At 68.1% G+C, this 44,424-nt stretch carries 36 protein-coding genes; 20 read left to right on the top strand and 16 right to left on the bottom strand.

Annotated elements, in window-relative coordinates:
• Nucleotides 1-370 precede the first annotated feature (370 nt).
• The gene (locus tag ACYQ7X_RS15430) at nt 371-2,347 is read left to right on the top strand and encodes an endonuclease NucS domain-containing protein (protein WP_459697951.1); all 1,977 of its coding nucleotides are present in this window, start codon (nt 371-373) and stop codon (nt 2,345-2,347) included.
• A gap of 350 nt (nt 2,348-2,697) precedes the next feature.
• On the opposite strand, the gene ACYQ7X_RS15425 is transcribed toward ACYQ7X_RS15430, so the two are convergent.
• The 5 genes from ACYQ7X_RS15425 to purD all read right to left on the bottom strand — a co-directional run bounded on the left by ACYQ7X_RS15425 (nt 2,698) and on the right by purD (nt 7,646).
• The gene (locus ACYQ7X_RS15425; RefSeq protein ID WP_459697958.1) at nt 2,698-3,633 is read right to left on the bottom strand and encodes a copper resistance D family protein; all 936 of its coding nucleotides are present in this window, start codon (nt 3,631-3,633) and stop codon (nt 2,698-2,700) included.
• Between the two features lie 20 nt (nt 3,634-3,653).
• Nucleotides 3,654-4,013 (bottom strand): copper resistance CopC family protein, encoded by a 360-nt coding sequence (locus ACYQ7X_RS15420; RefSeq protein ID WP_459697950.1) that lies wholly within the window; start codon nt 4,011-4,013, stop codon nt 3,654-3,656.
• A 194-nt stretch (nt 4,014-4,207) separates the two neighbouring features.
• Nucleotides 4,208-5,164, bottom strand: coding sequence for a histone deacetylase family protein (locus tag ACYQ7X_RS15415; protein WP_459697949.1), 957 nt, complete (start codon nt 5,162-5,164; stop codon nt 4,208-4,210).
• A gap of 51 nt (nt 5,165-5,215) precedes the next feature.
• Entirely contained in the window at nt 5,216-6,286 is a 1,071-nt protein-coding gene (locus ACYQ7X_RS15410) for an extracellular solute-binding protein (protein WP_459697948.1), read from the bottom strand.
• Between the two features lie 94 nt (nt 6,287-6,380).
• A complete protein-coding gene (gene purD, locus ACYQ7X_RS15405; RefSeq protein WP_459697947.1) occupies nt 6,381-7,646 on the bottom strand; it encodes a phosphoribosylamine--glycine ligase in 1,266 nt (421 codons plus the stop codon).
• Nucleotides 7,647-7,723: 77 nt separating this feature from the next.
• Here purD and xseA point away from each other — a divergent pair, with 77 nt between their 5' ends.
• Entirely contained in the window at nt 7,724-9,271 is a 1,548-nt protein-coding gene (xseA, locus tag ACYQ7X_RS15400; protein ID WP_459697957.1) for an exodeoxyribonuclease VII large subunit, read from the top strand.
• Nucleotides 9,272-9,280: 9 nt separating this feature from the next.
• Nucleotides 9,281-9,916, top strand: coding sequence for a DNA-3-methyladenine glycosylase family protein (locus ACYQ7X_RS15395; RefSeq protein WP_459697946.1), 636 nt, complete (start codon nt 9,281-9,283; stop codon nt 9,914-9,916).
• A gap of 15 nt (nt 9,917-9,931) precedes the next feature.
• Here ACYQ7X_RS15395 and ACYQ7X_RS15390 read toward each other — a convergent pair whose 3' ends face one another.
• From ACYQ7X_RS15390 to hisF, 3 genes are read right to left on the bottom strand one after another with little or no spacing between them, the layout of a single operon-like run.
• Complete coding sequence (locus ACYQ7X_RS15390; RefSeq protein ID WP_459697945.1) at nt 9,932-11,755, bottom strand: adenine deaminase; 1,824 nt, start codon at nt 11,753-11,755, stop codon at nt 9,932-9,934.
• Between the two features lie 35 nt (nt 11,756-11,790).
• Complete coding sequence (locus ACYQ7X_RS15385; protein ID WP_459697944.1) at nt 11,791-12,141, bottom strand: phosphoribosyl-ATP diphosphatase; 351 nt, start codon at nt 12,139-12,141, stop codon at nt 11,791-11,793.
• Nucleotides 12,138-12,935: an imidazole glycerol phosphate synthase subunit HisF gene (hisF, locus tag ACYQ7X_RS15380; RefSeq protein ID WP_459697943.1), complete on the bottom strand. Its 798-nt coding sequence runs from the start codon at nt 12,933-12,935 to the stop codon at nt 12,138-12,140. Before hisF ends, ACYQ7X_RS15385 begins: the two co-directional genes overlap by 4 nt.
• A 93-nt stretch (nt 12,936-13,028) precedes the next feature.
• On the opposite strand from hisF, the gene ACYQ7X_RS15375 reads away from it, so the two are divergent.
• From ACYQ7X_RS15375 to ACYQ7X_RS15355, 5 genes are all read left to right on the top strand, one after another.
• Entirely contained in the window at nt 13,029-14,084 is a 1,056-nt protein-coding gene (locus ACYQ7X_RS15375) for a cation diffusion facilitator family transporter (protein WP_459697942.1), read from the top strand.
• A gap of 64 nt (nt 14,085-14,148) precedes the next feature.
• Entirely contained in the window at nt 14,149-14,787 is a 639-nt protein-coding gene (locus ACYQ7X_RS15370) for a GbsR/MarR family transcriptional regulator (RefSeq protein ID WP_459697941.1), read from the top strand.
• The gene (locus ACYQ7X_RS15365) at nt 14,784-14,927 is read left to right on the top strand and encodes a hypothetical protein (protein WP_459697940.1); all 144 of its coding nucleotides are present in this window, start codon (nt 14,784-14,786) and stop codon (nt 14,925-14,927) included. The genes ACYQ7X_RS15370 and ACYQ7X_RS15365 overlap by 4 nt, the downstream gene beginning before the upstream one ends.
• 210 nt (nt 14,928-15,137) lie before the next feature.
• Entirely contained in the window at nt 15,138-16,274 is a 1,137-nt protein-coding gene (locus ACYQ7X_RS15360) for an efflux RND transporter periplasmic adaptor subunit (RefSeq protein WP_459697939.1), read from the top strand.
• A 6-nt stretch (nt 16,275-16,280) separates the two neighbouring features.
• A complete protein-coding gene (locus ACYQ7X_RS15355) occupies nt 16,281-19,502 on the top strand; it encodes an efflux RND transporter permease subunit (RefSeq protein WP_459697938.1) in 3,222 nt (1,073 codons plus the stop codon).
• 19 nt (nt 19,503-19,521) lie between these two features.
• Here ACYQ7X_RS15355 and ACYQ7X_RS15350 read toward each other — a convergent pair whose 3' ends face one another.
• From ACYQ7X_RS15350 to secA, 4 genes are all read right to left on the bottom strand, one after another.
• Entirely contained in the window at nt 19,522-20,433 is a 912-nt protein-coding gene (locus ACYQ7X_RS15350; RefSeq protein ID WP_459697937.1) for a sigma-70 family RNA polymerase sigma factor, read from the bottom strand.
• Entirely contained in the window at nt 20,430-20,873 is a 444-nt protein-coding gene (locus ACYQ7X_RS15345) for a carboxymuconolactone decarboxylase family protein (protein ID WP_459697936.1), read from the bottom strand. The genes ACYQ7X_RS15350 and ACYQ7X_RS15345 overlap by 4 nt, the downstream gene beginning before the upstream one ends.
• A 68-nt stretch (nt 20,874-20,941) precedes the next feature.
• Nucleotides 20,942-21,544 carry a LysE family translocator gene (locus ACYQ7X_RS15340; RefSeq protein WP_459697935.1) on the bottom strand — a complete coding sequence of 201 codons (603 nt, stop codon included), beginning with the start codon at nt 21,542-21,544 and terminating at the stop codon, nt 20,942-20,944.
• A 258-nt stretch (nt 21,545-21,802) separates the two neighbouring features.
• Complete coding sequence (secA, locus tag ACYQ7X_RS15335) at nt 21,803-24,541, bottom strand: preprotein translocase subunit SecA (protein ID WP_459697934.1); 2,739 nt, start codon at nt 24,539-24,541, stop codon at nt 21,803-21,805.
• A 230-nt stretch (nt 24,542-24,771) separates the two neighbouring features.
• On the opposite strand from secA, the gene ACYQ7X_RS15330 reads away from it, so the two are divergent.
• From ACYQ7X_RS15330 to ACYQ7X_RS15305, 6 genes are all read left to right on the top strand, one after another.
• Nucleotides 24,772-25,752: a peptidylprolyl isomerase gene (locus ACYQ7X_RS15330; protein ID WP_459697933.1), complete on the top strand. Its 981-nt coding sequence runs from the start codon at nt 24,772-24,774 to the stop codon at nt 25,750-25,752.
• Between the two features lie 16 nt (nt 25,753-25,768).
• The gene (gene argJ / locus ACYQ7X_RS15325; protein ID WP_459697932.1) at nt 25,769-27,004 is read left to right on the top strand and encodes a bifunctional glutamate N-acetyltransferase/amino-acid acetyltransferase ArgJ; all 1,236 of its coding nucleotides are present in this window, start codon (nt 25,769-25,771) and stop codon (nt 27,002-27,004) included.
• On the top strand, nt 26,985-28,019 hold the full coding sequence (gene mutT, locus ACYQ7X_RS15320) for an 8-oxo-dGTP diphosphatase MutT (RefSeq protein WP_459697931.1): 1,035 nt from the start codon (nt 26,985-26,987) through the stop codon (nt 28,017-28,019). Before argJ ends, mutT begins: the two co-directional genes overlap by 20 nt.
• Nucleotides 28,020-28,048: 29 nt before the next feature.
• Nucleotides 28,049-28,804: a competence/damage-inducible protein A gene (locus tag ACYQ7X_RS15315; protein WP_459697930.1), complete on the top strand. Its 756-nt coding sequence runs from the start codon at nt 28,049-28,051 to the stop codon at nt 28,802-28,804.
• A gap of 23 nt (nt 28,805-28,827) precedes the next feature.
• Nucleotides 28,828-30,117 (top strand): threonine/serine exporter family protein, encoded by a 1,290-nt coding sequence (locus ACYQ7X_RS15310; RefSeq protein WP_459697929.1) that lies wholly within the window; start codon nt 28,828-28,830, stop codon nt 30,115-30,117.
• A gap of 137 nt (nt 30,118-30,254) precedes the next feature.
• Nucleotides 30,255-32,126 (top strand): methyl-accepting chemotaxis protein, encoded by a 1,872-nt coding sequence (locus ACYQ7X_RS15305; protein ID WP_459697928.1) that lies wholly within the window; start codon nt 30,255-30,257, stop codon nt 32,124-32,126.
• 249 nt (nt 32,127-32,375) lie between these two features.
• On the opposite strand, the gene ACYQ7X_RS15300 is transcribed toward ACYQ7X_RS15305, so the two are convergent.
• Complete coding sequence (locus tag ACYQ7X_RS15300; RefSeq protein ID WP_459697927.1) at nt 32,376-33,350, bottom strand: M14 family metallopeptidase; 975 nt, start codon at nt 33,348-33,350, stop codon at nt 32,376-32,378.
• Between the two features lie 308 nt (nt 33,351-33,658).
• Here ACYQ7X_RS15300 and ACYQ7X_RS15295 point away from each other — a divergent pair, with 308 nt between their 5' ends.
• On the top strand, nt 33,659-34,630 hold the full coding sequence (locus tag ACYQ7X_RS15295; RefSeq protein WP_459697956.1) for a mitochondrial fission ELM1 family protein: 972 nt from the start codon (nt 33,659-33,661) through the stop codon (nt 34,628-34,630).
• Between the two features lie 22 nt (nt 34,631-34,652).
• On the top strand, nt 34,653-36,551 hold the full coding sequence (locus tag ACYQ7X_RS15290; RefSeq protein WP_459697926.1) for a hypothetical protein: 1,899 nt from the start codon (nt 34,653-34,655) through the stop codon (nt 36,549-36,551).
• A gap of 54 nt (nt 36,552-36,605) precedes the next feature.
• Here the strand turns inward: ACYQ7X_RS15290 and hglS are convergent, their stop codons facing one another.
• From hglS to ACYQ7X_RS15275, 3 genes are read right to left on the bottom strand one after another with little or no spacing between them, the layout of a single operon-like run.
• Nucleotides 36,606-38,015, bottom strand: a complete 1,410-nt coding sequence (gene hglS / locus ACYQ7X_RS15285; RefSeq protein WP_459697925.1) for a 2-oxoadipate dioxygenase/decarboxylase HglS — start codon at nt 38,013-38,015, stop codon at nt 36,606-36,608.
• Between the two features lie 34 nt (nt 38,016-38,049).
• Nucleotides 38,050-39,582 carry an L-piperidine-6-carboxylate dehydrogenase gene (gene amaB, locus ACYQ7X_RS15280; RefSeq protein WP_459697924.1) on the bottom strand — a complete coding sequence of 511 codons (1,533 nt, stop codon included), beginning with the start codon at nt 39,580-39,582 and terminating at the stop codon, nt 38,050-38,052.
• 13 nt (nt 39,583-39,595) lie between these two features.
• Nucleotides 39,596-40,906 (bottom strand): NAD(P)/FAD-dependent oxidoreductase, encoded by a 1,311-nt coding sequence (locus ACYQ7X_RS15275; protein ID WP_459697923.1) that lies wholly within the window; start codon nt 40,904-40,906, stop codon nt 39,596-39,598.
• 159 nt (nt 40,907-41,065) lie between these two features.
• On the opposite strand from ACYQ7X_RS15275, the gene ACYQ7X_RS15270 reads away from it, so the two are divergent.
• The 4 genes from ACYQ7X_RS15270 to ACYQ7X_RS15255 form a co-directional block, all read left to right on the top strand.
• The gene (locus ACYQ7X_RS15270) at nt 41,066-42,019 is read left to right on the top strand and encodes a LysR family transcriptional regulator (RefSeq protein WP_459697922.1); all 954 of its coding nucleotides are present in this window, start codon (nt 41,066-41,068) and stop codon (nt 42,017-42,019) included.
• Nucleotides 42,020-42,288: 269 nt separating this feature from the next.
• The gene (locus ACYQ7X_RS15265; RefSeq protein ID WP_459697921.1) at nt 42,289-42,951 is read left to right on the top strand and encodes a DedA family protein; all 663 of its coding nucleotides are present in this window, start codon (nt 42,289-42,291) and stop codon (nt 42,949-42,951) included.
• A 168-nt stretch (nt 42,952-43,119) separates the two neighbouring features.
• The gene (locus ACYQ7X_RS15260; RefSeq protein WP_459697920.1) at nt 43,120-43,746 is read left to right on the top strand and encodes a DedA family protein; all 627 of its coding nucleotides are present in this window, start codon (nt 43,120-43,122) and stop codon (nt 43,744-43,746) included.
• Between the two features lie 40 nt (nt 43,747-43,786).
• A partial coding sequence (locus tag ACYQ7X_RS15255; protein WP_459697919.1) for a biosynthetic peptidoglycan transglycosylase occupies nt 43,787-44,424 on the top strand: 638 nt, incomplete at its 3' end.

The following is a 44,424-nucleotide window of genomic DNA, read 5'->3' as shown; positions in this document are numbered from 1 at the left end:
ATCGCCGGTGCTTTCCGTCGTGCCATATGCGGCTCCCTTTCTACCCATTATGCCAATCACACACGAAATTCCGGATAGTCCCCATAGTTACTCCGGAAAGCCGCCATTCGTCTTCATATCGCTAAAGCAGGAACGGAACTGATTCCGGCTATTCGCGACTTGAGATCCCAAGCCTAAGACCACAATATAGGCTGATAGCCGGGATCGGGACTCATGCACCAAACGAAGGCCTACAGCGACCCACGGGCGACCCTTTGCCGAAAGGCGAAGTTCACCCTTGTCTTCAAGAGGGATCGGTGACTATCTACCAGTCACGCACTGGCACATAGTCAATCGAAAATACTAAACTGGCACTCACCGTAGAGGCCTCATGCTAGAAGCAGCGCTTCGAGATTTACTGGCGATCCATATTTCGGTTCTTGGCACTGATCTAGAGATTGCGAAGGTCGAACAGTACCTACCCAGCAACATTGGGACACGGAGCTTCGTCGATATCCTGGCAAAGGACGGACGAGGACGGTGGGTTCTGATTGAGCTGAAGAGGAGCGGTGCCTCTTCGCGGGAAGCGATTCACGAAATCTATAAATACGTGGAAGCAATAAAAGGTCATCTCGGAGCCCGCGATGACGAAGTCCGTGCCATAATCGTTTCCACCGAGTGGAAAGAGCTTCTGGTTCCGTTTTCGCGCTTTTCCTACGACACCTCCATTTCGGTTACTGGTGTGAAGCTGCTGGTCGATGAGTCCAGCGGGACGCTAAGTGCGGAGATGGTTGAACCGCTCCCGGTGAATGCTGGGCGGGTTTTATCGCCGTGGCATGAGATCAGCCTTTACCTTAGCGAAAGCCGAATGGCCGAAGGTATCGCCAGCTATGATGCCAGTTGCAAGGCGAAAGGTATCACCGACTATGTGATGGTGCAACTGAGGTCTGCACCGGATTTGTATGAGCGTGAGGTCTATGCAACCGCTCACAATCTTAATTTGATTCGCGATAATCGGCGCGAACCTACGCAGGAAGATCTAGCCGATGTGGCCGGTAGGATGACGCGGTTTGATCACATGATCTATTTCGTCCCTCAGCTCCAGTCGGCTGGAGAGTATCTGCGCATCATCGCGGCTGACCCTGAGGCATACGAAGCAGCGAAAGATTTCTTTGAGAGAATGGAGGGCGACGAGCTGCTTTGCTCCCTTCAGGAATATGCGCTCTATGCAACACCGCGGGTCGACCGGGACTATGTTGAAATCGGCTATCCGGCAAAGTTCAAGAACAAGATCATCGAGACTGAAGGGTGGACAGTTGAGTGCTTACACCGCCGGGGATCATTTGCACGCAATTTGGCGCTCTCCGACGACATCATTCTTGGTGAAATTGCTGGCGAGGCAGGCACGTCCGGTCAGAGGCTGAAGCGGTCGATATCCTTGGCGGATCGGGCCGACGTGTCGCAGATCATGAAAGACGTCAAAGAGTGCCTTCCAAATAATCCGGTTTGGGTGAGCATGATCCGCACACAGCTGGAAGAGGCAAAAGATGATTTTCCCGAGGGAATGGCAGACGTCTCCGTGTTTGCGCCGTCGACGGGCATCCTGACGTTACTGTTTGCTACAACTAAGGATGATGGCGTCCTGTACGTGCCCTCCTATGGGTTGTCTGTTTACGTTGATGGGAACCCCGTCCGCATCTACGTCGGCGAACTGGTATCAGGAGGCTCTGAGCCGCGCTCACCAACGATCTTTCGCGACATCCTGAAGCGCTATTACGGTGGTGACATCGGGAGTCTAGTCATGTCTATGACGCGGGGTGGCTATGAAACGCGGGACATCGAAATACTTGATGACCTCGGCCTAGTTTACAGCAGCTTCCGTTGTGACATTGCTGGGGAGGAACGACGATTTTTTCGCGTGACTAATGGTCGGTGGAGAGCTGCTAAGGCAACTATGCCTTTTGCCCTGTTCAATGAGTATCTCGGTTTAAACAAGGATCTTTTGCGTACCATCTTTTTCAAACTGAGTCCGAGAATAGGCCCTATGTGCGACGGCAGTTCAGCAAACCTGCGCCTGGGGGACGTAGTTGACGAGGAGTGCGTCAGAAGGGGTAGATACTACGGGGATTTTTCAGAAAAATGCGATCTTTGTCTCATTCCTCTGGCTGAGGAGACGTTCATCTCGGACGGTCGGGTCGATGGTCAGGCCGCCTGGGCGAACATGTGTGCCGACTGCACACTCTATCATGGTGTAGGCATTGGCTGGGGTACAGGTCAGCTTTATCGGCGTGAGTCGGACGGACGCCTTTTGTTAGTAGCAGGTGAATCGCCTGATGATGACGATGACGATGACGATGACGATGAGTAGGACAATGACTGGTGAAAACAGCTCCCATAGCCCGTGTTTGTAATCAGATGTTCGCTCCTGGCGGCGCCTCACAAAAGCTAACTGTTCAATGGTGGCACCATTATTGCCGCCCCTTCGAGGGTCAGCGTTTTCAGCCGTTCGATCAAAGCAGCCGCCGTTCCGCAACCCACCCATGCAGGCATCTGGATCGTCCGGCCTCATGTCCGGCATCCAGTAGCCGCTAAACTCGCGTAAGCGACCTGCATGGGCGCTAAGCGGACATCTCAGCTGTTGTTTCCAACCGCCCTCCACCATGGTCCTGCCGGCGTCATGGAGAGACGGCCTCCTCGCAGGGAAGGCCTCGCTCCCTTCTACATGCTCATGGCTGGCGCCAGGCTGGCGAGCAGGCCGGCCGCGAGGATGACGAGCCCGCCGAGCAGGATTTCCACGCCCAGGCTGCGAAGAAAACTCCGCCGCGCGGCTGTGCCTGCCTCGGCGCGGGCGAGCGCCGGGGCCGAGCGGAAGCGGTGGCGGCCCGCGAGCAGGAGCAGGGCGGCGAAGAGCGCCATCTTGAACAACGCCACCCAGCCATAGGCCGTGGCGAACAGGCTGTGCCAGCTGCCGATCAGGGCGAGGCCCTGCACCAGGGCTGTGATGGCGAGCAGCAGCACGGCGGTCTGGCCGAGCGGCGAGAAGGCGCGGCACAGGGCGGCAAGCGCCGGGGTCGGCGCGCGTCGGGCAGCGAGATAGAGCGCGGGCAGGCTGCCCAGCCAGGCGCCGGCCGCCAGGATATGGATGAGGTTGGTGGCGATGAGGCCGGCCGTGCCCATGCTGAAGGCATGGCTATGGGTTGTCTGCAGGCCGAGCGCGAGCGCCGAGGCGACGAGGATGGGCCCTTCGAGCGCGCGGCGCCTCGCCAAGCTCATGGCGAAAACGCTCATGGCGAAGACGAGGGCGAGGGCGGCCAGTTGCGCGATCACCCCATGGCCGAACTGCGTCTGGCCGAGCATGATGCCGGTGGCGGCGATCGTCTCGCCAAGGCTGTGGGCGCTGGCGAGATCGCGGCCCAGGAAGATAAGCCAGAGGGCAAGCCAGAGCGCCGCGAAGGCCGCGAAGCCGCGCTGAAGCCGCAGCAAGGCGAGGGCCAGCGCCTCGGCCGCGGCAGGTTCCATCCGCGCGAGGCCCCGCGGCAGAACGGCAAGGCGCAGCATGCTGGTGCCGAACACCAGGGCAAGCGCGCCGTCGCTGATCCCCCGCATGAGCACGAGGCCGATGCCGCCGCTATCGGAAAGATCGAAGGGCGGCATCGGCACGCCCGCGCTCTCCGTTATTGTGCCAGCCGAAAGCTGTAGCTGCCATGGGTCTTGTGGGTGTCGGTGTCGGTCGCGTGCCACACAACCCTATACTGGCCGGGTTTCATCGGCCCGAGGGCCACGCTCAGATGGTGATGATCGCCGGGCGAGACCTTGGCCTTCCCCTCGCTCACCACGCGGCCGTGCGCATCGACCACCTTCATGCCGGTGAAAGCGGGTTCAAGCTCATCATCGAACTCGATCCAGGCGGTGGTGGGCGCCTGGTGCAGGACCGCCCCTTTCGCCGGCGATTCAGTCTTCGGATAGGCATGGGCGAAGGCCGGCACCTGGCTGAACAGCATCAGGCCGGCAGCCGCCAGAAGAACCCGCTTCATATTGAACCCTTTTTCATGTGCGTGGCGTGCCCGTGCCACGGGCGCGGGCATCACTCGCATAAACCTTCCCATGGGGCAAGGTTCATGCCTGTTCGTACAGAAAGTTGTGAAACTTGTTCATCAGCCGCCTTCGAAACCCGCCAGGACATTGACGACGTTGATGCCGATTTCCGCCACCGCATAGCCGCCCTCCATCACGAAGAGCGTCGGCAGGCCCGCCTGGGCGATCGCCGCGCCCATCGGATGAAATGCTCCTGGTCGAGCAGGAATTGGGAGATCGGGTCGCCCTTGAAGGTATCGACGCCGAGCGAGACGATGAGCGCATCGGGCGCGAAAGCGGCGATCCGCCGGATCGCCCGCGCCAAGGCTTCCGCCCAGGCCGCCCAGCCGGTGCCCCAGGGCAGCGGCAGGTTGAGGTTGCAGCCTTCCCCCGCGCCCGCGCCCGTCTCATCAGCGAAGCCGAGGAGATAGGGGTATTCCTGATCCGGCGTCGCGTGGATATTGACGACGAGTACATCCGGCCGCTGATAGAAGATCTGCTGCGTGCCGTTGCCGTGATGGTAATCGACATCAAGGATCGCGATCCGCCCGGCACCCTTATCGCGCAGCGATTGCGCGGCGATGGCGGCATTGTTGAGATAGCAATAGCCGCCGTAATGGTCCGATCCCGCATGGTGGCCGGGCGGGCGGCAGAGCGCGAAGGCCGCGCGGCCGCCCTCGCCGAGCAGGGCCGCGCCGGTGAGCGCGACATGGGCGGAGGCTTCGATCGCCCGCCAGCTCGTCTCCGTCAGCGGGGTTCCGGCATCGAAGCAGAACCAGGCGAGCCGCCCTTCGATGTTCTGCGGCACGCGGTCTGTGCGGAAGCCGCGCGTGAAGAAGGTGAAGGGAAAGGCCGCCCCGGCGCGGCCGAGCGCCTTCCATTCGGCCGCGCCGGTTTGCAACAGCGCGACCATGCGGGGATCGTGAATGCGGGTGATCGCCTCGGCGGCAAAAGCCCGCGGCGGATGGACGGGGCCGAGTGCCACCTCCTCAATTCGGCTGAGGATGATATGCGCGCGCTCCGGCTTCTCGAAAGCCGGCACGAATTCCCCCGAGTTCAGCTCCCCCGGGCTCGCATGCAGGGCATGCTCGGCCGCATAGACCACATCCATGGAAGCCTTCCCCCCCGGCCGGCCGTCGCTACGCTTGGCGGGAAGTCTCCGTCATTTGCGGATCGCGGTCCAGATCCGGTCGAAGTCGCGCGTTACCGCCTCACCGCAGCCGGGGGAAAAGACGATCCTGTAGCCCGGCGGCGGGTTGAATTCCGGCATGCCGGCGAGGGCGGGCATCAGATAGGGCGCCGCACCCTGCACGGCATTCTGGTAGCCGGTGTAATTGCTTTCCGCCGCCGCATTCACCGGGTTCATCATGAAGTTGATGAAGGCGAGGGCATTGGCGCGGTCCGGCGCGCCGGCGGGGATCGCGAGATTGTCCATCCAGCCGATGCCGCCCTCCTTGGCATAGACGTAGCGCAGGCTCGGCCTCTGCACCCGCGCGCGCTCGGCATCGCCCGACCATTGCTCGCTCATCGCAAGATCGCCGGCCACCAGACGCTTGATGATGAGATCGGAATCATAGCTCATCACGAAAGGCCTCTGGGCGAGCAGCAGCGCCTCGACCTGGCTCAGATCGGCCTTGTTGGCGTCGCAGAGCGGATGGCCGAGATAGAGCAGCGCGAGGTTGATGACCTCGCTCGGCGAGCCGAACATGCCGACCTTGCCGCGGAACACCTCGGGCGGCTTGAAGAGCGTGCCGAGGCTATCCACCGGCCCGGCATAGACCTGCGTGTCATAGGTGAAGGAGGTGGTGCCCCATTGCCAGGGCACGGTATAGGCGGCCTGCGGATCCCATGCGCGGTGGCGCCATTGCGGGTCGAGGTTGCGGAAGTTCGGCAGATGCGCGGCGTCGATCCGTTCGAGCAGGTGATCGGCGATGAAGATCTTCACGAAGTCGTTGGACAGCACAACGATGTCGTAGCCCGGATTGCCGGCGCGCAGCTTGGCGAGCAGCGTCTCGTTCGAATCATAGGTGTCGAGCGTGACCTTGATCCCCGTCTCGCGCGTGAAGGCGGCGATGAGATCGGGGGCGGTGTAATCGGACCAGTTGAAGATATGGAGAACCTTGGGCGCCGGGTGGTCGGCGGCCCGCGCGCCGGGCATGGCGGCGGCCAGGGCCAGGAGAGCGAGCAGGGCGCCAAGCGCGCGGGCCCAGGTCTTGATCGCGATCGAGGACAAGCTGAGGCGTCTCCCATCCAAGCATGCGGGCCGGGCTTCACGGCAAGCGGCCCCGCCTTCGTTGCAGAGCGCGCGGCGCGCGCGGGGGCTTCCCTCAGCCGTGCCGCAGGCCGATATCGCGCCGGCAGAACCCCTCCGGCCAGTCGATCACGCCGACCGCCGCATAGGCATGGGCGCGGGCGGCGCTGAGTGTCGGCCCGGTCGCGTTAACAACCAGCACCCGCCCGCCATCGGCGAGGATGCGCGAACCCTCGGCCCGGGTGCCGGCATGGAAGAGGGAGACCTGCGCCATCGCCGCCGCCTTATCGAGCCCGCGGATCTCGCTGCCGCGCGGATAGGCGCCGGGATAGCCTTGTGCGGCGAGGACGACGGAGACGGAGGCTTCCGCCCGCCAGCGCAGCAGGCTGTCGTCCAGCCCGCCATCGCAGGCGGCGACGAGGGCGGGGAGCAGATCGCTCTCCAGCAGCGGCAGCAGCGTCTCGGCCTCCGGATCGCCGAAGCGGACATTGTATTCGATGAGTTTGGGCCCATCCGCGGTCAGCATCAGCCCGGCGAAGAGGATGCCGCGAAAGGGGCTGCCGCGCCGCGCCATCTCGGCAAGCGTCGGGCGGATGATGGTCTCCATCACCTGGGCGCGCGTCTCGTGGGTGAAGCCGGGCGGCGGCGCGATCGCCCCCATGCCGCCGGTATTGGGGCCGGTATCCTGGTCGCCCACGCGCTTATGGTCCCGCGCCGCGCCGAGGAAGAGGGCGCTTTCGCCATCGCAGAGCGCGAAGACCGAAACCTCCGGCCCCTCCAGGCATTCCTCGATCACCACCCGCGCGCCCGCGACGCCGAAGGCGCCCTCCCGCAGGCAGGCGATCACCGCTTCCTCGGCCGCCTCGACCGTCTCGGCGACGACGACGCCCTTGCCGGCGGCCAGCCCATCGGCCTTGACGACGATCGGCGCGCCGCGCCGGCGGATGAAATCGAGCGCCGCCTCGGTCTCGGTAAAGGCTTCCCACCGCGCCGTCGGCACGCCGGCGGCATCCGCGATCTCCTTGGTGAACTGCTTGCTGCCCTCAAGCTGGGCGGCGGCGCGGCTCGGCCCGCAGCAGCGGATGCCGCGCTCGGCCATGGCATCGGCGATACCGGCGACGAGCGGCGCCTCCGGCCCCGGCACCACGAGGTCGATATGGTTGGCGGCGGCGAAGGTGGTCAGCGCCTCGATCTCGGTCGCCGGAATCGGCACCAGCACGGCATGCTCGGCAATGCCGGGGTTGCCGGGCGCGCAGAACAGCGCGCTGACCCCCTGGCTCCGCGCGATCGCGCGCACCAGCGCATGTTCCCGCCCGCCGCCGCCCACCACCAGAACGCGCATCGCCTCTCCTTGAGCCGCCTCGGCAGCCCGATGACCTTCAACCGGGCGCGGCTCTAGCATACTATCCGCCGATGGCCATGACCGAGACCGAGCTTCCGAGCAATATTCCCGAATACTCCGTGGGCGAGATTTCCGCCGCCGTGAAGCGCACGCTGGAGGGTGCCTTCGGCCGCGTGCGGGTGCGCGGCGAAATCACCGAACTCAAGCGCTATTCCTCCGGCCACATCTATTTCTCGCTGAAGGACGAGGGCGGCAAGATCTCCGGCATCATCTGGAAATCGGCGGTCTCGCGCCTCGGTTTGGTGCCGGAAAACGGCGTCGAGGTCATCGCCACCGGGCGCGTCACTGCCTATGGCGAGCGTTCCTCCTATCAGCTCATCGTCGAGCGGATGGAATATGCCGGCGCCGGCGCGCTGCTCGCGCGGATCGAGATGCTGCGCAAGAAGCTGACCGAGGAAGGGCTGTTCGAAGCGGCGCTGAAGCGGCCGCTGCCGGTGCTGCCGCGCCTCATCGGCGTCATCACCTCCGAACAGGGCGCGGTGCTGCACGATATCCGCACCACCGTCGCCCGCCGCTTCCCGCGCGATCTGCTGCTCTGGCCGGTGCCGGTGCAAGGGGAGGGGGCGGCGGCGCGCATCGCCGCGGCGATCGCCGGCATGTCGGCGCTGCCGGCGGAAGGGCCGCTCCGCCGCCCGGATGTGCTGATCGTCGCGCGCGGCGGCGGCAGCCTTGAGGATCTCATGGCCTTCAACGAGGAGATCGTGGTGCGCGCGGCGGCGGCCTGCCGCATTCCGCTGATCTCCGCCGTCGGGCACGAGACCGACACCACCTTGATCGATTTCGTCTCCGACCGCCGGGCACCGACGCCGACGGCGGCGGCCGAAATGGCGGTGCCGGCACGGCTGGAGCTGCTCGGCGATCTCGCGCAGAAGGCGGGCCGCCTCTCGGCCGCCATGGCGCGGCTGGAAGCCGAGAGCCGGCTGCGCCTGATCGGGGCGGCGCGCGGCCTGCCCGATATCGGCGCGCTGCTCGGCCAGGCGCGCCTCAGGCTCGACGATCGGGCCGAGCGGCTGCGGAACGCGCCGCAGACGCTGCTCGCCATGCGCCGCGCCGATTGGCGCCACGCGGCCGCACGCCTGCCCGCGCCGCATGCCTGGCTGCAGGGCCTCGGCAACCGGGTGAGCGAGGAGGGGCGGCGCCTCGCCCTCGGCCTGCCGCAACTCCTCGCCCGGCGGCGCAATGCGCTCGCCCTTGCCGCCCAGGGCCTGCCCGCCGCGGCGCGCCATCGCCTCTCGGTCCTGCGCCAGGCGGAGGCACGGATCAGCGCGCGGCTTTCCCCCGCTCCGGTGCAGGCCGGCCAGCGGGAGGTGCGGGCGCGGCTGGAAGGCCTTGCCGCGCGGCTCGCCGCCGGCTCCTACGAGGCGGTGCTGGAGCGCGGCTTCGCTTTGGTGTCAGACGAGGGTGGCGCGCCCGTCACCCGCGCGGCAGGCGTGGCGCCGGGCGCTTCTCTCGGCTTGCGCTTCGCCGATGGCGCGGTCTCCGTGGTGGCGGAGGGTGAAAGCGCGCCGCCGGCCCGGCCCGGCCGCCGCCAGCCCAGCGCCGCGCGCCAAGGCTCGCTCCTCTGAAAGGGCATCATGTTCTGCACCCGCACGCGCCATCTCGCGGCCGCCGATCCCCGGCTTGCCGGTGTCATCCGGCAAGTCGGGCGCTGCCGCCTCACCGTCGAGCGGGGGCGCGAGCCCTTCGAGTCGCTGCTCCGCGCCATCGCCCACCAGCAGCTGCATTCCCGCGCGGCGGCGGCGATCCTCGGGCGCTTCCTGGCGCTTTATCCGGGCCAGGATTTCCCGGAGCCCGAGCAGGTCTTGCGCACGGATGTCGTGGCGCTGAAGGCCTGCGGCTGGTCCGAAGGCAAGATCGCGGCCATTCACGACCTCTGCCGCAAGGCGATCGACGGCACGGTGCCGAGCCGCGCCCGCGCCGTGCGGATGAGCGACGCGGCGCTGATCGAGCGGCTGACCGCCGTGCGCGGCATCGGCCGCTGGACGGTGGAGATGCTGCTCATCTTTAGCCTCGGCCGGCCCGATATCCTGCCGATCGACGATTTCGCCGTGCGCGAAGGCTACCGTCTGCTGCACGGGCTGGAGGCGCAGCCGAAGCCGAAAGACTTGGCGCGCCTGGGCGAGATCTGGGCGCCCTATCGCTCCACCGCCGCCTGGTATCTCTGGCGCGCGGCGGATGCCGGCAAGACGATCACCTATACGGCGGGCTGAGGATCTCGGCGCCGCTCAGCGGTTCGCCCCCGGCGCCTCCGGCTCGAAAAGCGGCAGAAGTTCCATCCCCGGCACGGTGACGAGCCCCTTATCGGTCAGCCGGATCTCGGGAATGACAGCGAGGGGGATGAGGTTGAAGCCCATGAAGGGCAGCGTGCAGCCGAGCGCATTCCAGGCCGCCTTCAGCGCGGCCGCCTCCGCCGCCACCGTGCCGAGCCGCTTGTCCGACAGCAGCCCCGCGATCGGCAGATCGAGCTTGGCGACCACCGCGCCCTCCTTCACCACCACGAGGCCGCCCTGGCTCTCGCGCAGCGCCGCGAGCGCCACCTGCATATCCGCCTCCGTCCGCCCGGCGACGATGATGTTATGCGCGTCATGGCCGATGGAGGAGGCGACGGCGCCGCTGGTGAGGCCGAAATTGCGCAGCAGGCCATAGCCGACATTGCCCGCCGATCTGCCGTGCCGCTCGATCACCGCGGCGAAGCAGAGGCCGTGGCGGTCAAGCTGCGCATCCCAATCGCCATCCGCCGGATCGAGCATCACCTGCTCATGGATGAGCAGGATGCCCGGCAATTCGGTGCGGATGCAGTTCGCCGTCACCGGCTCGCGCGGGAGATCGGGGGTGAGGCGCAGGCCATCAGGGACGCTCACCGTCTCATAGGCACGGCGGGGGTAGCGGTAGCGCTCACCGTCCAACTGGGCATCGAGGGCCGGGGAGATCCGCCGCCGATCGACCGCCAGCACCCCGCCATACCAGGTGCTCTGCGGCATGAAATCGTCGTCGAGCAGCACGATATCCGCCCGCCGGCTATGGCCGAGGGCGCCGAACTCGCCATCCATGCCGTAGCGCGTGGCGCCGTGGAGCGAGCCCATGGACCAGGCGACAGCAGGGGAAACGCCGGCCTTCACCGCTTCCCGCGCCACCCAGTCGAGCCCGAAGAGGGCGAGGTCGTCCGCCTCGCGGTCATCGGTGCAGATGCAGACGCGCTTGGGCGAAGCGCCGAGTTCCGTCACCGCCTTGATCGCCTGCGGCAGGGAGTGCCAGGGCGTGGTGGGCGGCCCGCCGCGGAGGAAGAGCCAGAGCCCGGCTTCCAGGAAGTCGTTGGCGATCTCGCGGTCGATCGCCTCATGCGTATCGGTGATGCCGCTCGCGGCATAGGCGGCGACGAATTCCCGCCCGTAGCAATGGCCGCTGACCGGCCGGCCACGGCGCAGCGCCTCGGCGATGATCGCGTGGCTGCGCGCATCGCCCATCACGACGGGCACGAAATCCATCTTCTCGCCAAGCGCCACCGCCTCCGGCCAGGCATCGAAGAGGGCGCCGATCTTCTCGGGGCTGAGGTCGCCGCCCGCCGTCTCCAGCGCGTCCGAGGTCGCGGGCACCGTGCTCGGCACGGTGAGGAAGATGTTGAGGGGGGCGGCGCGGGCATCCTCCAGCATCCATTCCACGCCCTCCCGGTCCAGCACGTTGCCGATCTCGTGGCTGTCGCAGAAGATCGTGGTGGTGCCGTTGAGCAGCGCCGCCTCGGCATAGGCGCAGGCGGTGAGGAGGCTGCTTTCGATATGGACGTGGCTGTCCACCAGGCCGGGGGCGAGGATGCCGCCCGCCGCATCGTAGATCGCTGCCCCATCGCCCCGCCAGGCGCCGGCCGGCTTCACCGCCGCGATGCGCCCGCGGGAGACCCAGAGCTCGCGCCCGTCGATCAGCCGTTCCGAATAGGTCGAGAGGATGCGCGCATCGCGGATGACGAGATCGGGCGCGGCCCGGCCATGGGCGACGGCAGCAAGATGGCGGGTGACGGAAGCGAGCGGAGGGACCGAGAACCGATTGATCGCCATGAGCCGTGCTTCTCCTTGCCGCGATGATGCCGCGCCTATTCTGGCGGCCGGGCGGCCTTTTCCGCAATCCCGCTGGTGCCTTCCCGGCGCGCGAGTTCCGCCCAGACCTCGGCCGGGCGGATGCCGCGGGAGACCCAGACCACCATGAGATGGTAGAGCACGTCCGCGCTTTCCCCGATGAGGCCGGCGCGATCGGCGCCGCAGGCGGCCTCGATCACGCATTCGACCGCTTCTTCGCCGAATTTCTGCGCGACCTTGGCCGGGCCTTTGGCGAGCAGCCGCGCGGAATGGCTGGCAGCGGGATCGCCGCCCCGGCGGCTTTCGACCGTCTGCCACAGCCGGTCGAGCAGCAGGGCATCGGGCATCGGGTCGGTTTGCGCGCTCATGCTGCCGCTCCCGCCGCGGGTGGCGCCTGATGCGGCAGGGTCAGCCGCACCGGCAACTGCGCCTCAGCCAGCGCCTGCTTGACCTCGGGGATCTTGAACTGCCCGAAGTGAAAGACGCTGGCGGCGAGCAGCCCGGTCGCCCCGGCCTGCGCGCCTTCGACGAAATGCTGCAGCGTGCCGACGCCACCGGAGGCGACCACCGGGATCGTCACCGAACTGCAGACCGCCCGCAGCAGGTCGAGATCGAAGCCGCGGCCGGTGCCGTCGCGGTCCATGCTGGTGAGCAGGATTTCCCCCGCGCCCATCACCGCCATGCGCTGGCACCAGGCGACCGCGTCGATCCCGGTGGGCGTTCGCCCGCCATGGCTATGGACCTCCCAGCGGCCGGGGCCCGCGACCCGCGCATCGACGGCGACGACGACGCATTGATTGCCGAATTTCTCCGCCGCCTCGCTCACCAGTTCGGGCCGCGCGATCGCCGCCGAATTGATGCTGCACTTGTCCGCCCCCGCCAGCAGCAGCCGGCGCATATCCGCGGTCGAGCGGATGCCGCCGCCCACCGTCAGCGGCAGGAAGATGCGTGCCGCCGTCTTGGAAACGACATCGAGGATGGTATCGCGGTTTTCATGGCTTGCGGTAATGTCGAGAAAGGTCAACTCGTCGGCGCCGGCCGCGTCATACAGCGCCGCCTGCTCGACGGGATCACCGGCATCGCGGAGCGAGACGAAATTGATACCTTTGACGACCCGCCCATCCTTCACGTCCAGGCAGGGAATAACGCGCAGCTTCAGCATCTGGTCCGCCTTCTCTTGGCATGGACCTTTTGGGCAAGGCGGCCGGGAAGCGCAAGGGAAAGACAGCGGCCAAGACGGGCAGGGGGCAGCGCGATGAGCGGCGGGCAGAGCCACGGCGCGGGCGCGCAGGCGCATGCCGGGCATGACCATGGGGACGACCATGCCGGCCACGACCATGCGGGCCATGACCACCACGATCATACGGGGCACGAGGATCATGCCGGGCACGACCATCACGGCCATGATCACGGGGCGATGGGCCATGTGCATGCGCCGGCCGATTTCGGCCGCGCCTTCCTCATCGGCATCATCCTCAATGCCGGCTTCGTGGTGGCCGAAGTGGTCTATGGCATCCTCGGCCATTCCGTGGCGCTCGTCGCCGATGGCGCGCATAACCTGACGGATGTGCTCGGCCTCGCCATGGCCTGGCTTGCGGCCTCGCTGACCAAGCGGCCGCCGAGCAACCGCTTCACCTATGGGCTCGGCCGCTCCACCATCCTCGCCGCCCTCGGCAATGCCATGCTGCTGCTGCTGGCGACCGGCGCCATCCTGCTCGAAGCGGTGCAACGGCTCATCGCGCCGGCTCCGGTGGCGGCCGGCACGGTCATCATCGTCGCCCTCATCGGCATCGCCATCAACGGCCTCACCGCCTGGCTGTTCTTCTCGGGCGCCAAGGACGACATCAATATCAAAGGCGCCTTCCAGCACATGCTGGCCGATGCGCTGGTCTCGGTCGGCGTCGTCGTCTCCGCCGTCGTCATCAGCTTCACCGGCTGGTTTCGCATCGATCCGGCGGTCTCGCTCGTCATCGCGGTCGTCATCGTCGCCGGCACCTGGGGGCTCCTGCGGCAATCGGTGAAGATGTCGATGGACGGGGTGCCCGAATCGGTCGATGCCGGGGCGGTGCGGCGCTATCTGGAGGGGCGGCCCGGCGTCCTCGAAGTGCATGACCTGCATATCTGGGCGATGAGCACCACCGAAACGGCGCTGACGGGCCACCTTGTAATGCCGGGCCAGCATCCGGGGGATGCCTTCCTGCGGGAAACGTGCGACGATCTGCGGCGGAAATACCGCATCGGGCATGCCACGCTGCAGATCGAGATCGAGCAGGGGGGCCTGTGCCGCCTGGCGCCGGCCGGGGTGGTCTAGCCGCCGGGGCGGAAGCCCGCGCGCGCGACGAGAGAGACGAGCGAGAAAGAGAGAGACGAGAGAGTTGGACCTGACGCCTGTCACGCAAGCCTTCGTTCTGCATTTCGGGGAGATGGGCAGCCGCTGGGGCATCAATCGCACCGTCGGCCAGATCTGCGCGCTCCTGTTCCTCGCGCCGCGGCCCCTGCCGGCGGACGAGATCGCCGAGGCGCTCGGCTTTTCCCGCTCGAATGTCTCGATGGGCTTGAAGGAGCTGCAATCCTGGCGGCTCGTCCGCCTCCAGCACCTGCCGGGGGACCGGCGCGAGCATTTCTCGACGCCTGACGATGTCTGGCAGATCCTGCGCATCCTGGCGGAAGAGCGGCGGCGGCGGGAGCTTGACCCCACGCTCTCGATCCTGCGTGATCTGCTGCTCGACAAGCCCTCCGCGCCCGAGGACGAGCATGCCTATGAGCGCATGCGCCAGATGCACGACCTGCTCGAGCTGATCACCAAATGGTCCACCGACGTGCAGAAGCTCGAAACTGACCAGCTCATCGAACTCATCCGCCTCGGCGGCCGGGTGGTGCGGCTGCTGGAACTCAAGAACCGCCTGCCGGTGATCGGCCGGCGGGGCGAGCGCGCGGCCACCCGCGAGGCCGAGCCCGGGGCTGAGCCCGAGCGGTTCGAGATGCTGGACGGGGAAGACGAGGCACGGCCGTGAGTGCCAGGCGCCCCGGCAGCGGCCGGGGCCCGGCAACGGGGGCGCCATCCCGCCGCCTGCTGTTCCTGCTGCTCTATGGCCTCATCGTCACCCTGCTCGGCCTGTTGGCGATCGTCCTCAAGCTCACCCATCACGGCTGAAAGCGGCAGCGGGCGGCCATTCCTCGCCGGCGACATTCGCATGAAATTGCCACAGGAGGGGCCGGCTGCCCTTTCGCAGGTGAATCGGTCTTGCGGCGCCCCTTGAAATCCCTCTAGGAATACCCGGCCGACGGGATCAATTCTAAGAGAGAACGTTCAAAGATCATGGCGTTATACAGGATTGCTCCGCGTTCGGCCGCAGCCGGCTCCTTGCTCCTCGCGCTTGGCCTCGGCCTCGCCGGATGCAAGAAGAGCAATACCTATGTGCCGCCGCCGCCGCCGCAGGTTTCGGTCGCCGCCCCGCTCGTCCATGATGTGCAGCGCCATATCGAGACCACGGGCAACGTCAATCCGCTCAACTCGGTCGATCTCGTCGCCCGCATCCAGGGCTTCCTCTACAGTCAGAACTATACCGATGGCGCCATGGTGGCGAAGGGCAGCACGCTCTTCACGATCGAGCCCCCGCCCTATTTCGCCCAGTTGCAGCAGGCCCAGGCGCAGCAGGCGGCGGCCCAGGCCAATCTCGTCCAGGCGCAGCAGGCCTATGCCCGGCAGGCGCAGCTACGCACGCAGAACGTGAATTCGCAGGCCGATCTCGACAATGCCCAGGCCAAGCGCGATGCCGCCCAGGCGGATCTGGACAATGCGATTGCCGCCACCCAGCTTGCCGCGATCAACTATTCCTACACCCAGGTGAAGGCGCCCTTCGATGGGCAGGTCTCGGCGCATCTCGTCTCGGTGGGGCAGATGGTCGGCACCGCCGGGCAGCAGACCAAGCTCGCGACGATCGTGCAGCTCAAGCCGATCTATATCGATTTCTCGCTCAGCGAGCCGATCGTCCAGCGCATCCGCGCCGCCCTCCGCGCCCAGCACCGCCAGCTCACCGATGTGCATGACGTGCCGATCGCGGTCGGCCTGCAGACGGAAACCGGCTTCCCGCATGTCGGCCAGCTCGACTATATCGCGCCGACGGTGGACGCGACGACCGGCACGCTCTCCGCCCGGGCGGTCTATCCGAACAATGATCTCATCCTGCTGCCGGGCGAATTCGTCCGCGTGCAGATCCCCCTCGGCATCGAGAAGAACGCGATCCTGGTGCCGACGACGGCGATCGGCTCCGACCAGGGCGGCAATTACGTGCTGACGCTGGGCGCGGACAACAAGGTACAGGAACAGAGCGTCACGACGAGCTTCACGGTCGGCGACCTCACGGTGATCAGCAAGGGTCTCGCCGCCACGGACAAGGTGATCGTGGATGGCCTGCAGCGGGCGATACCGGGGGAGACGGTCTCACCGCAGAACGCCTCGCCGATCGCGCTGCCCGCCGACCTCGCCCAGGTTCAGTAGGCCGCGATGTTCTCGAAATTCTTCATCGAGCGGCCGGTTCTCTCGAACGTCCTCTCGATCGTGCTGGTGCTCATCGGCCTTGTCGCCATGGTCAGCCTGCCGATCGCGCAATATCCGAACGTGGTGCCGCCGACCGTTTCGGTGACGACCAGCTACCCCGGCGCGAGCGCCCAGACCCTGGTCGATACCGTGGCCCTGCCGATCGAGCAGCAGGTCAACGGCGTGCAGGACATGCTCTATATGCAGTCCACCTCGACCGCGAGCGGCAGCTATACGCTGACGGTCACCTTCAAGATCGGCACGGATCTGAACTTCGCGCAGGTGCTGGTGCAGAACCGCGTCTCCGCCGCCCTCGCGCAGCTGCCGCCCTCGGTGCAGGCGCAGGGCGTGGTGGTGGAGCAGAAATCCACCTCGATCCTGCAGATCGTGGCGCTCGCCTCGCCCGACAAGCGCTACGACAGCCTCTATATGAGCAACTATGCGGGGATCAACCTCGTCAACGTGCTCGCGCGGCTGCCCGGGGTCGGCAATGTCGCGGTCTTCGGCGCCGGCTCCTACGCCATGCGCCTCTGGCTCGATCCGAATGCGCTCAAGGCGCGCGGGCTGACGCCGCAGGATGTCATCAATGCGGTCAAGAGCCAGAGCCAGTCGGTGACGGCCGGGCAGGCGGGCTCGCCCCCCGCGCCCGCAAACCAGCCCTTCCAATACACGATCAATATTGCGGGCCTGCTGACGACGCCGGAGCAGTTCGGCGATATCATCGTCAAATCGGGCAATAGTTCCGCCTCCCAAGGCCAGACAGCGCAAGTGACGCGGGTGCGCGATGTCGCGCGGATCGAGCTTGGCGCGCAGAACTACGCGCAGACCTTCGACTTCAACAACAAGGCGTCCGCCGGTATCGCGATCTACCAGCAGCCGGGCGCCAATGCCCTGCAAGTGGCGAGCGAAGTCCGCAAGACCATGGCGACGCTCGCCAAGAGCTTCCCGCAGGGGCTGACCTATACGATCCCCTATGACACGACCCTCTTCGTCACCGCCTCGGTCGATGAGGTTTACAAGACGCTGATCGAGGCCGGCATCCTCGTGCTCGTCGTCATCCTCGTCTTTCTGCAGGATTGGCGGGCGACGCTGGTGCCGGCGACGACGATCCCCATCACCGTCATCGGCGCCTTCGCGGCGATGGCCGCCCTCGGCTTCACCATCAACCTCTCGACGCTCTTCGCCATCGTCCTCGCGATCGGCATCGTCGTCGATGATGCGATCGTCGTCGTCGAAGGCTCCGCCCAGCAGCTGGAGCATGGGCTCGATGGCCGCAACGCCGCCATCCAGGCGATGAAGGAACTCTTCGGCCCCATCATCGGCATTACGCTGGTGCTCATGTCGGTCTTCATCCCGGCCTCGCTGACGCCGGGGCTGACCGGGCAGATGTATGCCCAGTTCGCCCTCGTCATCGCCGCGACCGCGCTGATCTCGGCGATGAACGCAGCGACGCTGACGCCCACCCAATGCGCGCTCTTCCTGCGCGTGCCGAAGCCGCCCGAGAAGCGCAACATCCTCGCCCGCGGGTTCAACCGCAGCTACGATCGCGTGGCGAATTGGTATGCCGGCATCATCCGCCATATGACGAACCATGCGCTGCTTGCAGCCCTGGTCGCCTTCGTCATGATCGTCGGCGCGGTCTGGAGCATCGCGCGCCTGCCCACCGGCTTCCTGCCGATCGAGGATCAGGGCTATGTCATCGTTGGCACGCAGTTGCCGGATGGCGCCTCCCTCGGCCGTACCAAGCAGGTGCTGAGCGACATCACCAGCCGGGCGCTGAAGGTGCCGGGCGTGCAGAACGTGATCTCGATCGGCGGCGTTTCGGTGATCGACAATATGGCAGGCCTCGCCAATGCGGGCGTTGCCTTCGTCATGCTCAAGCCCTGGGGCGAGCGCGGCAAGGGCGAGGATCTGCGGTCGATCTACACGAATATGCTGGCCGCGCTGAAGCCGGTGCAGCAGGCGGCAACCTATGTGCTGGTGCCGCCCGCCATCCAGGGCATCGGCAATGCCAGCGGCTTCACCATGATGCTGGAGCAGCGGGACGGCAGCAATGATTACGGCAAGCTGCAATCCATCGCCCGCACGGTGGTCGCGGATGCGAACGGGCAGACCGGGCTCGCCCATGTCAGCACGTCGTTCCGCGCGACGGTGCCGCAATACAATGTCGTGGTGGACCGGGTGAAGGCCGAAAGCCTGCATGTGAATGTGGGCGATATCTTCTCCACCATCTCCTCCTATTTCGGCTCCACCTTCATCAACCAGTTCAACGAATTCGGCCTCACCTTCCAGGTCTATGCCCAGGCTGATTCGAAATTCCGGCTCGACATCAATCAGCTCAACACGATCTATGTGAAGAGCCAGGACGGGGTGATGATCCCGGTCGGCACCCTGGTGAAGATCGAACCGACGGTCGGGCCTTCGCTCATCAGCCTCTACAATCTCTATCCCTCGGCGACGATCATCGGCTCCAACGCGCCGGGCTTCAGCTCGGGCCAGGCGCTCGACCTGATGGACGAGCTTGCGGCCAAGACCTTGCCGCGTGGCACCGGCTATGACTGGACGGCGATGAGCTACCAGGAGAAGGCGGCGGGCGGCCAGATCGTCTATGCCTTCGGCTTCGCGCTCATCCTGGTCTATCTCGTCCTCGCCGCCCAATACGAAAGCTGGGTCAGCCCGGTCGCCGTGCTGCTCGCCGTGCCGCTCGCGCTGCTCGGGCCAGGCCTCGTGCTCGGCGCGCTCGGCGCCTCGAACAATCTCTATACCCAGATCGGCCTGCTGCTGCTCATCGCGCTTGCCGCCAAGAACGCCATCCTCATCGTCGAGGTCGCGCGGGAGCAGCGGGAGTTGCACGGCAAGTCCATCCTCGATGCGGCGCGCATCGCATCCCGCACGCGCTTCCGCCCGATCCTGATGACCTCCTTCGCCTTCATGCTCGGCGTCGTGCCGCTGATCACCGCCACGGGCGCGGGCGCCAATTCGCGCAAGTCGATCGGCATCACCGTCTTTTCGGGCATGGCGGCCTCAACCTGCCTCGCCGTCCTCTTCGTGCCGTCCTTCTTCATCGTGCTGCAACGCTTCGACGAGTGGTTGCGCGGCAAGAACAAGAAGCCGGCGGCGGCGGGGCAAGCGGGCGGCGAAGGCCCGCCTGCGGCACCACCGGCCGAGCCGCCGAGCCACCCGGCCTGAGCGGCCGCTCCTGCGGCCCTCAGCCTTCCGCCAGGGAGAGGGCGAGGCCGAGGCGGGAGGCGATCGCCCCGAGCTTCTCGGGATTGCGGATGATGTAGATGGCGGTGATCTCGCCGCCGGCGATCTCGATCGCGGTTGCCTGGGGGAGGCCATCCGGCTCCAGCGTCACGAAACCGGGCAGGCCGTTGATCGGGCCCTGGTAGAGCAGGGGCAGCGGCGCGCCCTTCTTGGCGGCAAGGCGCGCGAACATCCGCGCGGCGTTGCGGGCGCCATGGATGAGGTTGCGCGAAGCCGGGCGGAGGCCGCCGCCATCGGCATGCAGCACCACATCGGCGGCGAGCATGTTTCGGAGCGCTGCTTCGTCTCCGTTTTGGCTGGCCGCAACAAAGGCGCGGGTGATCCGCTCGCGCTCATCCTCCGGTACCGCGGCGCGCGGCCGGTCCTCGGTGAGATGCGCCCGCGCGCGCACCGCCATCTGCCGGCAGGCGGTTTCCGAGCGGCCGAGCAGGCTCGCGATCTCGCCGAAAGGCGTGTCGAACAGATCATGCAGGATGAAGATCGCGCGTTCCGCCGGGGTGAGGCGCTGCAGGGTGAGCAGGACGGCGAAGGAAAGGCTCTCCGCCCGCATCCGCGCCGTCTCCTGCGGGGCGTCGGCGCTCTCCAGCACGGGCTCCGGCAGCCAGGGCCCGACATAGAGTTCGCGCCGGCTCGCGGCACTCTTGAGGTGATCGAGCGCGAGGCGGGCTGTCGCCTTGAGCAGCCAGGCGCGGGGGCTCGCAATCTCCCCGCGATCGGCTGCCATCCAGCGCAGGAAAGCCTCCTGCGCGATGTCCTCGGCCGCGGCCCGGCTGCCTGTCATGCGATAGGCGAGACCGATGAGATCGGGCCGCAGCGGAGAAAAAGCCGCAGCCGCGGTCTCCCCGCCCGTCATGCGCCGGTCGGCACCGCCCGGAAGCCGATGGCAAGCCGGTTCCAGGCATTGATGGTGGCGATGAGCAGCGAGAGCTTCACGATCTCCTCCTCGGAAAACTGCGTCTTGAGGCGCGCCCAATCCTCATCCGGCGCATGGGTTTCGAAGACCCGGGTCAGCGCCTCGGTCCAGGCCAGCGCCGCCCTTTCCCGCTCGCTATAGAAGGGCGCCTCGTGCCAGGCGTCGAGCAGCAAAAGCCGCGTCGGGCTCTCGCCCGCGGCCAGCGCGTCCCGCGTGTGCATATCGATGCAATAGGCGCAACCGTTGATCTGGCTGGCGCGGGTCTTCACCAGTTCGATCAGGCTCTTTTCGAGGCCGGAAGTGACAACGGCGCGTTCCAGCGCCACCATCGCCTTCATGACCTCGGGGGCGGCGCGGAAATAGTCGAGACGGGGTTGCATGAGCCTGGCTCCTCTCTGGGGGGTTCATTCCCAAGACGAGTGAGCGACGCCGGATGTGACAGGCCCGCTCACTCGAACACGGCCGGGATGACGGAGGCGGCGAGCAGCAGGCCCATGGCGGTGTTGAAGATGCGCAAGCGCCCCGGCGCCGCGATATAGCGCCGCGCATGCGCGCCGAGCATCGCCCAGCTCGTCACGGTCCCGAGGCCGATGAGCAGGAAGATGCCGGCGAGGATGAGAACCTGCGGGGCCAGGGGATGGCCGGGCCGCGTATAGGTCGCAGCCGTGGCGAGCGCCATGATCCAGGCCTTGGGATTGACCCATTGCAGGCCACAAGCCCCCCAGAAGCCGATGGGGCGGGCGGCGGTCGTCACCCCCGGCTCAGCTTGGCCAGGCGCGCGGGCAATCTTCCAGGCAAGCAGCAGCAGCCAGCCGGCGCCCACCCAGCGCAGCACCTCATGCCATAGCGGATGGGCCGCGAGCGGTTGGGCAAGGCCGATGCCGACGGCCGCCACCATGAAGGCGAAGCCGAGGGCGACGCCGAGGATGAGCGGCAGGGTGGCGCGCAGCCCATGGGCCGCGCCGGTTGCGAGTGCCATGATGTTGTTCGGCCCGGGTGTCGCGGAAGCGACCAAGGCGAAGCCGAGGAAGGGCAGGAGATCGGGGTTCATGGCAGACGCGCCCCGAAGCGCGCGGGCGGCGGCAGGATCAGCATCATCGGTGACATCCTCCGATCTCGCCGAGCCGGATGGGCATAAAAAAGCCCCGACCGGTACGGCGGGGCTTTTGGGAGAGGCACTGCGCCCCGGTTAACGGCGTCGCATCTCCAGCCCGACCGGGAGGGTGATACCCCAAGGACCAGAGATGCCGAGAGCGATTGCCATGCGCGAGATCAGAGCAGCCTGCGGCCCGGTCAGGCTCTGCTGCTCCTAAGCCAGCCGCCCATGGCACTGCTTGAACTTCTTGCCCGAGCCGCAGGGGCAGGGGGCGTTGCGCGGCGTGTCGCGCCAGGCGGCAGGCAACTCGTCGAGGCTGGAAACACCGGCCGCCGGCGCCTCGGCCAAGGCAAGCCCGCCGCCATCGGCGATGAAACCCGGCGAGAAGCCGGCCCCCTGGCCGAAGCTCTGGTTGAGCGCTTCTTCGGGATGATTTTCGAACATGAGACCCGGCGGCGGCGGCTCGGCCGCCTGGCCGAAATCGACGCGCGCCAGCGTCTCCGTCACCCGCGCCTTCAAATCCTCCAGCATGGCACCGAAGAGGGCGAAGGCCTCGGTCTTGTATTCCCGCAGCGGATCGAGCTGCCCATAGGCGCGCAGCCCGATGCCCTGGCGCAGATGGTCGAGGTTGAGCAGATGCTCCTTCCAGACCTGATCGAGCGTCTGCAACAGATGCGCCTTCTCCACCATGCGCATCAGTTCCGGCCCGTAATTGGCGGCCTTGGCGGCCATCAGCTGGCTGCCCGCCTCCTCGATCCGCTCGCGGATATGGGTCTCGTCGATGCCTTCCTCGCGGCCCCAATCCTCGATCGGCAGCCGCAGGCCGAGCAGCTGCTCGATATCATCGGCAAGCTCCGCGGTCTCCCACTGCTCGGCGAAGGCCTTCTCGGGGATCCGGCGGGAGACGAGATCGGCGATGACCTCGTTGCGCATCTGGGCGACCACGTCCGACACGTCTTCGAGCATCATGAACTCGCGCCGCTGGGCATAGACCTCGCGCCGCTGGTCGTTCATCACGTCGTCATATTTGAGCAGGTTCTTGCGGATATCGAAATTCCGCGCTTCCACCTTCTTCTGGGCCTTTTCCAGCGCCCGGTTGATCCAGGGGTGGGTGATCGCCTCGCCCTCTTTCAGGCCGAGGCGTTGCAGCATGCCACCCATCCGCTCGGAGCCGAAGATGCGCATGAGATCGTCTTCGAGGCTGAGGAAGAAGCGGGACTGGCCAGGATCGCCCTGGCGGCCGGAGCGGCCGCGCAGCTGATTGTCGATCCGGCGGCTCTCATGCCGCTCCGTGCCGACGACGAAGAGGCCGCCGGCCTTGACGACCGCATCATGCGCGACCGCGATTTCGGCTTCCAGCGCGGCATTGCGGCGGGCAAGCTCCTCCGGATCGGTGATGCCCGAGAGTTCGAGCTTGCGGCGCATCTCGATATTGCCGCCGAGCTTGATGTCCGTCCCGCGCCCGGCCATGTTGGTCGCGATCGTCACGGCGCCGGGCGCGCCGGCCTGGGCGATGATCGTCGCCTCCTGCTCGTGGAAGCGGGCGTTGAGCACGGCATGCGGCACCTGCTCGCGCTTGAGCAATTCGCTCAGCAACTCGCTCTTCTCGATGCTGGTGGTGCCGACGAGCACGGGCTGGCCGCGCGCCCGCGTCTCGGCGATGAGCTTGGCCAGCGCCTGGTATTTCTCGGCCGCCGTGCGATAGACCTCGTCATCCTCGTCCTTGCGCGCCACGGGCACGTTGGTCGGGATCTCGACCGAGTGGAGCTTGTAGATCTCCTCGAACTCGTCCGCCTCCGTCATCGCGGTGCCGGTCATGCCGGCAAGCTTGGGGTAGAGGCGGAAGTAGTTCTGGAAGGTGATGGTGGCGAGCGTCTGGTTCTCGGGCTGAACGGTGACGTGTTCCTTCGCTTCCAGCGCCTGGTGCAGGCCCTCGGAATAGCGCCGGCCCTCCATCATGCGGCCGGTGAACTCGTCGATGATGATGATCTTGTCGTCCCGCACGATATAGTCCACGTCGCGCGAGAAGAGGGTATGCGCCCGCAGGCTCTGCTGGGCGTGATGGACGATCGAGATGTTGAAGACGTCGTAGAGGTTGCCCTCCTCGATGATGCCGGCCGCGCGCAGCATCTCCTCGACGCGCTCCGAGCCCGGCTCGGTCAGCGTCACCGCTTTCTGCTTCTCGTCCTTCTCATAGGTCTCCGGGTCCTGCACCAGCACACGCACCACCTCGTCCACCTGGCGGTAGAGGTCGGAGGAATCCTCCGCCGGGCCGGAGATGATGAGAGGCGTGCGCGCCTCGTCGATCAGGATGCTGTCCACCTCATCGACGATCGCGTAGTTGAAGGCGCGCTGGACCATGTCTTCCAGGCGATACTTCATATTGTCGCGCAGATAGTCGAAGCCGAATTCGTTGTTGGTGCCGTAGGTGATGTCGCAGGCATAGGCCGCGCGGCGCTGGCTGTCGTCCAGCCCATGCACGATGACGCCGGTCGAGAGGCCGAGGAAGCCGTAGAGCGCGCCCATCATCTCGGCATCGCGGCGGGCGAGGTAGTCGTTCACCGTCACCACATGCACGCCCCGCCCCGAAAGCGCATTGAGATAGACGGGCAGGGTGGCGACGAGCGTCTTGCCCTCGCCGGTCTTCATCTCGGCGATGCGGCCGCTATGGAGCACGACGCCGCCGACCAGCTGCACGTCGAAATGCCGCATGCCGAGGACGCGCTTGGAGGCCTCGCGCACCACGGCGAAGGCTTCGGGCATGATATCGTCGAGCGCGGCGCCGCCGGCCAGCCGCGCCTTGAATTCATCCGTCTTGCCGCGCAGCTCGGCATCCGAAAGCGCCGCCATCTGCGGCTCCAGCGCGTTGACGCGGGGCACGATGCGCCGGTAGCCCCGCAGCACGCGCTCGTTGCTGGTTCCGAAGATGACGCGAGCGAGAGATCCGAACATGAGATCCTTGGGTCACACTATGGGCCGCCTGCCGGCCGGAAGAGGCTTGCCCGCCCCGAAACGGCAGCGGGGGCCCCGGTTAGGCTGCGGGGGCGGCAAGTGATAGGACTCAAGGCCCGCCCGGTCAACGCGGGCGGCTCTCGCGCGCATCCGCCGGCGGCTGCTTGCCGCGGGCCCGCTCTTCGGCCATTCTCCGCCGCCCTTGGCACCCAGCCGGAATAGAGGTTTTCATGCGCCGTTCTTCCCGATCCTTCAGCATCCTGGCGAGCAGCGCGCTCGTCCTCACTCTGACGATGCAGGGGGCCTGGGCGCAGTCCTCGACACCTGCGCCGGCACCGGCCGCCGCCTCCGCCGCCGCGCCGGCGGGCAGCGGTGCCGCCGCGACCAATCCCAATCCCGTGATCGCGACCGTCAACGGCCAGGCGATCCATCTGCAGGATCTGCAGGAAATGACGCGCAACCTGCCCCAGCAGCTGCAGAGCATGCCGGCCGAGCAGCTCTATCCCATCCTTCTCAACCAGCTCGTGGACCAGACGGCGATGGCGATCGTCGCCAAGAAGCAGGGTCTGATGCAGGAGCCGGATGTGCAGCGCCGGATCGAGATCGGCACCGAGCAGGTGCTGCAGGGCGCGCTGATCCGCAAGGTGATCGGGCCCGAAATCACGCCCGCCGCGATCAAGGCGGTCTATGACAAGGATTATGCCAACAAGCCGGGCGCCGAGGAGATCCATGCCCGCCACATCCTCGTCAAGACCGAGGCGCAGGCCGAGGACATCATCAAGCAGCTGGATCACGGGGCGGATTTCGCCAAGCTCGCCGACAAATATTCCACCGATCCGGGCAATACGAACGGCGGCGATCTCGGCTGGTTCAAGAAGGGGGACATGGTGCCGGCCTTCGCCGATGCCGCCTTCGCCATGAAGGACGGCCAGATCACCCAGAAGCCGGTGCATACCCAGTTCGGCTGGCATGTGATCCAGGTGCTCGGCCATCGCACCGCACCCACCCCCACGCTCGCCGACGTGCAGGACAAGATCAAGGAGCAGATCATCCAGAAGGGCATCCACCAGCTGCTGACGCAGGTGCGGAGCCAGGTGACGATCAAGGAATACGCGCCTGACGGCTCGGCATTGCCGACCGAGGCGGCCCCCGCCGCCGCGGGCCCCGCCTCTGGCTCGGCCGCTGGCGCCGCCACCCCGGCCAGCAAATAGGGCCGGGGCACGCGCCATGGCGACCATCACGAGCGTCTCTCCCCTCGCGGTGCCCTTGCCTGCGATGGCGCCCATCGCGGGGGTGCGTCTCGGCTCAGCCGCGGCCGGCATCCGCTACCAGGGGCGGACGGACCTCATGATGATGGTCTTTCCCCGCGGCACCACCGTCGCGGGCGTCTTCACCCGCAACCAGTGCCCGGGCGCGCCGATCGACTGGTGCCGCCAGGCGCTTGAGGGCGGCCGGGCGCGGGCGCTCGTCGTCAATGCCGGCAATGCCAATGTCTTTACCGGCAAGGCCGGCGTCGCCACGGTGAAGGCGACCGCGCGGGCGGCGGCGGCGCTGGCCGGCTGCCCGGCAAGCCAGGTCTTCCTCGCCTCCACCGGGGTGATCGGCGAGGTGCTGCCGGCCGAGCGCATCACCGATGCGCTGCCTGCCCTGCATGAAACCCTCGTCGAAGACGGCTGGGAAGCGGCAGCGCGGGCGATCATGACGACGGATACCTTCCCCAAGGGCGCGACCCGCACGGCGACCATCGGCGGCACCACCGTCACCATCAACGGCATCGCCAAAGGCAGCGGCATGATCGCCCCCGATATGGCGACCATGCTCTGCTTCATCGCGACCGATGCGGCGATCCCGGCGCCGGCCTTGCAGAAGCTGCTCGCCCGCGGCGTGGGGCCGAGCTTCAATGCCGTCACCGTCGATAGCGATACCTCGACCTCGGATACGGTGCTGCTCTTCGCAACCGGGGCTGCCGGCAATCCCCCGGTGCCCGAGCGGGGGGGTGCCGCGCTCCGTGATTTCCGCCGCGCCCTCGATGAGGTGCTGCTCGATCTCGCTTTGCAGGTGGCGCGCGATGGCGAGGGCGCCCAGAAGCTGGTGCGGATCGAGGTGACGGGTGCGGTCTCCGCCAAATCCGCCCGCGCCATCGGCTTCGCGGTCGCCAATTCGCCGCTCGTCAAAACCGCGATCGCCGGGGAGGATGCGAATTGGGGCCGCATCGTCATGGCGGTCGGCAAATCGGGGGAGCCTGCGGATCGTGACAAGCTCGCGATCGCTGTCGGCGGTACCTGGATGGCGCGCAAGGGCACCGTCGTCGCGGGTTACGACGAAGCCCCCGTGGTCGCCCATATGAAGGGGCGGGAGGTCACGATCGCGGTCGATATCGGCCTCGGCGATGGTGCGGCGACGGTCTGGACCTGCGATCTCACCCATGGGTACATCGACATCAATGGCAGCTACCGCAGCTGAGCGCGGGCCGGCGGCGGCGCAGCCGGGCGGCGAGATCCGGCTGACGACGGAGCGGCTGACGCTGCGGCCGGTGACGCCGGACGATGCCGAGCATCTGCACCGCCTGCTCAACGATTGGGAGGTCTGCCGCATGCTGCAGACCGTGCCCTTCCCCTATCCGCGCCTCACCGCCGATCAGTGGATCGCCGATTCGGTCGCCCAGCGGCAGGACGGCACCGCCTATCACTTCGCGATCACCGGGGATGAGAACGGGCAGGAAGTGATGGTCGGCGCCGTCGGCCTCAAGCTCATCGCCGGGCGGCGCCGCGCTTCGCTCGGCTATTGGGTCGGCCGGCGCTTCTGGGGCCATGGCGTCGCGCGCGAGGCGGCGGGGCGTGTGCTGCGCTGGGCCTTGGCCAATCTCGATCTCGACCAGGTGGAGGCGACGGTCGCGGCCGATAACAGCGCTTCCGCCGCGGTGCTGCGGGCGGTCGGCTTCCGCGAGATCGGCGAGGGGCGGGAGCCTTTCCTCTCGCGCGGCGGGGGCGAGCATCCGGTGCGGCGCTACGCCGCCTCGCGCAGCGATATCCCGGCCCCGGCCGAACCGGCCGAGCGGCCTCAGGCGCCGAGCCAGGGTCTGCCGCTGGTGCTGGTCGCCGCCTGCGTGCTGATCGACGCCGCCGGCCGCGTGCTCATCGCCCGCCGCCCGGAAGGCCGGGCGATGGCCGGGCTGTGGGAATTTCCCGGCGGCAAGCTCGAAGCCGGGGAGAGCCCGGAAGCCGCCCTCGTGCGCGAATTGCGCGAGGAACTCGGCATCGATATCGCGCGCAGCTGCCTCGCGCCCTTCGTCTTCGCCTCCCATGCCTACGAGAAGTTCCACCTGCTCATGCCGCTCTTCCTCTGCCGCCGCTGGCAGGGCATCCCGGCGCCCAAGGAAGGCCAGCAGATCCGCTGGGTGGCGCCCGACGCGCTTGACGGCTACCAGATGCTGCCGGCGGACAAGCCGCTCCTCCCCATGCTGCGAGACTTGCTGTAGCCTGATCCCGCCACGCGCCCGAGGATCTCATGCCCAATCCCACCGCCTGCCTGCTCGTCATCGGTAACGAAATCCTGTCCGGCCGCACGCAGGACGTGAACATCAACTTCCTCGCCCGCCGGCTGGGGCAGATCGGCATTCCGCTGCGCGAAGTGCGCGTCATTCCCGATGTCGCCGAGACCATCATCCGCACGGTGAACGAGGTGCGCGCGGCCTTCGATCATGTCTTCACCACCGGCGGCATAGGCCCGACGCATGACGACATCACCTCCGAATGTATCGCGGCCGCCTTCGGCGTGCCGTGGGAGATCAACCAGGAAGCCTATGCCATCATGAACGCCCGCTATGCGGAGGGGGAGTTCAACGCCGCCCGCCAGCGGATGGCGACGATGCCGCGCGGTGCCGCCCTCATTCTGAACTCCGTCTCAGCCGCGCCGGGCTTTTCCATAGGCAATGTCCATGTCATGGCCGGGGTGCCGCGCATCATGCAGGCGATGTTCGAAAGCCTGGCGCCGACGCTGGAGGGCGGCGCGCCGATCATCTCCCGCGCGGTCTATGCGCTCGGCCTGCTGGAAGGCGCGATCGCGGCCGAGCTGGAGGCGATCCAGAAGCGCTACCCGATGCTCGATATCGGCAGCTACCCCTTCGCGCGGAACGGCCAGCACGGCGTCGCGATCGTGAGCAAGGGCACCGAGGTCGAGGCGGCGGAAGCGGCGACGGCGGAGGTGACGGCGCTGATGGCGCGGCTCGGGGTCGTCCCGATCCAGGGCGAGCCCCCGGCCTGAGCGGCGTAAGCATGAGCATGAGCATGAACATGGAGCCGGCCGCCGCCCCGCCATCGGCCAGCGCGGATAGCGCGGCCGAGGAGGTCGCCCATTGCCTGCTGCAATTCGGCCGCATCCTGTTGCAGAATGGCGCCGATACCGGCCGGGTGCAGCTTGCCGTGCGGCGCTTCGCCGCCGCACTCGGCTATGATGCCCGGCTCTTCATCTCCTATGAGGGGCTGATCCTGACGGTGCTTTCGGGCACGCGCTTTACCACCAAGATCGGCAGCCGCATCCCGGCGATGAATGTCGGGATGAGCCAGGCGGCGGCCGCCTTCGGCATTCTCGGCGCGGTGGAGGGGCGGCGCCTTACCCTCGCCGAAGCCGCCGCCGCGCTCGAAGCGCTGGAGCATCGGCCGCCCGAATACCATCGCTTTCTGGTCGCCTTCGCGCTCGGCCTGACGGGCGCTTCCCTCAGCCGGCTGTTCGGCGGAGATTGGGCGGCCTTTATCGTCTGCTGGGTGGCGGTCAGCCTCGGCACGCTGGTCCGCCAGGATGCCGGCAAGCGCGGCTTCAGCCCGGTCGTCGTCTCCTTTCTGGCCGCCATCGTCAGCGGCCTGCTCGGCGGCCTTGGCGCGCGGCTGCTCGGCAGCACGACGCCGGCGCTCTGCCTCGTCGCGCCCGGCATGGTGATCGTGCCGGGCGTGCCGCTCATCAACGGCGTGCAGGATATGATCCGCAACCATGCGAGCCTCGGCATCGCGCGGATCGGCTTCGCGCTCTTCGTCATCGCGGCGATCGGCCTCGGTCTCGAAATCGCCGCACTGGTCTCGGGCGTCGCCCTGCCGCTGCAAATCCCCTCGGGCTCGGTGCCGATCTGGGAGGATGCGATCTTCGCCGCCTGCGCCGCCCTGGGCTTCGTGCTGCTCTTCAATGTGCCGCTGAAATTCGCCTGGGCCTGCGCGCTCTGCGGTGTCGCGAGCCATACCGTGCGGTTGGCGGTGATGCACTATGCGGGGCTCGATATCGCCGCCGGCACGCTCGTCGGCGCGCTGCTCGCCGCCGGCCTCGCGCAGATCCTGGCGCATCGGCTCGATGCCCCGGCGGCAACCTTCGCCTTTCCCGGCGTCGTCGCCATGGTGCCGGGGATCTACGGCTTCCGCACGGTCGCCGGGGCGATCGCCATCGTCTCCGGCGGGCCAGTGCCGGCGCCGGCGGTGGTCGGCACCACGGTCGGCCTCGCCGTCTCGGTGCTGATGATCACGGCGGCGATCACCATCGGCATCGCGGCCCCGCTCGCGATCGCCGATCCGCGTGGCACGGGCGGGCGATAGGCCGGGTCTGCGCTTTCGCGCGCCTCCTGAAAGGGCGGAGGTCCACTCAACAGTTTACGAATTCGCAATTGCTCTGCGCCTTTTGTAATCGTTTCAGGGATGAGCGCCCGGCCATCCCGTTGCGAGGCAAGACACAAATGCGCTTTTTCAAGAATATGTCTCTGCTGGCGAAGTTTATCGTGACCTTCGCGATCCTCCTGATATTCGCCGGGGGGCTCGGCCTCTTCGCGGTCAACCGCATCGGCTATATCAGCAACGTCGCCAGAGGTTTCGAGGCCAATATCAAGGGCACCGCGCCCATCCAGGCGATGGCGCGGAGCGGCCCGCAGATCGCCGCCCTCGCCGGCGCCCTGGCTTTGACGAGTGATCCCCAGCAGGCGGCGCAGTTGCAACAAGCCGCCAAGGCGGAAGCCGCGCGCTTTGCCGCCAACTGGGCGCTCTATCGCCCGACGATGGACCCCGGCCGCGAGACGAATGACGGCCAGGGCTTCTCCGGCAGCTTCGCCCAGATGAACGCGGATTTCGCGAAAGTCGCGCAGGCCGTCAGCAGCGGCGATCACGCGGCGGCAGCCGCCCTCGTCACCGGCCCGATGGCCGCGCTGCGCGAGACCTTCAACCGCGATATCGCGGATGATTTCGCCTACCAGGCGCAGATGGCCAACGGGCATGCCGCGGCCGTGGACGGGGCGGAGAGCAGCAGCCGGCGGGCCTTCAGCGCGGCGCTCGTGCTCATGATCCTGCTCAGCGGCGGCCTTGTCTGGATGCTTATCCGGGCCATCGGCAGCCCGATCAGCACGATGACCGAGACCATGCGGCAGCTGGCCAGTGGGGCAATGGATACGCCGGTCGGCTATGGCGATCAGCGGGATGAAATCGGCCGCATGGCGCGTGCGGTGCAGGTGTTCAAGGATGCAGGGCTGGAAAAGCTGCGTCTTGAAGGCGAGATCGAGGCCGCGCGTATCCGCACCGAGGAAGACCGCAGGCGCAGCGACGCGCAGCTGAAGGCCGCGGCGCAGGAGCAGGCGGCGATCGTCGAGTCTCTCGCCGAGGGGCTGGAGAAGCTCTCCAACGGCGATCTGCTTTTCCGGCTGAGCGAGCCCTTCAGCCCGGCTTACGAGAAGCTGCGGGCGGATTTCAACAATGCGACCGCCCGTCTGCACGACACGATGGCGGCGATTTCGGCCAATACGACCGGCGTCGATTCGGCTGCGGCCGAAATCTCGGCGGCCGCCGACGATCTCTCACGACGGACGGAGCAGCAGGCCGCCGCGATCGAGGAGATGGTCGCGGCCTTGCAGGAAATCACGACCGCGGTGGGTAAAAGCGCCAGCGGCGCGGCGGAGGTGCGCCAGGTCGCCGGTGTCGCCAAGCAGGAGGTGGAGAAGTCCGGCGTCGTCGTGCAGGCGGCGGTCGGCGCTGTCAGCGTGATCGCGGATTCCTCGCGCGAGATCTTCAACATCATCGGTGTGATCGACGAGATTGCCTTCCAGACGAACCTGCTCGCCTTGAATGCCGGCGTGGAAGCGGCGCGGGCGGGGGAATCGGGCCGCGGCTTTGCCGTGGTCGCCACCGAGGTGCGGGCCTTGGCGCAGCGTTCCGCCGAAGCCGCGCGGGAGATCAAGCGCCTGATCTCGACCTCCGGCGCGCAGGTCGAAACCGGCGTCAAGCTGGTGGGGGAGACGGGAGACACGCTCAAAGTCATCGCCGATCAGGTCGATCAGTTGAACAACCTGATCACCGGGATCGCCGATCAGATCACACGCCAATCGAGCGGGCTCGGCGAGGTGAACAGCGCCGCAATCCAGATGGACAAGGCAACGCAGCAGAACGCCGCGATGGTCGAGGAAACCACCGCGGCGAGCCACGGCTTGAAGAGCGAGGCATCGGAGCTGGCCCGGCTTGTCGGCCAGTTCCAGATCAGCGACGAAGCCGTCGGTGCGCCGGCCACGCCGCCGATTCGCACGGGGGCGAGGGCATCGGCGCCCCGGCGGGTGCTTGCCGAGGTCTGAAAGCCGCGACCGCACGCGACGCGGGCATAGCCTACCGGAACGCGCGCCGTCGGGTGCGCGTTCACTGGCCTCGTCATCGCCTCCCAGTCTCGTCATCGCCGGACGTGTTCCGGCGGCCCAGCGCGTGCAGCGATTTTGCCGTCTTCGCCGGGTGGACGCGCCAGACAAGCCCGCGGGTGACGGTGGGACGATGGGAGGATGGGGCGCGGCGTTTCACCCCCGCCCGAGCCTTCCGCTACCCTTGCTGCCTCACCGCACGCGGGCCAGCCGCACCGCGGTATGCCCGCGGCTCGGCCGCAGGCTCGGCATGACGAGCAGGCAATTGTCATAGGGCGTGCGGATGTCGGCCGGCCCGTCGATCGCCAGCAGCGTGTTGCGATGGCGGATGATCTCGCCGCCGCGATAAGGCTGCATGAAGGTGAAGCTCGCGGTTTTCGCCGTCACCACGCTGGTGACCTCGGCATAGACGGCCTTGCGCGGGAGCTGGGCGGGCGGCTGCAGCAGCGGTTCGTCCCGCAGCGCCATGCCGAGCGCGCGCAGGGTGCCGGCGATCGCCGCGCGTGCCACCCCCACCGTCTCTGGCTGCCAGTGCTGCCCGGCCTCCACGAGATTGGCGACGGCGCCGCCCTCGCCCTCGGCGAACATCGGATGGTCGATCAGCCGGCGGCCATTGCCATGGCCGGCATCGGCGATGACGAGGCTCGGGCAGCCGATGTCGAGCGCGAGCCGCCGGCCCCGTTCGGCCGCGCCGCAGAGGATGAGCGGATCGGACGGCCAGAGCATGGAATGCAGATCGAGCAGCACATCGGCGCTCTCCAGGATCGGCCGCATCTCGCGCGCGCGCTGCAACTCGGCGGAGCGGCGGCTGCCCTCCAGCAGGCCGAGATCCCAGACCCGATTGAGATCCTCGTCGATATAGCGGGAAGCGATCGGATCGAGCGGATCGAAGCGATGGAAAGCGTCCAGATTGGCAAAGCCGAAGGTCAGCCGCCCGCAGCGCGGCGTGAAGCCGGCGGCCAGCAGTTGGGCGAGGACGATCGCCCCCGCCAGCTCGTTGCCATGGATCAGCGAGAGCAGGATGAGATGCGGGCCGGGCTCGCCGCTGGCGCGCGTCGTGAAGCCGCGGACGCCGGTATTGCCCTCGATCCAGGGCGAGAGGTCAGGCGGCGCCAGCCGCACTTCGAACCGCGGCAGCGCGAGGCTCGCGGCCCCGGAAAGGCTCACTGGCTTGCCCTGGAGGCCGGCCGGCAGCCGGCGCGGTGCCGATCCGGCTCATCATCCGGGCGTGCGATCGGCACCCAGATCCGCTGCAAGATCCGCTGCAAGATCCGCCCGGGGATCTGCCTGGGCACAGGCCCGCCGGCACGGCCGGGGCGGGGCGGGCGGGGCGATAGGGCCCCGGCCAGTGTGACAGTTTGCATAAGCGCTGATCCTATACCCGCCGCGGCCGGAGGCAACCGCCATCATGGCAGGGTGCCACGCGCAATATTGACGATCGGGCCGCCCAGCCGCACAAGGCGCGCATGTCGTTCATGACGCCCCATCCGGCGGCTGAGACCGCTCGCCCTGGCCCACCCGCAAGCTGGATCCTGTCCGAACCCTATGCCGGGCTGCAATCCCAGGCCCTGGGCCTTGCGGAGGCGGCGGGCCTCGCCCCTGAGCTGCGGACGCTGCACGCGCGCTTCCCGTGGTCCTCCATCTCGGCACCGCGCTGGCCCTGGCCGCTGCGCGCGGTGCGGCGGGCAGCCCTCGCCGGGCCGCCCCCCGAGATCCTGCTGAGCTGCGGCGGCATGGCGGGTGCGGTCGCCGCCGCGCTGCGCGGCCCCGCGCTCCGCACCGTGCATATCCAGAACCCGCGCATGGACTTCCGCAAATTCGATCTCATCATCGCCAATACGCATGATGAAATCGCCGGCCCCAATGTCATCCTCGCCCGCACCGCGCTCCACCGCGTCACCGCCGCCCGGCTGGAGGAAGCCCGCAGCGCCTGGGCGCCCCGCTTCGCCGATCTGCCGCGCCCGCTGGTCGCCGTCTGCGTCGGCGGCACCAACGGGCGCTTCACGCTCGATGCCAAGGTCGCCGGCGCGCTCGCAGCCGAGCTTGGCGCGATGATGGAGCGAGACCGGGTGGGCCTCATGCTCACCCCGTCGCGGCGGACCGATCCGGCGGCGACCGCGGCGCTCCGTGCCGCCTTGGCGCCGCGCGGCGCCTTCGTCTGGGATGGTTCGGGTGAGAACCCCTATTTCGGCATGCTGGCGCTCGCCGACCTCATCATTGTGACGATCGATTCGGTCTCCATGGTCTCGGAAGCGGCGGCGACGGCAGCGCCCGTCATGGTCGCCGCACTTCCCGGCCGCTCCCGCCGTATCGGGCTCTTCACCGAGGCGCTGACCGCGGCCGGGCGTATCCGGCCTTTCGAGGGGCGGTTCGGGCATTGGCCGGTCCGCCCTCTGGACGACACCGCCGAAGCGGCGCAGGAAATGCGGCGGCGGCTCGGTTTTTAAGACGCGATAGAGGCGGCGGCGCATGCTCGATATCCAGACCTTCGATGCGGTGAAGGGCGGCAACGTCCTCTACAAGGCGCTCGCCCATCCGCTGGCGGCAGAGGCGGTGGAGAGGCTCGCCGGGGAGCTGCGCGGCCTCGGCCCGGTCGGCCTGCTTGATCCCGATGCCGTGGCGGCGCCGCTCCTCACCATGTATCCGGGCCTGCCGGTCTCCGCGCTCTTCGTCCAGGATGTGCGGCAGATCGGCCAGAGCCGCGGCGGCCTCGTCGCCCAGCCGATGACCGAGATTGCGGCGAGCGGGGTGCGCGCGCTCCTCGTCGCCGCCTTCGAGGCGGAGCGGCTGATGGCGCTGCTCGCCAGCCTGCTGCCGGCCGGGATCACGCTCCTCAGCCTCGACGCCGTGAAGATCCCGGAGGAGCGGCGGACCAATCCGAAGCGCTATCTCGATCCGCTCAACTTCGCCACCAACTACGCCTTCTTCCGGGACGAGAACGGGCTCTCGACCCGGCTGGTGACGGCGAATTACTGGGCGGGCTACGGCGCGCGCGCGGTGCGGTTCTTCCTGCGGCTCTATGACGCGGAGGGCCGCATCCTCGCCGAATGGCAGGAGGCAGCGCCCGAAGGCGCGGGCGGCATCGTGTTCGACAGCCGCGAGGTACGCACCCGCTTCGGCCTCGGCCCCTTCACCGGGCAGCTTTTCATCCATGCCGTCGGCGTTGCCGGGCATGATGTGGTGAAATACGCGGTGGATACGATCGGCGACGGGGCGGAGCAGAGCCTCTCCTGCACGCATGATGCCAATGCCTGGCCCGCCTCCCGCTATGCCGGCCTGCCGGCGCCGCGCGCCGATGAGCGGGTGATCCTCTGGGTGCAGAACAGCCACGGCTCGCCCATTCCCGCGGGCGCCATCGCGCTCGATCGTATGGGCGCGGAGGCGCCGCGCGCGCTGATGGAGGAGATCCCGCCCTTCGCCACCCGCGCCCTCGATATCGCCGAACTGCTGCCCGAGCTGCGCTGGCCGGCGCAGATCGAGGTGCGCACCGGCCGCCATGTCGTGCGCCCGCGCTACGAGGTGATCCGCGCCGGCCGAACGCGCATCGCGCATGTCAATGTCGAGCGGGAGGGGCTGGAGAACGATCCCGGCATCAAGACCCTGCCGCCCGAGATGGGGCGCGGCTTCCTGCTGCCCTTTCCCATCCTGCCGCGCGGCGAATACCGCTCCGTCGTGCTGCCGACGCCGATGGCGGAAGCGGAGACGAGCCTGCCGCTCCGGCTTGATCTCTTCGATGCCGAGGGCCGGCCGCTCGGCCAGCATTTCCTCGGCCTGCTGCCGCGGGATCACGCGCTCGCCGTCGATCTCGACAGCCTGCTTCCCGATGGCGCGCTGATGGAGGAGGGCGGGCATGCCGATCTCGTCTATGATTTCCGCGATGGCGGCGAGGCCAATGGCTGGCTGCATGCTCTGATGCGCTACGAGCGGCGGGATGGCGCCCATGCAGCCGAGACGAGCTTCGGCGCCCATATCTTCAACACCGCGATGATCTACAAGGGCGAGCCGCAATCCTATTCCGGCCCGCCGCCAGGGCTGACGACGCGGCTTTTCCTCAAGCTCGGGGAGGATGGGCGGCAGAGCTTTTCCCACCTCATCTATCCGGCTTCAGGCCCCTGGCATCCGCGGTCCGAGACCCAGCTGCAGCTGCATGATGGCGCGGGGCGGGTGATTGCCGAGGAAGGGGTGCGGATCGCCTGCTCGGGCTCCATGCTCATCCGGCCAGACCGCATCTTCGGCGCGGCGGCGCTCACCAAGGCCGGGCCGCGTGGCTATGTGCTGATCCGGGATCGAACTTGCCGGCTCTTCGGCTATCACGGCCTGGTCGATGCGGCGGGGCGTTTCTCGCTCGACCATATGTTCGGCTTCTGATCCCGAACCCGCCTCCGCGCGAAAGCGGGGTCCCGCTGCGCTCGGGTGCTCGCCTCAGGCGGCAAGTGCTGCCGGGCTGAGGCCGAGGCTGCGGCAGGCATCCTCCAGGGAAGCGCGTTCCGCCGCGGCATAGAGCGTCGTTTCGTCATGCGCCTCCGCGCCGAGGGCGGCCATGAACTGCCCGCGGCTCGCCGGCCCCGCATAGCTTGGCCGCGCGGCATCGCCGAGGTTCGATTGAAAGATCCCGGCAGCGCTGACGGGGAGGAAATCCTCATAGGTCAGCGGTGTCGCGATGAGGGCGCCGGCGGCGATCAGCGCGCCGAGCGAGGCGCCGGGGCCGATGCCCTCGGCCGCCGCCTGCGGCGCGCGCCCGGCAGTGTAGCGGAAGAAGCCCAGGCCCTCGGCCCGCATCCGCTCCGCATCGTCCGGAAAAGCGTCGAAAGCGGCGGCGAGCCGCGCGGCATAATCGGCATCGCCCTCCGCCGCGCTGACCTCGGCCGGCGTTTCCCGCACCGAGGCGAGCAGCCGGTCATACAAGGCGCGGCCCTTGGGCGTCAGCGCCATGCCGCGCTGCTCGATCTCCCCGAAGCGGGCGGTATGCGTGCCGGAATGCAAGCCCTGGGCTTCGGGAAAGTCGATCGCCTCTTCCAGCGCCTTGAAGCTCGTCTGCCGCAACAGGATAGGGCAGGCGCGGCGCGGCGGCCCCTCGATGACGGCTTTGGCCGCGATGCCATGCGCCGGCATCAGCGCCTGCACCGCGTCGATATCGAGCGTGCGGGGGGTGAGGTGGTTGATATGCGGCCCCTTGAAGCAGACGACATCGGCGATCAGCCGATGCGCGCGATGCAGCGCCCGATAGGTGGCGCCATCCACCATCGCGGTCCGGTGCCAGCGGAAGGTTTCCAGCGCTTCGCTGACGAACCGCGCCGCATCCGCTTGCGCGAGGCCGCCCGCCGCCTCTGCCTTGGCGATCAGGTCGAGAAGGGCTGGGGTGAAGATCCGCCGCGCCTTGAGGATCGCCGCCGCCTGCGCCCGCAAGCCGGCATCGGCGATGAGATCGAGCCGGAGGAGCGAGGTGAAGACGCGGAAGGGGTTGCGCGCCAGGCTTTCTGCGCTGACCGGCCGGAAGGCGGTGGAATGGACGGGCACGCCCGCGGGCGCGAGATCGTAATAGCCCACCGGCTCCATCCCCATCACCGCGAAGAGCCGGCGCATGGTCGCCAACTCCTCCGCCGTGCCGAGGCGGATCGCGCCATGGCGTTCGAGGCTGATGCGGGCGAGATCGTCGGTCTCCGCCAGCGCCGCGGCGAGCGCCGGATGGGCAGCGAGGTGGCGCGCATTCACCGTGGCGACGATATCGAGCAAGGTGCCGTATTGCGGCACCTCGCTGCGATACATGTCGGACATCGCGCGCGAGAAGAGGCTGCGGAGATCGTCGGCGGAAACGAGGGGCGCGGTCTGCATCGCTTGGCCTTTCCCGGATGGTGCGGCGGCGGCGTCAGCTTTCGGAGAGGTCGAAGGTGACGCCCTGCGCCAGGGGCAGGCGGTTGCCGTAATTGATGGCGCTGGTCTGCCGCCGCATATAGCCCTTCCAGGCGTCCGAGCCGCTTTCCCGGCCGCCGCCGGTCTGCTTCTCGCCGCCGAAGGCGCCGCCGATCTCGGCCCCCGACGTGCCCATATTGACATTGGCGATGCCGCAATCCGAGCCACGCGCTGAGAGGAAGGTTTCGATCTCCCGCAGATCGGTCGAGAAGATCGAGGAGGAGAGGCCCTGGGGCACTCCGTTCTGCAAGGCGATCGCCTCGGTGAGGCTGCCATAGCGCAGAACGTAGAGGATAGGGGCGAAGGTCTCCTCCAGCACCGGGCCCGCCTGCTCGGGCATTTCGACGAGGGCGGGGCGGGCGTAGAAGCTTGCCTCGCCCGCCACCGCCACGCGCTCGCCGCCATGCACCTGCCCGCCGAGCTGCCGCGCCGCGCCGAGGCTTTCCTGCATCGCGGCGAAGGCCTGGCCGTCGATCAACGGCCCCACCAGCGCCTCGCTCGTCAAGGGATTGCCGACCGAGATCGCGCGATAGACGGCGGCGAGGCGCGGCACCAGCCGGTCATAGACGCTCTCATGCACGATGAGGCGGCGGAGCGTCGTGCAGCGCTGCCCGGCGGTGCCCATGGCGCCGAAGGCGACGGCCCTGAGCGTGAGGTCGAGATCGGCCGAGGGGGTCACGATCGCGGCATTGTTGCCGCCAAGCTCCAGGATCGCCCGGGCGAAGCGGCGGGCGAGCCGCTCGCCCACCGCCCGCCCCATGCGGGTGGAGCCGGTGGCGGAGACTACGGGAATGCGCGGATCATCGACCAGCGCCTCGCCGATCTCCCGCCCGCCGATGAGCAGGGTGAGCAGCCCCTCCGGCACGCCGCCGAAGCGCGCCGCCGCGCGCGCGCAGATCGCCTGCACGGCGAGCGCGGTGAGGATCGACTTCTCGGAGGGTTTCCAGACCACCGCATTGCCGCAGATGAGCGCGAGGGCCGCGTTCCAGGACCAGACGGCGACGGGAAAGTTGAAGGCCGAGATCACCCCCACCACGCCCATCGGATGCCACTGCTCGGTCAGCTTATGGTCCGGCCGTTCGGAGGGCAGCACGAGGCCGTAGAGCTGGCGCGAGAGGCCGACCGCGAAATCGCAGATATCGATCATCTCCTGCACTTCGCCGAGCCCCTCGCTCGGCACCTTGCCGACTTCGAGGGTGACGAGCCGGCCGAGCGCCGCCTTGTGCTCGCGCAGCTCCTGGCCGAGCAGGCGGACGAATTCGCCCCGCACCGGGGCCGGCACATCCCGCCAGGCGCGGAAGGCGGCGTCCGCTCGGCCGATCAGCCCGCCCAGCGCGGCGGGCGCGGTATCGGGGATCCGCGCGATGACGGAGCCGTCGATCGGCGAGGTGAGCGGCCGGGCGCCGCCGCTGAAGGCGGCCTCCGGCACGCCGAGCCCGCCCAGAATGGCGCGCACCTCTTCGGCGATCTCTGAACGAAGCTCGGTCATGGCAGGGGGTCTTTCACGAAGGGCGGTGAGCATTGCGCAGCGGGCGCCGCGCGTCGAGCAGGTGTGCGACCTGCGCACCCGTCTCGAAATAGGCTTCCTTGAGCGCGCGGAACGGCGCGGGCGCAAGGGGGCTGACCGGCAGGGGCAGATCGGCCTCGCCGATGCGGCCGAGGGTGAGATCGGCGAGCAGCCGGCCGAAGACCGTGCCCGGCGCGATGCCGCGCCCGTTATAGCCGCTGAAGGAGAGGATGCCGCGGCCGAGGCGGTGGCAGCGGGGCAGGTGGTCGGCCGTCATGCCGAGCTGGCCGTACCATTCATGCTCGAAGCCGATTTCGGCCAGCTGGGGGAAAAGCCGCGCCATCGCCCGCCGCCCCCAGGCGGCATGGATCGCCCGGCCGGTGCCGCGGAGCGCGCCGACGCTGCCGAAGATCAGCCTGCCCTGCCGGTCGAGCCGGAAGGAGGTCAGGATGGTGCGGGTATCCCACGCACCCTGGCGGCCGGGCAGGATCGAGCGGCGGAGATTGTCGCTCAACGGCCGGGTGGCGAGATTGAAATAGGGCAGGCGCACCATCTCCTCGCGCAGCTCGGGCCACAGATCGGCGGTATAGGCATTGGTCGCGAGGATGACGGAGGGGGCTTCCACCACCCCTTGCGCCGTCCGCAGCCGCCAGCACTGCCCGTCATCCTCGGCGGCGAGCAGGCGGCTGGCGGTATGGATCGCGGCACCCGCGCGCATCGCCGCGGCGGCCAGCCCCCGCGCATAGGCGAGCGGCTGGATGGTGCCCGCCCGCGCATCCAAAAGCGCGCCGGCATAGGCCGCAGAGCCGGTGGCGGCGGCGGTTTCCGCGGCGTTCAGCACCCGCACCGGGGCGCCGCGGGCCTGCCATTGCCGCGCCCGCTCGGCGATCTCGGCGAGCCCCTCTGCCCCCACCGCGCAATGCAGCGTGCCCTGCCGCTCCGCCTCGCAGGCGATGCCGTGGCGCTCGATCAGCGCGAAGACCAGGGCCGGGGCTTCGCCGAGGGTGGCGAGCAGCCGCTCGCCATGCTCCGCCCCGAGCGCGCGGGGCAGATCCTCGGGCATCACCCACATTCCGGCATTGACGAGGCCGACATTGCGGCCCGATCCGCCGAAGCCGATCTCCTCCGCCTCCAGCACCACCACGCGGGCGCCCGCCTCGGCCAGATGCAGCGCGGCGGAAAGCCCGGTATAGCCGGCGCCGATCACCGCCACATCGGCGCGGCTCAGCCCCTCCAGCGGGGCGGTCGCGGGTGGCGGCGGGGCGGATGCCTCCCACAGCCCATGGCTGCGCGGGTCATTCCGCATCGGAAGTACCAGGGCGGCGCGCGGGGCGGGCAGGGCGGTCGCTGATCACGCCGGGTTCCTCGGGCAAGACGGCTGCGGGCTTCATCTGAGGGGCGGAGTGTCGCCCCGGCAGGGCCTTGAGGCCAGCAATATTCTCGCCTAACGTCATGACGGATCGGAATGACGAGCCGGCCAGGCATGGCGCCGGCGGCGGAGGATCGCATGGCCATCATCCGGCGCTTCCTGCCCTCCGTTCCGCTGATGTGCGCCTTCGAGGCGGCTGCCCGGCATGAGAGCTTCACGGTCGCGGCGGCGGAGCTGAGCCTGACGCAGAGTGCCGTCAGCCGGCAGATCCGCGCGCTTGAGGAGTTGCTCGGCTGCGCGCTCTTCGTGCGGGAGAAGCAAACCGTGCGGCTTACCCCGGCGGGGGAGCATTACGCGCGCGAAATCAGGGCCGCGCTGCACCATATCGCGGATGCGACGCTCGGGCTGCGCGCCAATCCCAAGGGCGGCACCCTCAACCTCGCCGTGCTGCCGACCTTCGCCGCGCGCTGGCTGGCGCCCCGCCTGCCGCGCTTCCAGGCCGAGCAGCCGGGCGTCACCCTCAACCTCGTCACCCGGCTGCGCCCTTTCGTCTTCGAGCAGGAGCAGCTCGATGCCGCCATCCACTTCGGCGCCGCCGTCTGGCCGGGCGCCACGCTCGATCCGCTGATGGGCGAAAGCCTCGTCGCGATATGCAGTGCCGGCCTCGCCGCGCGCTTCCGCTTTCGCGCCGCGGAGGATCTGCTGCGCGCGCCCCTGCTGCATCTCACCTCGCGGCCGGATGCCTGGGAACGGTGGTTCGCGGCGCTCGGCGTTGCGCATGCGCCGCTCTCGGGCATGCTGCTCGACCAGTTTGCGATCCTCATCCGGCTGGCCGCCGCCGGCATGGGCGTCGCCCTGCTGCCGCGCTTCCTGATCCTCGACGAACTGGCGCGCGGGGAGCTGAGCGAAGCGATCGAAGGCCTGGCCGCGCGACCGAGCGAGGGGGAATACTTCCTCGCCTGGCCGCCGGACCGCGCCGGGCATTTCCCCCTCCGCGCCTTTCGGGACTGGCTGCTGCGCGAAGCGGAGGGTGCCCGCCCTCCAGGCTGAACGCCCCGCGCCCCGGGATGACACGCCGCTATCCGCCGCATTGGGCATCCTTCATCTGCCGGCCACCGGCACCCAATCTTCCTGGCCTATCTAAGGGCGGCGCGGCGCCATCTCCCCATCCGGCGGCCGCACCCTCCCGCTCAGGATAGGCCCTTGCCGATGCCGATGATCCCGAACCAATCCCTCTGGCCGCTGCCCATCGCCGTGCCGCCGCGCGCCCCGGCGGCGGCGCGTTTCGTCGCGCTCGACAAGCGCAGGCGGGGTGGGTGGTGATCCTCCCACCCGCCACCGCCCAGGCGCTCGGCACCTATGGTTACGGCTTCGTCGCCTTCGCGATCGGGGTCGAAAGCCTCGGCATCCCCTTTCCAGGGGAAGCGACGCTGCTCGCCGCCGCCCTCTATGCCGGCGCCACGCATCACCTCGATATCGGCCTCGTCGTCGCGGCGGCGGCCCTTGGCGCCATTCTCGGGGATAATATCGGCGCCTGGCTCGGCCGGCGCTTCGGCTTCCCGCTGCTGCTGCGCTTCGGCCGCCATGTGCGGATGACACCGCCGCGCATCAAACTCGGCCAATACCTCTTCCTGCACTACGGCTGCGGCCTGGTCTTCTTCGGCCGCTTCGTCAGCCTGCTCCGCACCTTCGCGGCCTTCCTCGCCGGCGCCAACCGCATGCCCTGGCCGCAATTCCTGATCTGCAACGCGGCGGGCGGCATCGTCTGGGCGAGCCTCTACGGCTTCGGCGCCTATACGCTCGGCCATGCGGCGCAGCGTCTGCTCGGCCCCCTCGGCATCGCGCTCGGCGCCGCCGCACTCATCGGCATCCTCCTCGGCGGCCGCTTTCTCCGCAAGCATGAGCGGGCGCTGCAAGCGAAGGCGGAGGCGGCTTTTCCCGGCCCCATCGAGGCCACCCGGACGCCGCCGCCCGCGGCGTGACCGGAGGGCGCGGCCGGGCCCGCGGCCGGGCCCCGGGCCGCAGCGGGGCGCGAAGATGAAAAAAACACAATCTGGGGCGAGTGGCAGGCTGCACCGCGGCCCTCTACACTCGCGGCCTCTCTCCCGCCCACCCCGGCGGGGGCGCGATTCCCGGAGAACCTCGCCCGCATGTTCAACCACTCGGTCTCGATGCTTGCCGATGTCATCACCGGCATCATACTGGCCGGCGGCTATGGCGGCCTCGTCCTGCTCATGGCGATCGAATCCGCCTGCCTGCCCTTGCCATCCGAGATCATCATGCCTTTCGCCGGCTATCTCGCCTCGACCGGGCATTTCAACCTCTGGCTCGCGGGGACCGCCGGGGCGCTCGGCTGCAACCTCGGCTCGGCGGTCGCTTTCGAGCTGGGAGCCGCCGGCGGGCTGCCGCTTCTACGGCGCGTGGGGCGCTATGTCCTCGTCTCGCCGACTGAGATCGACCGCAGCCTCGCCCTCTTCCGCCGCTATGGCAGCGGCACGGTCTTCGTCTGCCGGCTGCTGCCGATCATCCGCACCTATATCGCCCTGCCGGCCGGCATCGCGCGGATGAACCGGCTGCGCTTTCACGCCTATACCTTCCTCGGCTCCTGGATCTGGTGCATGGCGCTCGCCTGGGCGGGCTTCTATCTCGGCCAGCATTGGAGCAGCAGCCCCGCACTGCGCCAGGCGATGCACGGGCTCGATGCGCTCGCCCTCCTGCTGATCGTCGGGCTCGGCGTCTGGTTCGTGCTCAGCCGGCGGCGCGCCGCCAGCCCATGATGCGCCGCGCCACCGTCTCCCCCGCATGACAGGAGCGAGGATGTCCGCCCGCCGCCAGGCCGAGACCGCAGCCTATCGCCCCCGCCGCGCCGCGCCCTATCTCGCGATCCTCGGGGCAATCCTGCTGGCCGGGGCGGCATTCGGCGCCGCCGCCCTCCTGCTGGCGGCACCGAGTGTCGCGCAAGCGCCGGCGATCGTGCGGCAGTTCGCCGCCCGCCACCACGAACGCCCGGTGCGCGCGCCCGGCCAGCGTTTCGAAGCGGCACTGATCGCGACCGAGGATCATCGCTTCCGGGCGCCTTATGATTTCGGCGTCGATCCCATCGCGCTGATCCGCGTCCTGCTGAGCGCGATCGAGCCTGGCGGCCAGGATAGCGGCGGCAGCTCGATCGATCAGCAATTGGCCAAGATGCTCTTCACGCCGGGGCAGAGCGGCCGGCTGATGGCCGATCTCAAGCAGATCGCCTTCGCGGTCGATCTCCACATCGCCTATCGGCCCGCCACGATCCTCCGCATGTATGCGACCATGGCCTATTTCGGCAGCGGCTATTACGGCGTCGAATCGGCGAGTGTGGGCTATTTCGGGCGGCCCAGCGCGGATCTTTCCTGGGCCGAGGCGGCGATGCTCGCCGGCCTCGTCAACGCGCCGACGGCGGATGATCCGCGCAACCACCCCGC

The organism is Acidisoma sp. C75 (assembly GCF_054665095.1).
The sequence above is the reverse complement of the archived record's forward strand: the minus strand, read 5'-3'. Positions and strand labels throughout refer to the sequence as shown.

Excerpts from the sequence above, each read along its gene's own strand:
- ACYQ7X_RS15430 (WP_459697951.1), top strand. The coding sequence starts at position 371 with ATGCTAGAAGCAGCGCTTCGAGATTTACTGGCGATCCATATTTCGGTT.
- ACYQ7X_RS15425 (WP_459697958.1), bottom strand. The coding sequence starts at position 3,633 with ATGCCGCCCTTCGATCTTTCCGATAGCGGCGGCATCGGCCTCGTGCTC.
- ACYQ7X_RS15420 (WP_459697950.1), bottom strand. The coding sequence starts at position 4,013 with ATGAAGCGGGTTCTTCTGGCGGCTGCCGGCCTGATGCTGTTCAGCCAG.
- ACYQ7X_RS15415 (WP_459697949.1), bottom strand. The coding sequence starts at position 5,164 with ATGGATGTGGTCTATGCGGCCGAGCATGCCCTGCATGCGAGCCCGGGG.
- purD (WP_459697947.1), bottom strand. The coding sequence starts at position 7,646 with ATGCGCGTTCTGGTGGTGGGCGGCGGCGGGCGGGAACATGCGCTGGTG.
- xseA (WP_459697957.1), top strand. The coding sequence starts at position 7,724 with ATGACCGAGACCGAGCTTCCGAGCAATATTCCCGAATACTCCGTGGGC.
- ACYQ7X_RS15395 (WP_459697946.1), top strand. The coding sequence starts at position 9,281 with ATGTTCTGCACCCGCACGCGCCATCTCGCGGCCGCCGATCCCCGGCTT.
- ACYQ7X_RS15390 (WP_459697945.1), bottom strand. The coding sequence starts at position 11,755 with ATGGCGATCAATCGGTTCTCGGTCCCTCCGCTCGCTTCCGTCACCCGC.
- ACYQ7X_RS15385 (WP_459697944.1), bottom strand. The coding sequence starts at position 12,141 with ATGAGCGCGCAAACCGACCCGATGCCCGATGCCCTGCTGCTCGACCGG.
- hisF (WP_459697943.1), bottom strand. The coding sequence starts at position 12,935 with ATGCTGAAGCTGCGCGTTATTCCCTGCCTGGACGTGAAGGATGGGCGG.
- ACYQ7X_RS15375 (WP_459697942.1), top strand. The coding sequence starts at position 13,029 with ATGAGCGGCGGGCAGAGCCACGGCGCGGGCGCGCAGGCGCATGCCGGG.
- ACYQ7X_RS15355 (WP_459697938.1), top strand. The coding sequence starts at position 16,281 with ATGTTCTCGAAATTCTTCATCGAGCGGCCGGTTCTCTCGAACGTCCTC.
- ACYQ7X_RS15350 (WP_459697937.1), bottom strand. The coding sequence starts at position 20,433 with ATGACGGGCGGGGAGACCGCGGCTGCGGCTTTTTCTCCGCTGCGGCCC.
- ACYQ7X_RS15345 (WP_459697936.1), bottom strand. The coding sequence starts at position 20,873 with ATGCAACCCCGTCTCGACTATTTCCGCGCCGCCCCCGAGGTCATGAAG.
- ACYQ7X_RS15340 (WP_459697935.1), bottom strand. The coding sequence starts at position 21,544 with ATGAACCCCGATCTCCTGCCCTTCCTCGGCTTCGCCTTGGTCGCTTCC.
- secA (WP_459697934.1), bottom strand. The coding sequence starts at position 24,541 with ATGTTCGGATCTCTCGCTCGCGTCATCTTCGGAACCAGCAACGAGCGC.
- ACYQ7X_RS15330 (WP_459697933.1), top strand. The coding sequence starts at position 24,772 with ATGCGCCGTTCTTCCCGATCCTTCAGCATCCTGGCGAGCAGCGCGCTC.
- argJ (WP_459697932.1), top strand. The coding sequence starts at position 25,769 with ATGGCGACCATCACGAGCGTCTCTCCCCTCGCGGTGCCCTTGCCTGCG.
- mutT (WP_459697931.1), top strand. The coding sequence starts at position 26,985 with ATGGCAGCTACCGCAGCTGAGCGCGGGCCGGCGGCGGCGCAGCCGGGC.
- ACYQ7X_RS15315 (WP_459697930.1), top strand. The coding sequence starts at position 28,049 with ATGCCCAATCCCACCGCCTGCCTGCTCGTCATCGGTAACGAAATCCTG.
- ACYQ7X_RS15310 (WP_459697929.1), top strand. The coding sequence starts at position 28,828 with ATGAACATGGAGCCGGCCGCCGCCCCGCCATCGGCCAGCGCGGATAGC.
- ACYQ7X_RS15305 (WP_459697928.1), top strand. The coding sequence starts at position 30,255 with ATGCGCTTTTTCAAGAATATGTCTCTGCTGGCGAAGTTTATCGTGACC.
- ACYQ7X_RS15295 (WP_459697956.1), top strand. The coding sequence starts at position 33,659 with ATGACGCCCCATCCGGCGGCTGAGACCGCTCGCCCTGGCCCACCCGCA.
- ACYQ7X_RS15290 (WP_459697926.1), top strand. The coding sequence starts at position 34,653 with ATGCTCGATATCCAGACCTTCGATGCGGTGAAGGGCGGCAACGTCCTC.
- hglS (WP_459697925.1), bottom strand. The coding sequence starts at position 38,015 with ATGCAGACCGCGCCCCTCGTTTCCGCCGACGATCTCCGCAGCCTCTTC.
- amaB (WP_459697924.1), bottom strand. The coding sequence starts at position 39,582 with ATGACCGAGCTTCGTTCAGAGATCGCCGAAGAGGTGCGCGCCATTCTG.
- ACYQ7X_RS15275 (WP_459697923.1), bottom strand. The coding sequence starts at position 40,906 with ATGCGGAATGACCCGCGCAGCCATGGGCTGTGGGAGGCATCCGCCCCG.
- ACYQ7X_RS15270 (WP_459697922.1), top strand. The coding sequence starts at position 41,066 with ATGACGAGCCGGCCAGGCATGGCGCCGGCGGCGGAGGATCGCATGGCC.
- ACYQ7X_RS15260 (WP_459697920.1), top strand. The coding sequence starts at position 43,120 with ATGTTCAACCACTCGGTCTCGATGCTTGCCGATGTCATCACCGGCATC.